The organism is Vibrio sp. 1151_11 (assembly GCF_029478525.1).
Lineage (GTDB): Bacteria > Pseudomonadota > Gammaproteobacteria > Enterobacterales > Vibrionaceae > Vibrio > Vibrio anguillarum.
This window is the reverse complement of record NZ_SHMN01000003.1, coordinates 173,014-230,684: the sequence shown is the minus strand read 5'-3', so window position 1 is coordinate 230,684 and position 57,671 is coordinate 173,014. Positions and strand designations below refer to the sequence as shown.

The 57,671-nt window shown below is 42.8% G+C and carries 45 protein-coding genes (2 of these 45 only partly in view); 25 read left to right on the top strand and 20 right to left on the bottom strand.

Going from position 1 to position 57,671, the window contains the following annotated elements; translation table 11 throughout:
- Positions 1–240: the start of a disulfide bond formation protein DsbB gene (gene dsbB / locus EXZ60_RS04105; RefSeq protein ID WP_176429497.1), read on the bottom strand. It extends 294 nt beyond the left edge of the window; the window shows 240 of its 534 coding nt (coding positions 1–240); its start codon is at positions 238–240; the stop codon falls past the left edge of the window.
- An 81-nt stretch (positions 241–321) separates the two neighbouring features.
- On the bottom strand, positions 322–1,911 hold the full coding sequence (nhaB, locus tag EXZ60_RS04100; RefSeq protein WP_013856514.1) for a Na(+)/H(+) antiporter NhaB: 1,590 nt from the start codon (positions 1,909–1,911) through the stop codon (positions 322–324).
- 655 nt (positions 1,912–2,566) lie between these two features.
- Here nhaB and fadR point away from each other — a divergent pair.
- Entirely contained in the window at positions 2,567–3,406 is an 840-nt protein-coding gene (fadR, locus tag EXZ60_RS04095; RefSeq protein WP_010319711.1) for a fatty acid metabolism transcriptional regulator FadR, read from the top strand.
- 53 nt (positions 3,407–3,459) lie between these two features.
- Here the strand turns inward: fadR and EXZ60_RS04090 are convergent, their stop codons facing one another.
- Positions 3,460–4,620, bottom strand: coding sequence for a DUF1887 family protein (locus EXZ60_RS04090; RefSeq protein ID WP_277435321.1), 1,161 nt, complete (start codon positions 4,618–4,620; stop codon positions 3,460–3,462).
- A gap of 176 nt (positions 4,621–4,796) precedes the next feature.
- Entirely contained in the window at positions 4,797–6,788 is a 1,992-nt protein-coding gene (locus tag EXZ60_RS04085) for a methyl-accepting chemotaxis protein (RefSeq protein ID WP_277435320.1), read from the bottom strand.
- 393 nt (positions 6,789–7,181) lie between these two features.
- On the opposite strand from EXZ60_RS04085, the gene hinT reads away from it, so the two are divergent.
- From hinT to EXZ60_RS04050, 7 genes are all read left to right on the top strand, one after another.
- Entirely contained in the window at positions 7,182–7,532 is a 351-nt protein-coding gene (gene hinT, locus EXZ60_RS04080; protein WP_094166200.1) for a purine nucleoside phosphoramidase, read from the top strand.
- 67 nt (positions 7,533–7,599) lie between these two features.
- Positions 7,600–8,991 (top strand): hypothetical protein, encoded by a 1,392-nt coding sequence (locus EXZ60_RS04075; RefSeq protein ID WP_277435319.1) that lies wholly within the window; start codon positions 7,600–7,602, stop codon positions 8,989–8,991.
- Complete coding sequence (locus tag EXZ60_RS04070) at positions 8,991–9,380, top strand: YcfL family protein (protein WP_013856520.1); 390 nt, start codon at positions 8,991–8,993, stop codon at positions 9,378–9,380. The genes EXZ60_RS04075 and EXZ60_RS04070 overlap by 1 nt, the downstream gene beginning before the upstream one ends.
- A 22-nt stretch (positions 9,381–9,402) precedes the next feature.
- Positions 9,403–9,993 (top strand): penicillin-binding protein activator LpoB, encoded by a 591-nt coding sequence (gene lpoB / locus EXZ60_RS04065; protein ID WP_194568350.1) that lies wholly within the window; start codon positions 9,403–9,405, stop codon positions 9,991–9,993.
- 34 nt (positions 9,994–10,027) lie between these two features.
- Positions 10,028–10,879, top strand: coding sequence for a phosphotransferase (locus tag EXZ60_RS04060; protein ID WP_038172104.1), 852 nt, complete (start codon positions 10,028–10,030; stop codon positions 10,877–10,879).
- A 100-nt stretch (positions 10,880–10,979) separates the two neighbouring features.
- Positions 10,980–11,522, top strand: a complete 543-nt coding sequence (ycfP, locus tag EXZ60_RS04055) for an alpha/beta hydrolase YcfP (RefSeq protein WP_013856523.1) — start codon at positions 10,980–10,982, stop codon at positions 11,520–11,522.
- A 353-nt stretch (positions 11,523–11,875) separates the two neighbouring features.
- Entirely contained in the window at positions 11,876–13,165 is a 1,290-nt protein-coding gene (locus EXZ60_RS04050) for an NAD(P)/FAD-dependent oxidoreductase (RefSeq protein WP_026028144.1), read from the top strand.
- Positions 13,166–13,278: 113 nt separating this feature from the next.
- On the opposite strand, the gene EXZ60_RS04045 is transcribed toward EXZ60_RS04050, so the two are convergent.
- The 4 genes from EXZ60_RS04045 to EXZ60_RS04030 form a co-directional block, all read right to left on the bottom strand.
- Complete coding sequence (locus EXZ60_RS04045) at positions 13,279–15,348, bottom strand: beta-prism lectin domain-containing protein (protein ID WP_277435318.1); 2,070 nt, start codon at positions 15,346–15,348, stop codon at positions 13,279–13,281.
- Between the two features lie 409 nt (positions 15,349–15,757).
- The gene (locus EXZ60_RS04040) at positions 15,758–16,528 is read right to left on the bottom strand and encodes a peptidoglycan binding protein CsiV (protein WP_277435317.1); all 771 of its coding nucleotides are present in this window, start codon (positions 16,526–16,528) and stop codon (positions 15,758–15,760) included.
- A gap of 28 nt (positions 16,529–16,556) precedes the next feature.
- Positions 16,557–20,018 (bottom strand): transcription-repair coupling factor, encoded by a 3,462-nt coding sequence (gene mfd, locus EXZ60_RS04035; RefSeq protein WP_277435316.1) that lies wholly within the window; start codon positions 20,016–20,018, stop codon positions 16,557–16,559.
- Positions 20,019–20,026: 8 nt separating this feature from the next.
- Positions 20,027–20,596: a hypothetical protein gene (locus tag EXZ60_RS04030; protein WP_017048079.1), complete on the bottom strand. Its 570-nt coding sequence runs from the start codon at positions 20,594–20,596 to the stop codon at positions 20,027–20,029.
- 165 nt (positions 20,597–20,761) lie between these two features.
- Here EXZ60_RS04030 and lolC point away from each other — a divergent pair, with 165 nt between their 5' ends.
- Genes lolC through lolE form a run of 3 tightly spaced genes read left to right on the top strand, consistent with a single transcriptional unit; the run spans position 20,762 to position 23,894 of the window.
- On the top strand, positions 20,762–21,970 hold the full coding sequence (gene lolC / locus EXZ60_RS04025) for a lipoprotein-releasing ABC transporter permease subunit LolC (RefSeq protein WP_277435315.1): 1,209 nt from the start codon (positions 20,762–20,764) through the stop codon (positions 21,968–21,970).
- Positions 21,963–22,649, top strand: coding sequence for a lipoprotein-releasing ABC transporter ATP-binding protein LolD (lolD, locus tag EXZ60_RS04020; RefSeq protein WP_277435314.1), 687 nt, complete (start codon positions 21,963–21,965; stop codon positions 22,647–22,649). Before lolC ends, lolD begins: the two co-directional genes overlap by 8 nt.
- The gene (gene lolE / locus EXZ60_RS04015; RefSeq protein WP_277435313.1) at positions 22,650–23,894 is read left to right on the top strand and encodes a lipoprotein-releasing ABC transporter permease subunit LolE; all 1,245 of its coding nucleotides are present in this window, start codon (positions 22,650–22,652) and stop codon (positions 23,892–23,894) included.
- A gap of 138 nt (positions 23,895–24,032) precedes the next feature.
- Here the strand turns inward: lolE and EXZ60_RS04010 are convergent, their stop codons facing one another.
- A complete protein-coding gene (locus EXZ60_RS04010; RefSeq protein WP_017042300.1) occupies positions 24,033–24,542 on the bottom strand; it encodes a DUF2062 domain-containing protein in 510 nt (169 codons plus the stop codon).
- A gap of 6 nt (positions 24,543–24,548) precedes the next feature.
- On the opposite strand from EXZ60_RS04010, the gene EXZ60_RS04005 reads away from it, so the two are divergent.
- The 5 genes from EXZ60_RS04005 to kdsB are packed head-to-tail and all read left to right on the top strand — an operon-like array spanning position 24,549 to position 30,496.
- Entirely contained in the window at positions 24,549–26,792 is a 2,244-nt protein-coding gene (locus EXZ60_RS04005) for a DNA internalization-related competence protein ComEC/Rec2 (protein ID WP_277435312.1), read from the top strand.
- Positions 26,793–26,824: 32 nt separating this feature from the next.
- Positions 26,825–28,573: a lipid A ABC transporter ATP-binding protein/permease MsbA gene (msbA, locus tag EXZ60_RS04000; RefSeq protein ID WP_013856533.1), complete on the top strand. Its 1,749-nt coding sequence runs from the start codon at positions 26,825–26,827 to the stop codon at positions 28,571–28,573.
- Positions 28,574–28,576: 3 nt separating this feature from the next.
- Positions 28,577–29,584: a tetraacyldisaccharide 4'-kinase gene (gene lpxK, locus EXZ60_RS03995; RefSeq protein ID WP_170898581.1), complete on the top strand. Its 1,008-nt coding sequence runs from the start codon at positions 28,577–28,579 to the stop codon at positions 29,582–29,584.
- Complete coding sequence (locus tag EXZ60_RS03990) at positions 29,565–29,744, top strand: Trm112 family protein (protein WP_013856535.1); 180 nt, start codon at positions 29,565–29,567, stop codon at positions 29,742–29,744. The genes lpxK and EXZ60_RS03990 overlap by 20 nt, the downstream gene beginning before the upstream one ends.
- Positions 29,744–30,496, top strand: a complete 753-nt coding sequence (kdsB, locus tag EXZ60_RS03985) for a 3-deoxy-manno-octulosonate cytidylyltransferase (RefSeq protein ID WP_013856536.1) — start codon at positions 29,744–29,746, stop codon at positions 30,494–30,496. The genes EXZ60_RS03990 and kdsB overlap by 1 nt, the downstream gene beginning before the upstream one ends.
- 42 nt (positions 30,497–30,538) lie before the next feature.
- Here kdsB and EXZ60_RS03980 read toward each other — a convergent pair whose 3' ends face one another.
- The 7 genes from EXZ60_RS03980 to pflA form a co-directional block, all read right to left on the bottom strand.
- A complete protein-coding gene (locus EXZ60_RS03980; RefSeq protein ID WP_017045183.1) occupies positions 30,539–31,057 on the bottom strand; it encodes a cytochrome b in 519 nt (172 codons plus the stop codon).
- A 165-nt stretch (positions 31,058–31,222) separates the two neighbouring features.
- On the bottom strand, positions 31,223–32,761 hold the full coding sequence (locus EXZ60_RS03975) for a SpoVR family protein (protein WP_277435311.1): 1,539 nt from the start codon (positions 32,759–32,761) through the stop codon (positions 31,223–31,225).
- Between the two features lie 12 nt (positions 32,762–32,773).
- The gene (locus EXZ60_RS03970) at positions 32,774–34,045 is read right to left on the bottom strand and encodes a YeaH/YhbH family protein (protein ID WP_017042294.1); all 1,272 of its coding nucleotides are present in this window, start codon (positions 34,043–34,045) and stop codon (positions 32,774–32,776) included.
- A gap of 82 nt (positions 34,046–34,127) precedes the next feature.
- On the bottom strand, positions 34,128–36,062 hold the full coding sequence (locus EXZ60_RS03965) for a PrkA family serine protein kinase (protein ID WP_013856540.1): 1,935 nt from the start codon (positions 36,060–36,062) through the stop codon (positions 34,128–34,130).
- Between the two features lie 288 nt (positions 36,063–36,350).
- Positions 36,351–36,851, bottom strand: a complete 501-nt coding sequence (locus tag EXZ60_RS03960; protein WP_013856541.1) for a YfbU family protein — start codon at positions 36,849–36,851, stop codon at positions 36,351–36,353.
- 123 nt (positions 36,852–36,974) lie between these two features.
- A complete protein-coding gene (locus EXZ60_RS03955) occupies positions 36,975–37,640 on the bottom strand; it encodes an energy-coupling factor ABC transporter permease (protein ID WP_019280921.1) in 666 nt (221 codons plus the stop codon).
- A 64-nt stretch (positions 37,641–37,704) separates the two neighbouring features.
- Positions 37,705–38,445 carry a pyruvate formate lyase 1-activating protein gene (gene pflA / locus EXZ60_RS03950; protein ID WP_013856543.1) on the bottom strand — a complete coding sequence of 247 codons (741 nt, stop codon included), beginning with the start codon at positions 38,443–38,445 and terminating at the stop codon, positions 37,705–37,707.
- Between the two features lie 201 nt (positions 38,446–38,646).
- Here pflA and EXZ60_RS03945 point away from each other — a divergent pair, with 201 nt between their 5' ends.
- Entirely contained in the window at positions 38,647–40,524 is a 1,878-nt protein-coding gene (locus EXZ60_RS03945) for a methyl-accepting chemotaxis protein (RefSeq protein ID WP_017048071.1), read from the top strand.
- Positions 40,525–40,541: 17 nt separating this feature from the next.
- On the opposite strand, the gene EXZ60_RS03940 is transcribed toward EXZ60_RS03945, so the two are convergent.
- The 3 genes from EXZ60_RS03940 to EXZ60_RS03930 form a co-directional block, all read right to left on the bottom strand.
- Positions 40,542–41,528 (bottom strand): lipid A-modifier LpxR family protein, encoded by a 987-nt coding sequence (locus tag EXZ60_RS03940; protein WP_026027180.1) that lies wholly within the window; start codon positions 41,526–41,528, stop codon positions 40,542–40,544.
- A 201-nt stretch (positions 41,529–41,729) separates the two neighbouring features.
- Positions 41,730–44,006 carry a formate C-acetyltransferase gene (pflB, locus tag EXZ60_RS03935; protein WP_013856546.1) on the bottom strand — a complete coding sequence of 759 codons (2,277 nt, stop codon included), beginning with the start codon at positions 44,004–44,006 and terminating at the stop codon, positions 41,730–41,732.
- Between the two features lie 268 nt (positions 44,007–44,274).
- Complete coding sequence (locus EXZ60_RS03930; RefSeq protein ID WP_017042289.1) at positions 44,275–45,816, bottom strand: DUF3360 family protein; 1,542 nt, start codon at positions 45,814–45,816, stop codon at positions 44,275–44,277.
- Positions 45,817–46,430: 614 nt separating this feature from the next.
- Here EXZ60_RS03930 and EXZ60_RS03925 point away from each other — a divergent pair.
- The 4 genes from EXZ60_RS03925 to EXZ60_RS03910 all read left to right on the top strand — a co-directional run bounded on the left by EXZ60_RS03925 (position 46,431) and on the right by EXZ60_RS03910 (position 49,711).
- Complete coding sequence (locus tag EXZ60_RS03925; protein ID WP_013856548.1) at positions 46,431–47,201, top strand: ATP-binding cassette domain-containing protein; 771 nt, start codon at positions 46,431–46,433, stop codon at positions 47,199–47,201.
- Positions 47,202–47,305: 104 nt separating this feature from the next.
- Positions 47,306–48,082 (top strand): ABC transporter substrate-binding protein, encoded by a 777-nt coding sequence (locus EXZ60_RS03920; protein WP_026028918.1) that lies wholly within the window; start codon positions 47,306–47,308, stop codon positions 48,080–48,082.
- Between the two features lie 208 nt (positions 48,083–48,290).
- Positions 48,291–49,031, top strand: coding sequence for an ABC transporter permease (locus EXZ60_RS03915; protein ID WP_013856550.1), 741 nt, complete (start codon positions 48,291–48,293; stop codon positions 49,029–49,031).
- Between the two features lie 2 nt (positions 49,032–49,033).
- Positions 49,034–49,711, top strand: a complete 678-nt coding sequence (locus tag EXZ60_RS03910) for an ABC transporter permease (protein WP_017045191.1) — start codon at positions 49,034–49,036, stop codon at positions 49,709–49,711.
- 112 nt (positions 49,712–49,823) lie between these two features.
- Here EXZ60_RS03910 and xthA read toward each other — a convergent pair whose 3' ends face one another.
- Positions 49,824–50,633 carry an exodeoxyribonuclease III gene (xthA, locus tag EXZ60_RS03905; protein WP_069212014.1) on the bottom strand — a complete coding sequence of 270 codons (810 nt, stop codon included), beginning with the start codon at positions 50,631–50,633 and terminating at the stop codon, positions 49,824–49,826.
- Positions 50,634–51,351: 718 nt separating this feature from the next.
- Between xthA and EXZ60_RS03900 the strand changes: the two genes are divergently transcribed.
- The 4 genes from EXZ60_RS03900 to EXZ60_RS03885 form a co-directional block, all read left to right on the top strand.
- Positions 51,352–52,542, top strand: a complete 1,191-nt coding sequence (locus EXZ60_RS03900; protein WP_277435310.1) for a DNA cytosine methyltransferase — start codon at positions 51,352–51,354, stop codon at positions 52,540–52,542.
- A gap of 50 nt (positions 52,543–52,592) precedes the next feature.
- Positions 52,593–55,628, top strand: coding sequence for an ATP-binding protein (locus EXZ60_RS03895; protein ID WP_277435309.1), 3,036 nt, complete (start codon positions 52,593–52,595; stop codon positions 55,626–55,628).
- Positions 55,628–57,313, top strand: a complete 1,686-nt coding sequence (locus tag EXZ60_RS03890) for a response regulator receiver domain (RefSeq protein ID WP_277435308.1) — start codon at positions 55,628–55,630, stop codon at positions 57,311–57,313. Before EXZ60_RS03895 ends, EXZ60_RS03890 begins: the two co-directional genes overlap by 1 nt.
- A gap of 324 nt (positions 57,314–57,637) precedes the next feature.
- Positions 57,638–57,671 carry the 5' portion of a methyl-accepting chemotaxis protein gene (locus tag EXZ60_RS03885; RefSeq protein ID WP_277435307.1) on the top strand. It continues 2,084 nt past the right edge of the window, so only the first 34 of its 2,118 coding nucleotides appear in the window; it begins with the start codon at positions 57,638–57,640; its stop codon lies off the right edge, out of view.

The window sequence follows — 57,671 nt, the reverse complement described above, 5'->3', positions numbered from 1 at the left end:
CCAAGCAACGAGTCCAATCCAACGAACAATCGGATTATTGGGTGCGATTAAGCCAAGCAGAGCCGCTCCGCCAATTCCTAGCATCGCCACACGTTCATAAATGCACATCACACACGGTGCGAGCATCATGATGTGCTGAAAAAAAAGCGCACAAGCCTCAAAAAAAACCACAAAAAGAAGTAATAAAAACCAAGATTTTCTCGATTGAGAGAACAGTTTCAGAGTAGAAAAAAAAGTCACATTCAATACCTGTAAAAAATAAAAAGCCCTGATAGTTCAGAGCTTTTTAACTTAGATAAGTTTCATTATCAACCGAATATTTTAATGCCCGGCAGAGATTGCTTGAACTGCTTTGGCTGAATGGTGCGTAATCCACCCTAAGTCATAAAAATGCGCAGTCATGGGTTCAACTAAGAAGACAATGCCAAACAGGCCAACTAATGCCAATACAATCGTGTAGGGCAGAGCCATGATGACCATTTTGCCATAAGAAAGGCGGATCAATGGTGCAAGTGCTGATGTTAATAAGAATAAGAAAGCGGCTTGACCGTTTGGTGTTGCTACTGACGGTAAGTTCGTACCTGTGTTAATCGCGACAGCCAATAAATCGAATTGGTCACGCGTGATAACACCTTCTAGTAGCGCTGTTTTGACTTCATTAATATAGACAGTGCCAACGAAAACGTTATCCGAAACCATCGACAAAAGCCCGTTAGCCACATAGAAGAGAGCAAGCTGAGCCCCTTTATCTTCAACATTCAACACAGCATCGATAACTGGTTTAAAGAGTTGTTGATCGATAATTACGGCTACGATGGAGAAGAATACCGCCAGCAGCGCCGTAAAGGGTAGGGCTTCTTCAAATGCTTTGCCTAGCGAATGTTCTTCTATCACACCAGTAAATGCTGTCGCCAAAATAATAACTGAAAGACCAATCAAACCCACTGCCGCTAAGTGCAGTGCCAATCCAACAATCAGCCAGACAGCAATAGCGCCTTGGATCCAAAGTTTTGCGACGTCTTGATTGGTTCGATTTTTGCGCTCAGCCGTGTCAAAATCGACCAGAATTTGACGAACGTTAGCGGGTAATTCTGCGCCGTAACCAAATAGCTTCAGCTTTTCAACCAATACACAGGTCAAAATACCACAGAGAAAAACAGGTACGGTTACCGGAGACATACGGATGATAAACTCGCCAAAAAACCAACCTGCTTGATCGGCGATGATCAAGTTTTGTGGTTCACCAACCATGGTCATCACCCCGCCTAAAGCGGTACCTACGCCAGCATGCATCAGTAGTGAGCGCAAAAACGCACGATAGTTTTCTAGGTCATCACGTGTTAGTTCTGAGATATGCTCATCTTGAGTATGGTCATGAGCGGAGCTTGTTCCTTGTCCCGATGCCACTTTGTGATAAATCGAGTAAAACCCAACGGCGACACTGATGACCACGGCAATAACTGTTAAAGCATCCAAAAATGCAGACAGGAAAGCAGCTGTAATGCAAAAGGCGACCGAAAGCATCGCTTTTGAACGAATACCAAGGAGTATTTTGGTGAAGATGAACAGCAATAGCTGTTTCATGAAATAGATACCAGCCACCATAAACACCAGTAGCAGCAGAACTTCGATGTTATTCACAAGCTCATGTTTTACTTGCTCTGCACTGGTCATCCCAATGGCGATAGCTTCGATAGCCAGTAAGCCACCAGGTTGCAGGGGATAGCATTTAAGCGCCATCGCTAGGGTGAAAATGAATTCAACCACAAGTAGCCAACCAGCAATAAATGGGTCGACCAAAAAGAAAACAATCGGGTTGATAATGAGAAAAGCAATAATGGCAACTTTGTACCAGTCAGGGGCTTTACCAAGAAAGTTCTTGAGAAAAGCGCTTCCGAGGGACATCGGCATGGGTAGTTCTCTTACTGTTGAGATGATAGACGCTGTCAGCTTATCTTTAATTCATTATGTGAAGTGGCCAAATAGAACGTGTTAAACACGAAAACAGTATCTATCGGCAATGTTCTAGCGAAACAACAAACCGTTTAGGGATTATGGTTTTACCAAGACACTCCTTGAGTGAGACAAGCAATCCTTACTTCGACCGTCACTCTACTCCGCAAGCTTTTTTAGTCAATAATAATCAGGTTATTGATAAAACACTTACCGATATTTTGGTCAAAAACGCGATCAAAGTTGGGTAAGCATAGCATAAGAGTTGTGAAAAATTCACGCCGAGCCGTATTTTGAAGTGGAGTTAAGGTAATAGGCATCTAAATGACTAAAAAGAGCGAATTTTGCAAGCTTAAATTGATTATTTTAAGTTTATTAATGTGAGTTATATCTCTTTATTTTTTCTACTCTTATGTGTTCTTCCTTTTGAAGAACTGCTAAAAACTGCTATTTCATTGACTCGGTATTGTTCATAAACAAGATGAATAAATTAGAGTTTAAGCTCTATTTTGTTTGTGATAACTTCGCGGATGGTTTGTTTCCGATAACGTTCAACTAGTGGTATGATGAGTCCCATTCGACCCAAATAAATAGAAAACTGGATAAGTACTTAATGGTCATTAAGGCAAAAAGCCCAGCAGGTTTTGCTGAAAAATACATAATTGAGAGCATTTGGAATGGTCGCTTTGCACCGGGTTCTATCTTACCTGCAGAGCGCGAACTTTCAGAATTAATTGGTGTAACACGTACAACGCTTCGAGAAGTATTACAACGCTTAGCCCGTGATGGTTGGTTGACTATACAGCATGGTAAGCCAACAAAAGTAAACCAATTTATGGAAACTTCCGGTTTACACATATTAGATACATTAATGACGCTCGATGCTGAAAATGCCACCAGTATTGTGGAAGATTTACTTGCGGCTCGGACAAATATTAGCCCCATATTTATGCGTTATGCATTTAAAGTGAACAAAGAGCCTGCCGAGCGCACTATTACTAATGTTATCGAAAGCTGTGAAGCACTATTAAGTGCCAAATCTTGGGATTCTTTTATGGAGTTATCTCCTTATGCACAGAAAATCCAACAGCATATTAAAGATGATGGTGAAAAAGACGAATATAAACGTCAGCAAATATTGATTGCGAAAACCTTTAACTTTTACGATTACATGTTATTTCAGCGTTTAGCGTTTCACTCAGGAAATCAAATTTATGGTTTGATTTTTAATGGGCTAAAGAAATTATATGACCGAGTCGGCAGCTATTATTTTTCTAATCCAGAAGCACGCGAGTTAGCCTTGCAGTTTTACCGTGAATTATTAGCAGTATGTGAAAGTGGCAATCGTGAGCAGTTGCCGATTGTGATCCGTCATTACGGCATTGACAGCGCTCACATATGGAATCAAATGAAAACAACGTTACCGACAAATTTTACAGAAGATGATCATTAGAAAATTCGTTTCACTGTACAAAAAAGCCCGTATGAAACGGGCTTTTTTGTAGGTTAGATATCTTCGTTACCACCCGCTTCTTTGAACCAAGCGGCTAAATGTAATTTTAAATCTTTCAGTTCATCTGGGCCGATTAAGGCCAACCCTAAATCTTCTGCACGAGTAATGTCATTATGGCGGAGCGGGCGAAAGCTCACGAGCATAGCGCGAGCTTGTAGCCCACCAAGCAAATCACGTAATGATTCTAGCTTATAAAGCGTATCATCGCCGTCATCACGCATACCTTTCGTTTTACATTCAATAATATGCAGTTTGTTATTTACCACTGTAGCGACATCGAGTTCATTTCTGACTTCTCGCTCACCTAATTGACGGTAGACTTGAACATTCAAAGAGCGATCTTGAATGGTTGGCATATCATCTTGGATCTGCCTTATTGTACTGTGCACTAATGTTTCTAACCATTCTCCATTGGAAAATCGGCGCGCATCTTCGTTGGCGAAGGTTAAAATGCCATTTTGATAGGTGGCGATTTGTGCTTCGACCAGATCGGTCAACAGAATATGAAGTTCACGATACCCTTGTTGTTTTTCTGAAAGTGCAACATCTAGCCGCTGCTCTTTGCGGCACGTCGTCGCTAAATAGTTTAATGTGGCTAAACCAGGACCAAGTTCTAATGCATTACTTGCCCAGCGCTCGCCGAGTTCGTAAAGTTTTTGGTCAAGTTGTGGCGGAATATGATGCTCACTAAATTCACCCCGTGCGCCAAAAATGGTTAAGTAATCTGAAATGGTAATGTGGTCTTGCACTTGGGTATTATTTTGACTATCGGGATAAAGCCAACACAACTGATCACTGTTCGGTTCGACGACAAAAATAGGCCATTGGTAGCTACGGAACACCTCATAAACGGATAATAAACGATGTCTCAAACCACAACTTGCGTTCAGCTTGACTTCGTCGTATCTGGTTTTCAAATCTTCCGCTAAAAACTGGATAGCTTGTTTGATTGCTGAGGTATTGGAACCCGATGGGATTTCAAAAAACTCAGAAGTGATGTCGCGCTGACTCAATACCGAGTGTAAACGTAAATACATTGATTTTTGGTCTTGATCACCGATGAAGACAATGTGCGAACTTACCGTTCGATTATCAAGCAGGGGAGTAACCAAGCGAATAGGGTCTTGGTCGATAATGCCAACATGAACAGCCATAGATCATCCTCATGTTTGGCTTGCAAAGAGTAGGAGGTAGATAATAATGCGCAAGCCGATAGTTATCATATAACGATGTGGCATCAAAAAAACAAGGGCGACTTTAGATTAAAAGCTGCCCTTGAGACATAATTTACATGTAACTTACAAATGGGGTTGAGTTTGTTAACGGTCACTCATAATGTAAAACGATGGACTAATTCATTCTGCTGATTAGCAAGCTGAGTTAGGCTGGCGCTTGCCTGTGCAATTTGAGACATGGCTTGATAGCTACCATCTGCGATTAAATTAATATCCTCGATACTGCGTGCAATGTCACCGGTTGTTTCACTCTGCTCGGCGGCCGCCTGTGTAATATGAGTACTCATCTGACTGATTTCTAGAATTAACGCTTGGATCTCTTCCATTGCGCTATTCGCCGTTGATGCTTGCTCGACAGAAAGTTCCATATCAGTCATGCAGCTTTCAATAACAGTACTGGCAGAAGATGAGCTGGATTGCAAGTTGCTGATCATACTTTCAATTTCAGACGTCGAATCCGTTGTGCGTTTTGCCAAAACACGAACTTCGTCTGCTACGACTGCAAACCCGCGCCCTTGCTCTCCAGCACGAGCTGCTTCAATCGCGGCATTGAGCGCCAATAAGTTGGTTTGTTCTGCAATGTTACGAATCACATCCAAGATAGAACCAATTTGGCTGCTCATCTTTTGTAGTTCACCGACAGCATCAACCGATTGATTTAAGCGAGTCTCCAATTGATTAATAGTAGTGATATTGTCACTCATAATTTTACGGCCCGATTCAGAAGCCGATTCAACTTTCTGCACCATCTCTAGCGAACTTTGAGCACTTTGTGCTACTTCTTGTACTGAATGAGCCATTTCTGTCATTGCGGTTGCCACGCTCGCGGTTTGCTCACGTTGGGTGCTGAGTTGTGACTGTGCTTTTGAAGAGGTGGTTTGGTTATGGTTAGCTGTGTTGGTTAAATTTTCAGAAGCATCATTCAACTGCACCAAAATATGGTGCAAATTATCTGCTAGCGAATTGATGTGGCCACTTAAGCGACTAAACTCGTTGTTGTAACGAATTTCAATGCGCTGTGTCATATCTCCTTTTGTTAGCCCTTCTAGCGTTTTGAGTATACGATTTAACGGCTCACGAACACTTTGCGCAATGTGGTAACCAATACCCGTAGCCACTAGTACAACCGCAATACCAATCACGATCGCTTTAATAACTCCTTGCTTATAGACTTCCCCGGCTTCTCGCAGAGAGGCATTTAAACCGTCGGTCGCAGTATCGTTAAAAGAGTCTAAAATCGTCATTGCTTTATCGACCTCGATAGCCAAATTCGCAATGTTTTCATAAAGAGCTGTTTTCGCTAGTAAGTAACTATTGTGTTGATCAAGCACACCACCCTTTTGCCCAATATCTTGAGAGAATTTTTGGACGAGATCGTCAAATGTTTTTTTCAGTTCAGGTAATTGGGTCGATAAGCCTCGGTAAGCGTAGTTGAGGTGCGTGACTGCTTTTTTATTCATGGTGACGGCCTTGTCAACAAAGGCGACATCCGAACTGGACAAAGCGTCTGAAGTGATTAATTCCGCATCTTTCAATTTAATGAAATAACTTTTCGCCATGACTTTAACTGAAATGCTATTTTGCCCATCGACAAAATCTTTCATTCCTGTGCTTAAATCGGCATGAAGTCTTTGAAATTCACGAGTTGATTTTTGCACTTGAGCTTGCGCCTCAAACATCGCCTGATAATTATTCATGGCTTGTTCTGCTTCTGAAAAGTAGCGGAGTTCCATCTGTTTAAGTTGGCTTATCCGCTCTTCAAGAGAGGGGTTCATTGCACTTGCTTGTTGGAGCTGGTTTAGCACGTCAGCAAAATCTTGTTTTGCTTTAGCAAATTCTGAACGCATCACATTCATGCGATCTTGGTTTTGTGTCGTCAAAAAGTCCTTAAAAGATTTATCGGCAGAAAGCAGTTGAACACTTGTTTTGTTTGACAAAGAAACGAGCGGTAAGGCGGTGGTTGATACACTTTCGAAATTAGAATGAATTTGATTCATTCCTCCCATCATAATGGCGGTCGTTACTGCAAACATGATGATGATCAGTGTGAAACCAGCGTACATTCGCCTAATCACTGAACCCTTCATAATCCTCTCCCTAGAAAAATAGTGTTTTGTTTTAAAAAATAACAAAATAATGAGTATTGTATTGAATGTGAGACGTACATTTTATGACGGGCCTGGCAAAACGCATTTTTTATATTAGTGTTCTGTCATTTATGCTACGCGTACGGTGTTTTTTATTGAGCTTTTGACAGGGTTCACGCATACTCAAATCCAACTACACACCTATTATATTCAGTAGCATTAAGGTCAAATTAGTGTCGGTTCTGTCGGTTCTGTCGGTTCTGTCGGTTCTATCGGTTCTATCGGTTGTCGATATGTTGTCGTGGGCCACTTAGGTATTAGCCTTGAACCACTTATCTCGATCTAATGTACTTTGATGTGACTGCGTAGGCCTATTTACTAGAGGAGTATTTCATGGCTGAAGAAACCATTTTTAGCAAAATTATCCGTAAAGAAATTCCTGCAGATATCCTCTATCAAGATGATTTAGTGACCGCCTTTCGGGACATTAACCCTAGAGCGCCTAGCCATATTCTTATCATTCCCAATGCGTTTATTCCGACGACCAACGATGTTGAACCTGAGCATGAAGCGGCTATGGGACGTATGTTTACAGTGGCAAAAAAAATCGCTCAACAAGAAGGTCTTGCACAAGATGGCTATCGCTTGATAGTGAATTGTAACGCTCATGGTGGCCAAGAGGTTTACCACATTCATATGCACTTGGTTGGTGGTCGCCCGTTGGGTCCGCTTTTGATGAGCTAATGCATGGGTCGCCCAGCCACTATTGGGCGCTCGATTGATACGATTAGAGTTAAATATGGAGTATTGAGTGAAGCGTTACGTGCGACATATTACGGTTTTTTTATCGCCTTTTTTTCTCAATGCCTGTGCTAATTTTTCTGCGGGGAACTTGTTTAGTCATTACAGTGCTCAAAATGGCGCTGTCTATCAGTCAGTTAAATCTGGGCAGTATCAAGATGCGGAGAATGAACTTGCGGAATTTGTCGCGGGTGACATTCTGGACAATCTGGAAAAAGGGCGAGTCCATTTTCTTAACCAGAATTATGTAGACAGTAAGCGTAGTTTCGAATTGAGTGATTCTGCGGTTAAAGTTCAACAAGATAAGGCATTGATTTCACTAAGTGATACGGCGACAAGTGTCGGTGCGTTGGCTGTGAATGATAACTTGATGGAATACGTTCCTGCTGATTATGAACTTGGTTTTTTACATCTTTATCTCGGTTTGAATTATTTACAACAGAATGATTTGGATGGAGCTCTGGTTGAGGTTCGGCGAGCGAATCAGGTACAAGAGCAAGCAAGGCAGGCTAGAGAAGCGGAACTTGAAAAGGCGCAAAAAGAGCTAAAATCACAAGGTGTGACACCAAACTTAGGCAGCGTACTAGCAAACTACCCTGATGCAGGAAAAGCTTTGCAGGCGGTGCAGAATGGTTACCTTTTTTACCTTTCTGCTTTGCTTTATGAAGCCTCTGGTGATCTTAACAGTGCCTATGTCGACTATCGACGCGCTTTGGCAGTCACTCCCGATAATATCGAGGTCATAGAGGGGACATTACGCGTTGCGAAACGATTAGGGATGAGAGAAGACCTAATCCAATTAGAGAAACGCTACGGGAAATCTCATTCACTGACGGCTTCTCAAGGTCGTGTAATTATAATAGAAGAGCAGAGTGTGGTGAAAGCCTTAGATAGCTGGCGTCAATCTTTACCCTTGTATGACAGCAGAGGAAATGGTGCATTGTATTCTCTCGCCTTACCTTATTATCCTAATACATCCGTTGAATCATTTTCATCGCTAAAGATGAATGACAAAGTACTGACTTCTCATTTTCTGACGGATGTGAATTTAATGGCAAGCCGAAACTTGTCGGAGAAAATGCCCTCTATAGTAATAAGGCAAGCGTTGAGGGTGCTCGCAAAAGATCAATTGCGCAAGGAAGCGGCCAAAGATGACAATGTTGGTAATTTAGTCTTCAACGTTTGGAATCTGCTGACAGAGCAGCCCGATACGCGCAGTTGGCTAACGCTGCCAGGGCTGGTGCAAACGGCCAGTCTGCAAGTCAATGCAGGCGAGCAACGGATAAGGGTGGGAGAGCAAGAATATCAGTTTTCTGTACCGGAAAAAGGAACTACTTTGGTGTGGATTTCTCGTCAAGGACGTCATTCAACCATCTGGCATAAACAACTAGGAAGATTGTAATGAAAAAGTGGATATTGGGGTTGTTAGTCACATTCTCATTGATTGGATGTGCTGAAAATACCGCAGGATTAAGAGTTGATGGCGCTTCGCAAAAAGTGCTATTTGGCGACAATGTATTAGGTAATCGCTTGGTTGTTGAAGATATTGCAACTAACCAAGTGGATGGTCATACGAGGGGACTTGTGCGTTTAGTGAGTCATTACCAAGGTGACCAAATTATCGAGTACCGTTTTTCTTGGTATGACGATGATGGGCTTGAAGTCAATAACAGACAAAGTCCTTGGAAACAAAAGATCATCAGTGGGATGGAGACGGTGTCGTTGTCGGAGATTTCTGTCAATCCAAATGGAAAACAGTTTCGCGTACAGATCCGTGGGTCAAATAATTAAATTGGGAAAGTAAGGAACCAATATGAACAAAAGTATTATCGCATTGCTAGGACTCGCTGTCATTTTGGGCGGCTGTTCAAATAAAGTCAGCTACGGAGATGCACAATCCGTTGAAACGACGACAGTTGACTTTGGTTCAACAGATTTACAAAAAATCGCGGGGGAAATGGTTGATAGCATGATGATGTCAGGTTCGGTAGCAGCGATTACCCGTGATTCTCGTCCTATCGTGTTTGTCGAGCGAATCAAAAATAAAACCAGTGAGCACATTGATACTGAATCTATCACTGATACCATCAGTACTAAGATGTTGAATTCAGGTAAGTTCCGCTTCGTCGACATGGATCGTGTTGAAGCCGTGCGCGAACAGCTCAATTTCCAAAATAATGATGAGTTGGTCAACCAAAGTACTGCCATTCAGTTTGGCAAAATGGTTGGCGCGCAATATATGCTGTATGGCAACTTGTCGAGCATTGTAAAAAATGCGGGTAGCGATAAAGACGTCTATTACAAAATGACGATGCGTTTAATGGATCTTCAAAGCGGCCTTATTGAATGGGCAGATGAAACCGAAATTCGTAAACAGCAGTCAAAAAGTTTACTCGGTTTTTAATCACAAAATCGAGTAATTGAGAGAAGAGGTCCTTATGGCGAGAATGTCTTGGCGTGAAGCTTGTCAGCTTGATCGTACCTTAACGTCGCTAGAAGGATTCTTCTCTGCTCCCCCTGACTACGCACAAACGCTGACAGGGGGGTTAACAAACCGATGTTGGAAAATTGTCACGGAGGAACGCAGCTTTGTTTGGCGGCCTAATACGCCGATCACTCAAGCCTTTTCCATTTCGCGTTTTCAAGAATATCAAATTCTCTCTGCTATCGAATCTTCTCACTTAGGCCCTAAGCCACTTTCCATTAATGATCAAGGATTATTGGTTGAATGGATTGATGGCCAATCCCTTACTGGTGGTTTACCTTTCGATTCTCTATTAAAAACACAGATAAAGATCCATAATCTCAGTACAGCACGCATCCCAGTTGCCCCTTTCAGTTTTATCGCTCGGGTTGATCATTATTGGCTACAGCTCAAAGCTGAGTATAAAAGTGAGGACTTGTCGGCTTTATACCAACGTTGGCGCACCGCACCTAACCTTGCTGATGTTGGTCAGACTTTGTGTCACTTTGATTTAGCTGGCTACAATATGGTTAAAACCGATGAAGGTAACCGCGTGATTGATTGGGAATACGCCTCAATTGCCGACCCCCGACTCGACCTAGCTTTAAGCATTGATGTTGCAGAAGAAAAACCATTAGAGGCGGTCTACCGTTATTGTCAATTGCGTGAGATTGTGGGGGTCGATGATTGGGTCGAAGGTGTGGTGGCTTGGCATCCAAGAGCAACAATGATGGCCATGTTATGGTATTTGTTAGCACATCAATTATGGGGTGATGACTATTATCGCCAACAAGCCGAACATCTAAAACGCACATTATGTAGCTAGGATCACTGTTTCGTCGTTTTGTTGCAGTAAATTAAGGTTAAAGTCTTTGAAACCACAATCTTCGTGGTAGATTAAAAACCTCAAGGAGTGGGGAGTTATTATGATTATTTATCTGCACGGTTTTGATTCAACAAGCCCAGGAAACCATGAAAAAGTACTGCAATTGCAATTTATTGACAGCGATGTCCGTTTTATTAACTACAGTACACAGCATCCCAAACACGATATGCAGCATCTTCTAAAAGAAGTGCATAAAGTGATTGAGTTGTCTGATGACCCACATCCGATTATTTGTGGCGTAGGCCTCGGCGGCTTCTGGTCTGAGCGGATTGGATTCTTATGCGGAATTAAGCAAGTGGTGTTTAATCCCAACTTGCATCCGGAAACAAACATGACTGGACGCATCGATCGCCCTGAAGAGTATGAAGATATTGCGACTAAGTGTGTTGAGCAATACAGGGTAAAAAATAAAGGACGCTGTTTAGTGATTTTATCTAAAGAAGATGAAATTCATGACAACAGCAAAACAGCAGCAGAGCTTGAAAACTATTACGATATCATTTGGGATGAAACCCAGAACCATAAGTTCAAGAAAATCTCACAGCATTTGCAAGCGATGAAGGCATTTAAAGAATCAAATTAAGCATCCGTGCATCATAGTTTCGACTGAACGACTCACAATTGTGAGTCGTTTTTTTATTGCCCAACACCTCTATATCTCGTAGTGAAATAGGGGAATTCTTTGGTTGCACCATGAGTTTTGCTCTATATAATGATTAAACTATAAATATTTTGATAAATATCAAAAAAATTGAGAGCAAGTCTTAAATTTGCCTAATTTGTGTGTAGTTACATGCATTTATCCTAATGAAACGTGCTGCGAAGATAGCTTCATTTGCTGAACAAGATTTATCTGAAGCAAGCGCATTACTGAGAATTCCTTCAGTGTGAGATTTCACGCTGAATCATGTTTATTTCTTTTTGAGGATTATTGTTGTGACACGAATTATCGTAGTCGGTGGTGGCGCGGGTGGTTTAGAGCTCGCGACTAAACTTGGTCGCACTCTTGGCCGTAAAAATCGCGCAGAAATCACATTAGTAGATCGTAAAGCAAGCCACTTATGGAAACCGTTATTGCATGAAGTGGCAACGGGTTCATTAGATGAAGGAGTGGATGCGCTAAGCTATCGCGCTCACGCAAAAAATCATCGTTTTGATTTCCAAATGGGTAGTCTTGCTGATATCGATCGTGAACGCAAAGTGATTGTTCTTAGTGAATTGCAAGATGAGCATGGTGAATTGTTAATGCCAAGTCGTGAGCTTGAATATGACATTTTGGTGCTGGCAATCGGTTCAACGTCTAACGACTTCAATACTCCAGGAGTTCGTGAGCATTGTATCTTCCTTGATAGCCCTGAACAGGCAAATCGTTTTCGTACTGAAATGAACAATGAGTTTCTAAAACTTCATGCGAAAAATGGTAACGGTACAGTTGATATTGCGATTGTTGGCGCAGGTGCAACGGGTGTTGAATTATCTGCAGAGCTACATAATGCAGTAAAAGAGCTGCGGACTTATGGTTTTGGCGATCTTGATTCAAGCAAACTGAATGTCAACCTTGTGGAAGCGGGTGAGCGTATTCTGCCCGCTCTTCCACCTCGCATTTCTAGTGCTGCGCACAGCGAATTAACGAAACTAGGTGTCAACGTTCGTACTGCGACTATGGTCACGCGAGCAGATAAGGATGGCCTAACAACTAAAGATGGCGAAAAGATTCCCGCTCAGATCATGGTGTGGGCTGCTGGCATCAAAGCACCGGATTTTATGAAAGAGATTGCTGGTTTGGAAACAAACCGCATTAATCAGTTAGTGGTAAAAAACACCTTACAAACCACAAGAGATGACGATATTTTTGTGATCGGTGATTTAGCACAATGTACACAAGCCGATGGTTCATTTGTGCCACCTCGTGCACAAGCAGCGCACCAAATGGCAAGCCAAGCGTTCAAGAATATTGTTGCTAAGCTTAACGGGCGTGAGCTCAAACCGTATGTTTATAAAGATCACGGTTCGTTGGTTTCATTAAGTCGTTTTTCTACCGTTGGTAGCTTAATGGGTAATTTAACCAAAGGCTCGATGATGGTTGAAGGTCGTATTGCGCGAGTAGTGTACATTTCTTTGTATCGCATGCACCAAATGGCGCTGCACGGTATGTTCAAAACAGGGTTGATGATGTTAGTTGGCCGTATTAATCGTGTGTTGCGTCCAAACTTAAAGCTTCACTAATATTCCCAGCGTACTGGCCATAAAAAAGCCTCGCCTTTGTTAAAAGGCGAGGCTTTTTTTGTCATCCCCCCACCACCGCCTTGGACGGTAGTGGGGGTTATATCAAATTCAAGTTATTTAATGGTACTTGAGCGATAAGTGTTATGTGTTAGCCAACTAGGCTGAGCATTGGTTGGTACTGAGCCATCTTGGTTAATGTTTGAGAAATGGAACGAATGTTGGTTCCAAATTCTCGTTGCATTTTTCCATGGTTTATCAGCATCGGCTGATTCATAAACGTAGACGCCGTGGTTGATTGCGCTTTCTTTTGCATAATCATTTGCGACCACAATAAGCGATGCATTGTTGTTGCCTTCGAGATCCGCCACAACAGGATATTCCCACAAGGTGTTCGACGAGTTAGCAATCGTTGCTAATACTGCTCCTGTGCGCCCATCAAGAATACGGACTCTCAGAAGATCTTGTACGATAACTTCATCAATGCCATCACCAGTGAAATCGTAAGCCGAGACACCAATTTTACCGCTGTTATAGTCATCATTTGCTACAGACCAAACTTTGCTACCTTGTGCATTATACATATCAACAGCATGATAACCTGCATAGACAATACCAGTGTTCAGGTAACTATCATTAATGCTTTCCCCAACAACAAACTGAACTGCATTAACGTGTTTTTTGAAGGTAAAGATAGGTTTTGGTTTGCTCCAAACATTTAAGCCTACCAATTGGGTATTGCTTGGGACTGTGTATCGTTCAGTGGTTGCTTTGCTCTTCATGACGGGAACAGCATAAGGAATCGTTTTAGTTTTCCAAACAGGAGCTAGGTAAGAAACTGTTTTGGTATGCCAGCCAAAGAACCAGTAAGAAACTTGTTTTGTTCTCCACTCCAATCCAAGATATGGAACTTCTTTGGTTCGCCACTCTAATGCTGGGTATTTAAAGGCTGAGTCTTTTGAACCTAACGTTATTTTCGAACCATCATTGAGAGTGAATTCCATCTCGAGTACGCCATATGTCCACCACGTTTTATATTTGCCGTAGGTTACATCGACAGAGCGGACTTTGCTTGCATCAATAGTATGCAGTGAACCGCCTTGACCACCCACCATATTACTTGCTGTTGATCCAATAGCGTCAATCAGATCTCCTGAGCGGATTTTAAGTTGGTTGTCATCTGCTATTTTAACTGGATGGCTGTGATGTAAATGGGTATATCCATAAACAGGGGACTTAGCTATTTCATTGGTAGAGTTAGTTGCTGTATTACCAAGGAAGTTAGAGATAGCTTGTACACCACCGCCTGGGTTTTCAAGGTTATTAACCTCCCATTTTACTGAGCCGTCATGCTCTAATACGGCAAAGCTACTATTTTGTGCAGAGCCTTTCGAGGCCGGAACTGATACCACAATTTCTGGTTTATTGTCGCTATCTAAGTTGGCAACGGAAGAAAACCAAACCGTATCATTCGCTTGATATTGCCAAGTAAATGAGCCATCGCTTTTATAAAGAGCGCCGTTTGAAAATACTTCTTGGATACCATCGCCATCCGCATCAAAACTGATCGGTGATGGAGCCCACTCTAAACTAAATAGCAAACCAGTATCGTAATTATAAACACCATCGGCAGAGAGAATATCAATTGAACTATCATTGTTTAAATCAGATAGTGAAATTGCGCCAACCGAGCGCCATCCTGAAGCACTCTTCAGGATTTGTTTTTTTATCTGACCTTCATTATCTAATATATTGATGTAAGGGCTGATTGTGCTCGTTGTCACAATTTCAACTACACCATTACCATCAAGATCTGCAACTGCAGGAGAATAGCGAGCATCGGCTATAATGCCACCATTATCATACGACCAAAGCTCAGAACCATCGATACCACTTAGTGCCCTAACCAATCCACCTTGCGTATATTTATTACCTTCAAAAGTAATAACGATAATATCAGCGATATCATTCTCGTCGATTTTTCCATCACCATTATCATCATTTAACTGAGCAACGATAGGTGCCGCCATAACTTGGTTAGACTCAGGTTTAAATGAACTGCCTTGCCAAGACCATTTTAATTGGGTGTTTATCTCACTAGGGCTTGATGCGATTGCAATGTTACTTGCTGTGATACTGCCTATTGACAGTAGCCCGACCGCACATAACGAAAATTTAGAAGTCATTAGGTAACATCTCTCTCAGTATGTTTGTGTAAATTCCGATTTAAATTGATGTTGTTAACCTGTGCTCTACTTCAACGATAGGTATTACGGTAAATGAGTCGAACATGGCACAACACGAGATGGGGAGATTATCAAGACTTAATAAGAGGGATTCAATCTTACATGGCTCTCATAAATGAGAGGTCTTAAAAATGAAACACTCACTAATGAAATACATTGTCAGTTTAACTTTTAGAAGATCACGTACCCAAACCATTGGAACGGTCTGTAGGAGGGTTGTGTTATTGGTTTTAATAAGAATAGTTAACAACAGAATAACTCTAACCGGTAAGGATATTAAATCAGTGAGCTAAACTGTATGAGAGATGAATAAAAGAAGAAACGCCCAGGCAGGGCGCTTTGTTAGGCTTTATTCTGCAACGCGGCGAATTTGAATGATCATTCCCATTAATGGATGGTCTAGATAGTGGGTTTCGTTGCTGCGCATACGGCGTTTTTGGTCCATCCGATAGCTCTTTAAAAACTCTTCCTTTTCCACTGTTGGGGAGATAGCTTCTAGGTTCCCCAGTTGAACCTCGGCATTTTGCTCTTCAGGTGTAATGTCTAACTCTAATGGTTTACTTTGGAGCATGATTTCTCGCACACTCGGGGCTTTAAGGTCGAGCGTAGCTTCAGCATAAAGATAGTGCTGCACATAGATTTGCAATTTACCGTCGAGTTCGTAAAGGGGACTCGCGATGCTTTGTTCTAGCACACCGTTTACTGGCGATTCTTCTAGTACGGCCACTTTTTCACTGCCGTCAGTATTGAATTTAGCGGAGTAATCTTTACCCGCTTGAATATGGAAAATCGGTGCGGAAGCTCTGCCTTGATCGCCTTGACGCCAAGCCGTATGCAATAGCACTTCAAAGCCGGCGTGGTTTTTCAGTTTTTGTGCTTGATCGTTAAGTTGGTAGTCGGAAAAAGGCAGCATTTTCACGCCTTTTTCTTGGCGATAGTTTAAGTCACTAAAACTGCCCGCGCGTTGAATATTGATTTCAGGCAATGAGTTAGGCCACGACTCACTGACCTTCTCTGCATCAATTGCACGCTTAAAAATGATCACTTCTATGTCAAATTGCCGTTGTGCCAGACTTGGCATCGAAATAAGCAAAAGTAGGAGTGGGATCAGTTTTTTCATTATGGCTCCATCATTTTTTGTGCGTAATTTATGCTCTAGGCATCAGGTTTTGTTGGAATTCGCTGAGCATACTCGACACAAATTGAATTCGTTCACGTCTATCAGCTAATGGTACAGCAAACTTAAACTTAGTTGGCCCTTCCATTGCAAATTTTTTCGGTTGTGATTGCAGAAGTCTAACCAAAAAGACGGGATTAATGTCAGCATCTGGATAGAACTCAATGTAGCCGCCTTTTTCATGCGCTTCGATTTTCTTCACTTTTATACGTGCAGCATCAATTTTGACTTCAGCAACGCCGAGTAAGTTATTTGCAGCATCAGGTAACTTACCAAAGCGATCAATCAACTCGACTTTGAGCTCGGCGAGCTCATCTCGGCTAGCGACACTCGCTATCTGTTTATACATGGAGAGGCGAGTATTTACATCAGGAATGTAATCATCGGGTAATAGCGCTGGCAAACGCATTTCCACTTCGGTTTGTTCACGAAGCAAATCGTCAAGAGAAGGTTCTCTGCCATTTTTTAATGCTTCAACCGCTTGCTCTAGCATCTCCATATAGAGAGTAAAACCAATTGATTGGATCTGACCGCTCTGTTCATCGCCCAATAATTCACCCGCTCCACGGATTTCTAAATCGTGCGTTGCTAGAGTAAAACCGGCCCCAAGATCTTCAAGAGATGCAATCGCTTCTAAACGTTTCACGGCATCTTTAGTGATGGCTTTAGGATGTGGAGTGAGTAAGTAAGCATAAGCTTGATGGTGAGAACGTCCTACTCGGCCACGAAGTTGGTGTAGTTGTGCTAAGCCAAGGTTATCTGCTCGGTCCATAATGATGGTGTTCGCGGTTGGGACATCAATCCCGGTTTCAATGATGGTTGTGCAAACCAATACATTGAATCGTTGGTGATAAAAGTCGTTCATCACTTTTTCCAGCTCACGTTCACGCATTTGTCCATGGGCGACGGTAATTCGAGCTTCAGGGACCAGCTTTTCTAAATCGGCGGCCACTTTGTCGATAGTTTCTACTTGGTTATGTAGAAAATAAACCTGTCCACCGCGCATGATTTCACGTAATACGGCCTCTCGAATCGTATTGTCATCATGTTGGCGTACAAAGGTTTTGATGGCTAATCGTCTTGCGGGTGGTGTGGCGATAATCGATAGATCGCGCATTCCGCTCATCGCCATGTTTAACGTGCGCGGAATCGGCGTTGCCGTTAGCGTAAGAATATCCACATCAGCACGCATCGCTTTCACTTTTTCTTTTTGGCGAACACCAAAACGGTGTTCTTCATCAACGATCAAAAGACCAAGATCGCTAAATTTTAGCTCGCTGGAAAGCAGTTTATGCGTGCCAACCAAAATGTCGACTTTGCCGTCGGCGACATCTTGTAGAATCTGCTTTTGCTCTTTCGCTGATTTGAAGCGTGATAAAACTTCGACACGGATCGGCAGGTTAGCGAATCGGTCTCGAAAGTTCTCAAAATGCTGCTGCGCGAGTAAGGTTGTCGGCACTAATACGGCCACTTGTTTATTGTTGTCGGTGCAAACAAAGGCGGCGCGCATGGCGACTTCTGTTTTGCCAAATCCAACGTCACCACACACTAATCGGTCCATCGCTTTTTTCTGACACATGTCCGATAGCACGGCGTTGATAGCTGTATTTTGATCATCGGTTTCTTCAAATGGGAAACCTGCTTTAAAGGTCGCGTATTGGCCACGATCCAGAGCGAACTTATAGCCTGGTTTGAGCTCTCGCTTGGCGTAAACATCCAGCAGTTCCGCAGCAACATCACGGACTTTTTCGGCCGCTTTTCGTCGTGCCTTGGTCCATGCTTCACCCCCGAGTTTATGCAATGGTGCGCTTTCTTCCGCGCCGCCAGAGTAACGACTAATGAGATTCAATGAAGCGACAGGGACATAAAGTTTGGCTTCGTTTTGATACTCAAGGGTGACGTATTCGGTCATCATGCCACCCGCTTCAAGCGTCTGTAACCCGAGATAACGGCCGATACCATGATCAATATGAACAACGGGTTGCCCTGGTTTGAGTTCGGCTAAGTTACGAATGACAGCGTCACTATTGGTGACTTTACGATCTTTCTTACGGCGAAGAATGACACGGTCACCGAGTAAATCACTTTCGCAGATGAACGCTAAGTTAGCATTGTTATCGATAAAGCCGTGCTCAGATGCCCCTAATACGAGACATTGTTTTTCTTTTGCTTGGCACGCTTGCTGGAAGGTTTCTTTTTCGATAGGGCGCAGTTTTACGCGTTGCAATAGCTCTAGTAATGCTTCGCGACGGCCTTCTGATTCGACGGAAAAAATGATTTTCCCAGTGAAACTTTCACTAAATTGCCGGATGGCGGCTAAAGGCTCTTTATTTTGATGCATGACCGCCAAGTCGGGTAATGCACTGACCGCTAAATTGATTCGTCCTTGCTTTTCGGCAATCGGCTCGATGCTGAGTTGTATTTGAGCCACGTTTTTGAAAAGACTAAAAAGCTCATCTTTTTTAAGCCACAATTCATGAGGTGGCAGCAACGGGCGAAGAGGGTCAACTTTACGCTGCTGGTAACGATATTCGACGTCGGTTAAAAACTGGTCAATCGCTGTTTCGATGTTTCCTACGACAATCAGTTGGCTTTCTGGCGCGATATAATCGAACAAGGTTTCGGTGTGTTCAAAAAATAGCGGTTGCCAGTATTCAATACCTGCGGGCCAAATCCCCTTTGAGACTTGCATATAGACTGATTCTGGTTCGCGACGCGCTTCAAATCGTTGACGCCAGCGGGTGCGAAAATCTTCAATGGCACTTTCTGTGGTGGGAAATTCATGAGCAGGCAGTAAGCGTATCTCGCTGATCTCTTCAATTGAGCGTTGATTATCAGGATCGAAGGTGCGTATGGTGTCGATTTCATCATCAAAAAAATCAATGCGATAAGGATCGCTGCTGCCCATTGGAAATAAATCAAGAATCGAACCTCGGCTGGCATATTCGCCTGGGCCAAACACTTGATCAACATGACGATAGCCCGATTTTTCCAGTTGAAGACGTAATTTATCTAAGGAAAATTGATCACCGATTTTGACCATTAAAGTATGCTGTAGCAGAAATTCTCGCGGCGTCTGACGCTGCAATATGGTGCTCACTGGCACAATGGTAATGCCTGTTTTCAAGCTCGGTAATTGATATAGGCGCGCGATGCGATCAGAAATGATCTCTTGATGAGGCGAAAAACTATCATAAGGCAAAGTTTCCCAATCAGGAAACAGCGCCACTTCGGCGTCACTAAACTGCTCAATTTCGTGCTGCAGCTTTAAGGCGGTTTGAGGATCAGGTACAGCCAGTAAAGTGTGGCTATTATGCTGGTTGGCCAGCTCTGCAATTGCCAACGCAAGGCTTGCACCACGTAGGTTACCAATGTGTTTTTTGTCGCCCGCGCCAGCAGGTTTAATCAGAGTCAGTAAAGAGTGTGTAGTCATGAGAACGCTTATGGTTTATTTCGGTCTAAAGAGCGTTGACGCAGCAATTTTTGCTGCTGGTACAGTGCGGCTTTAATCAAGAGATCTTGGTCAGTATCTCGCAGTAAATCGTATTTCATCGTGATGAGATAGTGTTGCTCGTCCGCTTGGCAATCAATCACCGAACTATAGCAATAAATAGCGGCTGCAGGGTGGTCCAAAAACAGTTTACAGCGGGCTTGGGTACCAATTTCTAGTGCGTTTGGGTAACGAAGTGAGAAGCGACTGGCACCAAATGTGCTGGTGATGAAGCGTGAATGTGGCTCATCTTGCTGTGATAACATAAAGGTCAGCAACAAATTCAATTTCGAATTTTGAGTATCAAGTAACTGAACGACGTGCTTGAAATCACTATTTTTCAGTTCTAGTCGTGCACTTTCGGTGAGTGCATCCAACTGGCTAAACTCACTGGCCACAATAAATGGGGCAGGAATCTCCGCTTCAAATATTGATTGGGAAGGTAGCATAAATGTGCTGTCTAAAAGTTCAATATTGGTTGTCAGTCCATAGTGAACCGTAAAAAATTCTTGCTCGGTCATAAAGGCATCCTTCTCATCGCTTTGTTGATTATCGTCATACCGGCGAACTAATCAAGGTATGTCCTTGTTATCGAGTCTATTTAACCGATTTTTGGCAAATTAAAGCTACAACCTTCCACCGTTTCTCGTTACAGTACTGAGCATCACTTTTAGGCGGTTTTTCTTATGTTTCATCCTATTTCGGCGTTCATTGGCTTGCGTTATTTACGTGGGCGATCCGGTGATAGATTCAGTCGATTTGTCTCTTATATGTCTACGGCGGGGATAACCATTGGCGTGATGTCACTGGTGACGGTGCTTTCGGTCATGAATGGTTTTGAATCCCAGCTCAAAAATAGAATTTTAGGTGTGTTGCCTCAGGCTGTAGTTTCGCAAAATGGCGATCGCACTTTGCTCACGCAAGATGTGCCTCAATTCATTAGCCAGCTCTCTAGCGCCAGAGCGGCTGAACCGATTGTACGCAGTGAAGCGGTTGTTCAAAGCTCATCGCAACTGGCCACAGGCTTGTTGGTGGGAATTGAACCTAATCAAAATGATCCGATTGCGGCGCACTTGATTGCGGGTCAAGTGAGTGCGCTCAAGCCGGGCGAATATCAACTCTTCCTTGGCCATTCACTGGCGCGTGCGCTCAACGTGACAATTGGCGATAAAGTGCGTTTGATGGTCACTTCAGCTAGCCAATTTACCCCCTTAGGTCGTATTCCTGCGCAGCGTAATTTTACAGTCGCAGGCATCTTCAATACGGGGTCTGATGTGGATGGACAGCTGATGCTGACGCACATCAAAGATGCAGCGCGATTGCTCCGTTTACCATCAAATACTGTGTCGGGATGGCGGCTCTTTTTTGACGATCCTTTTGTGGTCGCAGACCTAGCTAGCGCACCTTTGCCTGGGGGGTGGCAATGGAGTGACTGGCGAGATCAGCGTGGCGAGTTGTTCCAAGCTGTTCGCATGGAAAAAAATATGATGGGTTTGATGCTTGGGTTGATTGTGGGCGTGGCGGCTTTCAATATCATTTCCGCGTTGATCATGGTGGTGATGGAAAAACAAGCTGAGGTCGCGATTTTGAAAACGCAAGGCATGACAGATCAACAAGTACTGGCCATTTTTATGGTTCAAGGCGCGAGTAGTGGAGTGATTGGTGCGCTTGTCGGTGGTGTGTTAGGCGTATTGCTTGCCAATAACCTCAATGGATTATTAGAAAGCATGGGTGTAGCGCTGTTCTCTGTGGGGGGAACGCTGCCTGTAGTGATTAACCCCATGCAAATTATGTTGGTGGTGATAGCAGCCATTACGCTCAGCTTATTCGCGACACTGTTTCCTTCCTACCGCGCGTCATCCGTAAAACCTGCCGAGGCTTTAAGATATGAATAACCTTTTACAATGCCATAACGTATGCAAAACCTACCAAGAAGGGGAGCTACGGACTCAAGTGCTAAAAGGCGTCAGTTTTGGCATTCAAGCGGGGGAGTTAGTCTCAATTATTGGGACTTCTGGATCTGGGAAAAGTACGTTATTGCACATTCTGGGTGCACTGGATGAGACAACCGAAGGTTCAGTGTCGTTTTTAGGTCAGGATTTATCGAGCTTAAGCTCCAATAAACAAGCGAACATTCGCAATCAACATTTGGGTTTTGTGTACCAGTTCCACCATTTATTAGCCGATTTCACCGCTCTTGAGAATGTTGCCATGCCGTTGCTTATTGGTGGCCAAAAAGCATCGCGTGCTAAACAGGCCGCGCAAGCATTGTTAGAAAAAGTGGGGTTGGGACATCGTTTATCTCATCGACCCTCTGAGCTCTCTGGTGGAGAGCGGCAGCGGGTAGCGATTGCGCGAGCGCTTGTCAATCAACCCGATTTGGTGTTAGCCGATGAGCCTACGGGCAACCTTGATCACAAAACGGCGCTGGCGATTTATGATTTGATGCGTCAAATGAATCAAGAGTTTGGCACGGCATTTTTAGTGGTAACGCATGATAGCGAACTTGCTGCAAAAATGGACAGACAGATGCACATGCAAGATGGTTTGCTGATTAATGTGGAGGCACCGTAGATGTTCACCTCGCTCTCTTTAGTGATTGGTCGGCGTTTTAGCCTGGCAAAGCAGCGTAATAAAATGGTGTCGTTTATCTCGCTCTCTTCCATTATCGGTATCGCCGTGGGCGTTGCGGTGATCATCGTGGGCCTGTCGGCGATGAATGGTTTTGAGAGAGAGCTGCAGAATCGCGTGTTATCTGTCATTGCACACGGAGAGTTTGAAGGGGTTCAACAACCCATCGCAAACTGGTCGTCATTAGTCAAGCAAGCCGTGCAGCATCCAAAAGTGGAAGCGGCCGCTCCTTATGTAAAATTGACGGCGCTGGCAGAGAAAGGCGCACAACTGAAAGCGATTGAGGTGCGCGGAATTGATCCGCAAATGGAGCGCGCCGTGTCGCGTTTATCTCAATTTGTCTCTTCCGATGCATGGCAAGGTTTTGTCGCAGGTCAGCAACAGGTCATTTTAGGCAAAGGAGTGGCGGATAAATTGGGCGCGGCAGTCGGTGACTATGTCACTTTGATGATCCCCTCTGCGAATGAGAGCGCTAAAGTTCAAGCGCCAAAGCGCGTGCGCGTCAAGGTCTCAGGGCTTTTGGAACTCAATGGCCAAATTGACCACAGCCTTGCATTAGTGCCATTGGCAGATGCACAAGCTTACGCCAAATTAGGAGAGCGAGTGACGGGCGTTGCTATCAAGGTCTCAGAGGTATTAAATGCAACTCAAATTGTAAGAGAGGTCGGCAATACGCTTGATCAATACGTCTATCTACGCAGTTGGCAGCAAAAGTTTGGCTTTTTGCACCGTGATATTCAGCTGGTCAGGACCATTATGTATTTGGTGATGGTGCTGGTGATTGGTGTGGCGAGCTTCAACATCGTTTCAACACTTATGATGGCGGTAAAAGATCGTGCGGCTGAAATCGCCATTTTGCGCACTATGGGCGCGAGCGATGGATTAGTAAAACGAATTTTTGTCTGGCAGGGTGTTTTCTCTGGTGTATTAGGCAGTGTGATAGGTGGCGTGTTAGGTGTGTTGATTGCGTGGAATTTAACAGCGTTAATCAAAGGATTAGAACGATTAGTCGGCCATCAGTTTTTGTCTGGTGATATCTATTTTGTCGACTTTTTGCCATCACAAGTGAACCTATCGGATGTGGTGCTTGTCTCTTCGACGGCGATTGTGTTGAGCTTATTAGCTACTTGGTATCCGGCCTCTAGGGCCAGTCAACTGAATCCGGCGTCTGTGCTTAGCGCTAAATAATCTCAACTCGGATTCTTTTCGTGCATCAGCATTGAGCTATTTTTAGCAAACAAAAAGGACCATTTGGTCCTTTTTCAACATCATGCGACATCGTTTTACATGCTCAGTTGTATAGCCAGTCTCAATCTCTTGAAGCTTTTATCTCGTTTGGCGCTTTTGCCAGCTTCTTACGACAGAATAGCGCCATAAACCGTGAATGCCGAAGTAGCCGATTATGGCGGAGATCACTCCACACATCATGCAACCCAAAAGGAATGGCGGACCAATGGTACTCATTTGTTGCATGATAAAATGCCAAGAGAGTTCAAAGTGAAATGGTTGTGGTGGTGTTTGCATTACCCATGCGCCAAGCTTGTAGGCGAAGTAGAACAGCACTGGCATGGTGATGGGGTTGCTAATCCAAACCAAGGCTACAGAGAGCGGTAAATTGACGCCGCACATAATGGCAAGGCCAGCGGACATGATCATTTGACTCGGAAGTGGAACAAAAGCCATGAACAAACCTACGGCGAAGGCGCCCGCTGCTGAGCGGCGGTTCAAACACCATAAATTGGGGTTGTACAGCACATTGCCAAAAATTTTCAATGCCTTCTGACGCTTAATCACTTCATGGTTAGGCATAAAACGTTTGATGAACTTTCTTGGCATCGTGACATGACTCTCTTATCTAATTACTGGACCCTAGCTTCGTTTTCGCTAACCGCCATTTCTGCTTCTTATTGGCCTTGGATGCCAGATTGGAAATGGATTATGCCTCTATTCGCCATTCTTATACTCTCTGTCGGTTATAGAAAACTGCGCTTTCTCTCAGGAGTAACAATGGCTTTAATGGTCATTGTGATCAGCGGGAACTTATTACGTGAGCAGTCCAACACTATTTTTCAGACAGGTTCGGATATTACCATAAACGGACAGGTTAACAGCTTTTTTAGACAAATTACTCATGGTTATGAAGGAACAATTTCGATTCGATCAATCAATGGTCAAACCTTAGGCATTTTTTTGCGGCCCAAGGTGCGATTAATTGCTCCTTTGCCGTTGAAGTATGGTGACGTGGCTGAATTCTCCATCACAGTAAAACCTATCTTTGGTCGGTTAAATGAGACCGGGTTTGATGCAGAGGCGTACTCTTTGAGCCAAGGTATTGTGGCTCGTGCAACGGTTAATAATGGACAGTCTTATCGCATTGAATCATTACCAGAATGGCGAGCACAATGGTACCAGAAGATCAAAACCTGGCTCGCTGATGATCCCAATCTTGGTATTTTAATGGCGCTTACGTTTGGTGAGCGCAGTGATATTTCAACGGCACAGTGGCAAGCATTACGAGACAGTGGGCTGATTCATTTGGTTGCCATTTCTGGTCTGCACATTGGCATCGCGTTTGGTTTTGGTTATAGCCTTGGGCTCGTATTGATGCGTTTGCATCATCGCATGGGGTGGTCGCCATTCGTCGTAGGAAGCTTGTGCGCACTAGGCTATGCTTGGTTGGCTGGCTTTACCTTGCCCACTCAACGCGCGCTCATCATGTGTTTGCTCAATGTGGCGATGATTGTTCTCAATGTCCGTATCAATACTTTGCAGCGACTGCTTATGACGTTATCGGCGGTGCTGCTTATCGATCCTTTTGCTGCGTTATCCAGTAGCTTTTGGATGTCCTTTATTGCTGTCTCAGTGGTGTTCTACCAACTTTCTCTACCTCAAACTAATCGATTTTTTTTATGGCGTTTATTGACGATGCAGATTGGGTTAGTGCTGTGTATGCTTCCGGTAACCGCTTATTTTTTCGGTGGGGTCAGTACCAGTGCGGCGCTCTATAACTTAGTGTTTATTCCTTGGTTCAGTTTTGTGGTGGTTCCGGCGATCTTTGTGGCTTTAGTCTGTACGTTTTTGACTTTTGATGGCGCACCTATGGTGTGGCATTGGGTGGCCAAATTACTCATTCCAGTTGATTGGTCAATACATTATTCAAGCCTCAGTTGGTTTCCTATTTCTGGGGCTGTTTTGGCTCTGTTGAGCAGTGCTCTGTTGCTGTTTGTGTTTTCACCGTTGATCTCGCGTTTTGCACTGGCGGTTTACAGCCTCATTGTGATGGTTTCTTGGCTCACCATTCCGATAAAAACAGGTTGGCGGATTGATGTGTTAGATGTTGGGCATGGGTTGGCAGTGTTGATCGAAAAAGAAGGACGCTATGTGCTTTATGATACTGGTGCAAGTTGGCAAGGCGGTGATCACATCCAGGCAACAGTTGCCCCCGTGTTAAACAAACGGGGAGCTACGCAATTAGACGGGTTGATTTTGAGTCACTTGGATAACGACCATGCAGGTGGAAGAGCGGAAGTTGAGCGTGTTTGGCAGCCTAAATGGAAACGTGCTAGTCAAATGATAGCGGGTTACCAACCTTGTATTGCTGGCGAACAATGGCAGTGGCAACAACTCTCTTTTGATGTTATCTGGCCACCAAAAACTGTAGCGCGGGCTTACAATCCTCACTCTTGCGTGATTCGAATCTTTGACCCAAACACCGGTTTTTCAGTGCTTTTACCCGGGGATGTGGATGCCATGAGTGAGTGGTTACTTGCGCGAACAGAGCAATCCTTACAAAGTCATATCCTGCTTGTACCACACCACGGTAGTAGGACATCTTCTACTGTTGCTTTGATTCGTAAGGTGAATCCTGAGGTCGCTATTGCCTCGCTCGCCAAAGGCGGACGCTGGCAATTACCTTCCGCACAGGTTGTTCAACGCTACCAGCAACATGGAGCAAACTGGTTGGATACGGGTGAAGCAGGGCAAATTAGCGTTATTTTTGGCATGCAGAATTATCAAGTTAGCAGCTTGCGTATCTCTCGCTCTCAGGCTTGGTATAGGCAGATGCTCCGTAACGAGGTAGAATGAGCGCAATATTTTCTTAAAAACAAAGCATTTCTATGTCACTCAATACTGACGAAACCACTTGGCAAACCTTCAAACGCCTGTGGACCTATATCCGCCTATATAAATCTGGCCTAGCAGTTGCGGTTGTCGCATTGATAATCAATGCGGTCTCTGACACCTATATGGTGTCATTACTTAAGCCTCTTCTAGATGAAGGGTTTGGGAATGCGGAATCCGATTTCTTGCGAGTGCTGCCTTTTATTATTTTGGGGATGATGGCGCTACGTGGTTTAAGTGGCTTTGTCTCCTCGTACTGCTTGAGCTGGGTTTCTGGCAATGTTGTGATGTTGATGCGTCGAAAAATCTTCAATCAATTCATGCACATGCCTGTCAGTTTTTTTGATAGAGAATCAACGGGTGGTCTGTTATCACGTATCACCTATGATTCAGAGCAAGTGGCTGGGGCGACCAGTCGTGCATTGGTCAGCATTGTTCGCGAAGGTGCGAGTATCATCGGCCTATTGACCTTGATGTTTTGGAATAGCTGGCAGTTATCTTTGGTATTAATCGTGGTTGCGCCAGTGGTTGCGATGGGGATTGGTATTGTCTCTAAACGTTTTCGCAAGATCTCAAAAGGGATGCAGACCACCATGGGTGATGTGACCTCTTCAGCAGAGCAGATGCTAAAAGGGCACAAAGTCGTGCTGAGCTATGGTGGACAAGACGTAGAGCGTAAACGTTTTGACCATGTCAGCAATCAAATGCGTCAACAAACAATGAAGCTGGTTGCGGCGCAGTCCACTGCTGACCCTATTATTCAAATGATTGCTTCTTTAGCACTTGTCACTGTGCTGTTTTTAGCCAGCGTTGATTCTATTCGTGCTGAATTAACACCAGGTACTTTTACGGTGGTGTTCTCGGCAATGTTTGGCTTGATGCGGCCACTGAAAGCGTTAACGAGTGTTACCTCCGATTTTCAACGTGGTATGGCGGCCAGCCAAACATTATTTGAGCTGATTGATTTAGAAACCGAGCGCGACACTGGCCAGTTTGAAGCCGAAAAAGTACGTGGTGACGTTAGAGTTCAGGATGTGACCTTTACTTATCAAGGTAAAGAAAAACCAGCGCTGTCTCATGTGAGCTTTGAGATCCCTCAAGGTAAAACGGTCGCGCTTGTTGGGCGTTCCGGCTCAGGGAAAAGTACTATCGCGAGCCTCTTGACTCGTTTTTATGATGTCGATTCAGGTGCTATCTATCTAGATGATCATGATATTCGCGATTATAAACTGAAGAACTTGCGCACCCACTTTGCGCTGGTTTCGCAAAATGTTCACCTCTTCAACGATACCATTGCCAATAATATTGCTTACGCGGCAGAAAATGAGTATACGCGTGAGCAAATTGAGCACGCGGCTAGGCTTGCTCATGCCATGGAGTTTATCAATAACATGCCTGATGGCTTGGATACCATGATTGGTGAGAATGGAGCCAGTTTATCGGGTGGTCAACGTCAACGAGTAGCGATTGCTCGAGCGTTATTACGTGATGCACCCGTACTTATCCTAGATGAGGCGACTTCTGCGTTGGATACAGAATCTGAGAGAGCGATTCAATCAGCACTTGAAGAGCTACAAAAGAATAAAACGGTATTGGTCATTGCGCACCGCTTGTCGACGATTGAAGAAGCCGATGAAATTCTAGTGGTCGATGAGGGTGAAATTATCGAACGTGGTCATCATGCTCAGTTAATTGCACAGGATGGGGCGTATGCCCAACTACATCGAATTCAATTTGGTGACTAATCAGTGATTGAAAAAATCTGGTTCGGACATCACCCAGCGTGTTTTTTGTTGTGGCCACTGTTGTGGCCACTGAGTGTCTTGTTTCGGTTGGTCAGTCAAGCACGTAAGCGAGCATTCCAAGCGAACAAAAAAGAGCGCTATAAGGCTCCCGTTCCTGTGGTGGTGGTGGGTAATATTACTGCGGGTGGTAATGGTAAAACACCGTTGGTTGTATGGTTAGTGGAAGCTTTACAAGAACAAGGCTTCAAACCAGGAGTTGTTTCGCGTGGGTATGGTGGTAAGGCTCCGGTTTATCCATTAGTGCTGCAAAGTGATACGCCAACCGCTCACTGCGGTGACGAACCTAAATTGATTCACCAGCGCACGGGGGCTCCGGTTGCTGTTGCACCAAAGCGCTCACAAGCAGTGCAAGCCCTGCTTCCGTTGGGTGTTGATGTGATCATCACTGACGATGGCCTTCAGCACTATGCATTGGAGCGTGATCTCGAATTTGCAGTCGTGGACGGCGTTCGTCGCTTCGGTAATGAGCAGTTCATGCCTTTAGGTCCGTTAAGAGAGCCACTCTCTCGGTTATCGGAAGTTGATTTTATTGTGACTAATGGCGGTCAAGCTCAATATGGCGAATTGGCTATGCACCTTTCACCTAGCTTAGCCGTTAACTTAGTGACAGGTCAGCAAGCGCCAGTGAGCCAGTTACCTGCATTAGTGGCTTTTGCTGGCATTGGTTATCCCACGCGCTTTTTCAATACATTAGAAGCTTTAGGTGCAAAGACGGTATTGACCCAAGGTTTTGCTGATCACCGAGAGTATCAATATTCAGAATTAGAGGCGCTTGCGCAACATGGAGCAAACGTCATCATGACAGAAAAAGACGCAGTGAAATGTGCGGCCTTTGCACAAGAAAACTGGTGGTATCTTCCCGTTTCTGCGCAATTTAGTTCGCCAGATGAAAGGCGTATTTTGGATAAAATAAAAGAGGTAATGGAGTCATATGGATCACCGTCTGCTTGAAATTGTAGCTTGCCCTGTATGTAAAAGTAAGTTGACTTATGATAAAGAAAATCAAGAGCTTATTTGTAAGTTAGATCGTTTGGCCTACCCAATAAAAGAAGGGATTCCTGTGTTGCTTGAGCCAGAAGCGCGCAGCATGACGATGGATGAGGGACGATAATGGCTTTCACCGTTGTTATCCCTGCTCGTTATCAGTCAACTCGCTTACCTGGCAAACCTTTGGCCGATATCGGCGGTAAACCCATGATTCAGTGGGTTTATGAGCAAGCATTACAATCGGGAGCTGAGCAGGTCGTTATTGCTACTGATGATGCTCGTGTTGAAGCGGCTGTCCATGCGTTTGGTGGTAATGTTTGTATGACATCATCACATCACGAGTCCGGTACTGAGCGTTTAGCCGAAGTGGTGAAATTAATGGGCATTGCCGATCACCACATTATTGTTAACGTACAAGGTGACGAGCCACTCATTCCACCGAGCATCATCAAGCAGGTCGCTAACAATTTAGCCAACAGTAGCGCGCCGATGGCGACTTTAGCGGTGGAAATTACTGATCAAGCTGAAGTGTTTAACCCTAACGCGGTTAAAGTGGTAACAGATCAAGAGGGTTACGCGCTGTATTTCAGCCGTGCGACAATTCCTTGGGATAGAGACAATTTTGCAACTGGTGGTCAAACGGTGATTCAGCCATTGCTACGTCATATTGGTATTTACGCTTATCGGGCTGGTTTCATCAATACTTATATCAACTGGCAACCCAGTGTACTTGAGAAAATTGAGTGTTTAGAGCAGCTTCGAGTACTGTGGTATGGTGAAAAAATTCACGTTGCCGTTGCTAAAGAAGCACCGCCTGCAGGGGTAGATACACCAGAAGATTTAGAGTTAGTGAGAGCGATAGTAAGCCAGCGTTAGCTAAAAAAGGAGCAATTATGCTCCTTTTTATCACCGAGTTAATCACGGTTTTATGCGTGCCATGACCTGATCTTTTACGATGAAGTGATGATAAAGAGCCGCTGCGATATGACCACCGATAACAGTCAATACAATCACCTGCATTACTTCACCGTGTAAAGTTTTCCCTATGTTATAAAGCCAATCACTCTTACCTATCAATGAGGGAATAGCATCGCCTGCCAGAGTTAATGTCCGACCTTTTCCTGCAAAACGAAGATAACCACTGATTGGAACAAGCAATGTAAGGAGGTAAAGGGCAGCATGCGCTCCATATAGCAGCTTCTGCATAAGGTCACTTTCATACACTGGCGCTGGTGCTGTTGTGCTTAGTTTTACGGCTAAACGAATCATCGATAATCCAAAAACAGCGACTCCAAACCATGCATGTAAGTTCAGCCATAACACTCGCATTTCGCTACCTTTATCGGAGAATGAACGAAATGAATCGCTTAAAAACAGCAATACGAACAGTAATGCTATAACCCAGTGTATAGCAATGATGATTTTGTTGTGCTTCATTAGTTAAATAACCTTATAAATATTGGTGATTTTATTTAAGCAAATATTTAATGAATGAAATGTGAACAAAGCTGTAAGGATGTATTACAAATATTTTTTAATAAAAAATGCGCAACGAATGAGGTCGCGCACTATGAAGTCGATATTTAAGGTAACGACTTGTTCTTATGTGTCACGTTCGCCGTGTGGTGGGCAAGTCGCTAAAATTTCACGTCGGCCGCTCTCTTTGAGCTCTTCCAAAATGACATCAAATCCCCATAAACGGTAAAGGTGTTTTAGTACCTCATGATAGCTTTGATCTAAAGGAATTCTATCGTGTGGAACGTGTTGAAGCGTCAAGGAACGATCACCACGAACATCCACGTTATAAACTTGAATATTCGGTTCTAAGTTACTGAGATTGTACTGTGCTGCAAGCTTTTCACGGATGGCGTGATAGCCAATATCATCGTGAATGGCACTAACTTCAATGAAATTCTTACGATCGTCATCCACAATGGCAAACAGCTTGAAATCGCGCATTACTTTAGGTGAAAGATACTGGCTAATGAAGCTCTCGTCCTTAAAGTTGTGCATAGCAAAATGAAGCGCATCTAACCATTCTGTGCCAGCAAGCTCAGGAAACCATTCCCTGTCTTCATCGGTTGGCTCTTCACAAATACGTTTAATATCTCGGAACATAGCAAAGCCAAGTGCATATGGATTGATGCCACTAAAATAGGGGCTGTTGTAAGAAGGTTGTGCGACGACACTGGTGTGGCTGTGTAGAAACTCAAGAATGAATTTCTCAGAAACAAAACCTTCATCATAAAGGTGATTCAAGATAGTGTAGTGCCAGAATGTGGCCCAGCCTTCATTCATCACTTGCGTCTGTTTTTGTGGGTAAAAATATTGGCTTATTTTCCTCACAATACGAACGATCTCCCGTTGCCATGGCTCAAGCAGTGGCGCATGTTTCTCAATGAAATAAAGAATGTTTTCTTGTGGCTCACTTGGAAAACGAACTTTAAGATCTTCTTCTTTGGTTTTTGCTTTGGGCACGGTGCGCCACAGTTCATTAACTTGTGATTGTAGATAAGCTTCGCGCTCTTCTTGACGTGCTTTTTCTTCTGCTATCGATATTTTTTCAGGTCGTTTATAGCGGTCAACACCATAATTCATTAACGCGTGGCATGAGTCGAGCAGCGATTCGACTTCGGGTACGCCATATTTTTCTTCGCATTCTGAAATGTAGTTTTTGGCAAACAAGAGATAGTCAATGATAGAGCTCGCATCCGTCCAAGTTTGGAAAAGGTAGTTGCCTTTGAAAAACGAGTTGTGACCATAGCAAGCGTGCGCCATCACTAAGGCTTGCATAGTGACGGTGTTTTCTTCCATTAAATAGGCAATGCATGGGTCTGAGTTAATAACGATCTCATACGCGAGCCCCATTTGGCCATGTTTGTAACCTTGTTCCGTTTGAATAAATTTTTTGCCAAATGACCAGTGGCTGTAATTAATCGGCATGCCAATGCTGGAGTAGGCATCCATCATCTGCTCGGAGGTAATAACTTCAATTTGATTGGGGTAAGTATCGAGACGATAAAACTCAGCTACCCGGCGTATTTCAGTATGGTATTTCTCCAAAAGCTCAAACGTCCAGTCAGGCCCGTCTGGTAACAATTTGCTCTTGCGTTTTGAAGTACCTTTCGCTTTTGTTGTCATTAGTATGCCTCCCTAAGCTGTTTCCTTTTGGAATAGCTCCCTAAATACAGGGAATATGTCATCCACGGTGCGAATGTTTTTAATCGCAAAATTGCCAAATGAGGGTTGTAATTTTTCGTACTCGTGCCACAAGGTTTGGTGTGAGCGACGAGTGATTTCAATATAAGCGTAATACTGGCAATATGGCAGAAGCTTATTGGTGAGGAGTTCTTTACAACGAGGCGAATCATCAGCCCAGTTATCACCATCGGATGCTTGAGCTGCGTAGATATTCCATTCGCCGAGAGGGTAGCGTTGTTCAATGATTTCATGCATTAATTTCAGTGCGCTAGAAACAATCGTGCCGCCGGTCTCTTGAGAGTAGAAGAACTCGTGCTCATCCACCTCTTTGGCTTGCGTATGGTGACGAATAAACACCACTTCGACATTTTCATAAGTGCGAGTTAAAAATAGATACAGCAACACGTAAAAACGTTTGGCAATATCTTTAGTCGCTTGATCCATTGAACCCGACACATCCATTAAGCAGAACATAACAGCTTGGCTCGATGGAATGGGGCGTTTTTCAAAGTTTTTGAAACGTAGGTCAAACGTATCAATAAACGGCACACTTTCAATTTTTTTACGCAACGCTTCGATTTCTTGCTTAAGTCGCTTCTCTTCTAATACTTGAGCGGGCTCTCTATTTTGAATGCGCAGTAACTCTTCTTCTAATTCCCCCATTAAACGACGTTTTCCCGCTGTCATTGCGGTGCGGCGAGCCAGTGATTGTTGCAAAGAGCGAACTACAGCAATGTTCGACGGTACACCTGCCGTTTTGAAACCCGCGCGATGAGTTTTCCATTCTGTAATCTTATTGATTTGATTTTTTTCTAGATTAGGCAATTCCAGATCTTCAAACAGTAGATCAAGATATTCATCTTTAGAGATTTGGAAAATAAATTCATCTTGGCCTTCGCCATCAGCACTCGCATCACCTTGTCCTGAACCATTGCCTTGTCCGCCACCTTTAGGTCTCTCAATTTTATCACCAGTAATAAACTGGTCATTACCCGGGTGAACTCGTTCTTTTAGGCCGCCTTTTCCTTGATGAAACACGGGTTCTTTGATGTCGTGATTTGGGATCGACACATCTTCGCCAGACTCGGTGTTGGTGATGGAGCGACGATTCACTGCGTCTGCAACAGATTCTTTGATCTGCTCTTTATGACGGCGTAAAAAGCGTTGTCTATTGACCGCGCTTTTGTTTTTACCGTTCAATCTTCTATCGATAAATTGCGCCATGAGTATCCCCTTGAAAACGTCACCTTTACGTTAGCCATTGTTCGTATGGCTAACGCATGTACAGGTTTTGGTTTGCTTGAAGTTAAGAAGATTTACGGACGCGTAAATACCACTCAGACAACAGCCTTACTTGTTTTTCTGTATAACCTTTCTCCATCATACGAGCGACAAAATCGTCGTGTTTTTTCTGATCATCAGATGAGGTTTTGGCATTAAAAGAGATAACAGGAAGTAGCTCTTCGGTATTTGAGAACATTTTTTTCTCAATGACGGTACGCAGTTTTTCGTAACTGGTCCAAACCGGATTTTGTCCATTGTTGTGCGCTTTCGCACGCAGTACAAAATTGACGATTTCATTTCGGAAATCTTTCGGGTTACTAATGCCTGCTGTTTTCTCGATTTTTTCTAACTCGTTATTGAGCGATGAACGATCGAAAAGTTGGCCAGTTTCAGGATCACGATACTCTTGGTCTTGGATCCAGAAATCAGCATAAGTAACGTAGCGGTCAAAAATATTTTGACCATATTCAGAATAAGATTCCAAATAAGCAGTTTGAATCTCTTTACCAATGAACTCGACATAACGAGGCACTAAGTAGCCTTTTAAAAACTCCATATATCGTTCAGCGATTTCTTGAGGGAACTGCTCGCGTTCAACTTGCTGTTCGATGACATAGAACAGATGAACGGGGTTAGCCGCAACTTCCGTTTGGTCAAAGTTGAATACGCGCGACAGTATTTTAAAGGCAAAGCGAGTCGATAAACCGGACATCCCTTCGTCAACACCTGCGTAGTCACGATACTCTTGATAGCTTTTTGCTTTTGGATCGGTATCTTTTAGCGTTTCACCATCGTAGACGCGCATTTTGGAGAAGAGTGACGAGTTTTCCGGCACTTTTAGGCGCGAGAGGATACTAAATTGACCAAGTAATTCTAGTGTGCTTGGTGAGCATGGCGCTTTGGATAGTTCGCTGTGTTCAAGCAGTTTTTGGTAAATTTTCACTTCTTCCGAGACGCGTAAACAGTAAGGGACTTTAACGATATAAACCCGGTCCAAAAACGCTTCGTTGTTTTTGTTGTTACGGAATGTCTGCCACTCTGATTCGTTTGAGTGCGCTAAAATCATGCCATCAAAGGGTAGGGCGGATAACCCTTCTGTCCCGTTGAAGTTTCCTTCTTGCGTGGCGGTTAAGAGTGGGTGAAGCACCTTAATTGGCGCTTTGAACATCTCAACAAACTCCATTAACCCTTGGTTGGCTTTACAGAGTGCACCGGAATAGCTATATGCATCGGGGTCATCTTGCGAGAAATGTTCTAGTTTCCGAATATCCACTTTCCCAACCAGTGACGAAATGTCTTGGTTGTTCTCATCACCGGGCTCGGTTTTTGCGACGGCAATTTGATCGAGAATTGAAGGTCGTACTTTGACGACTTTGAATTTGGAAATATCGCCACCAAACTCGTGTAAGCGTTTGGCCGCCCAAGGTGATGTAATTGAGCGTAAATAGCGTTTTTCTATCCCATATTCCTGCTTGAGGATTTCGCCATCTTCAACCACATCAAACAGACAAAATGGGTGGTCATTGACTGGGCTACGAACGCCATTTGCAGACAAAACATAAATAGGCATTTGTTGCATTAAAGCTTTGAGTTTCTCCGCCAGTGAAGATTTACCGCCACCAACTGGACCGAGTAGATAGAGAATTTGTTTTCTTTCTTCTAAACCTTGGGCAGCGTGTTTGAGGTAGGAAACAATCTGTTCTATGGCTTCTTCCATGCCATAGAAATCCTCAAAAGTTTTATAACGAGAAATCACCCGGTTAGAGAAAATGCGACTCAATCGGGGGTGTTTTGCTGTGTCTATCAGCTCAGGCTCACCAATCGCCATTAACAGCCGCTCTGCTGCATTGGCATAAGCACTTTTATCTTCTTTACACAGAGCTAAAAACTCTTGCAGTGATAGCTCTTCATCCTTGGCGGCTTCATAGCGTGCCTGAAAGTGGTCAAAAATACTCATAGTGAATTCCCCTCTGAAAACTGTCTAACTGACAACACCGCTTAAAAACACAAATTAATAACAATTTAAGACTAGTCCGAGTTTGACAATTTTGCTTAACAATTATGTGTTTATTTAAATTTCGTGACAGTAATAACGTCGATCAGGTTGAACTATTTAGTGTGTGAATATCAAGAGTTCGAGGGATAAGTTGGTGTTGGAGTTAATAACTGCGAGGGGGAATGTAAAAAAGACGCAGTGTCTGCGTCTTTTCATCTTTCGTCAGCCTACCTTGCTAGGTATTAAAATTTAGGCATTAAAAATTTGTGTAAATTCTGCGGTTGACAAATGGTATTGGCGAGGACAATTACGCCAAGCCGTTAACATGCGACGATATTTATCTGACATTGGCATTTGGCTGTTGAAGTGGTGATCGGCTTTATCAAATTGTGGGTAAAGCCCTTCAGACTCAACCAAGAAACGCACGTAATGAACGCGTTGTGACTCTTTAGCGATATCAAACCCTAAAAAGTGCAGGCGGCGCTGATCCACATTTTTGCTTTCTGCATCGGAGAGCATTTTGTGTGATTCTTGCATAGCGTGATACATCTCCATGATGTCGATCACTTCGCGGCACTCCGCTTCGGTCAAGCAGCCAAATTCTTTGTTGAGTTCTCGCATTTGCAGTTCATAACCACGTTCTACAATGGTTTGTAACCGCTTGTATTTTTTGGCGTTGTTGGGATCCATCTGTGACATCAAAAAATACTGATTAGATAGAATCAGTCGTTGAGCGTTGGTCATTTCCATGAAGGTAGCCTCACTAAATTTTATGTTCTATTTGATGGCATAAGGTTAACAGCAATTATCGACAATGAAACATGATCTCAACACGGATTTAATATGGAAAGCATAAAATGTGTGCAATTCTTGTTACTTTTTGTGTAAGTGGTTATAGATATAATCTTTGTCGGAAAAGACACGCAACCATTCTGGCTTAAATACGGATAGTATCGCTAACGCCATACCATTGAGCAGCCCTTCTGGGAAAGCGAGTAAAGGAACAAAAATTAGGTAATTATCGCGGATGACTTGCCAGTCATGTTGCCCAAGAAGCAATTGATAAGCGGTGTTAATGGCCAAATGCAGGCTACCCGTCAGGCCGCCATTTAAAAAACCAGCCACAAAAATAAACACAAAAATATTGCGCGGTAGATAATGATAACTCAAAGCAAACAAAGCATAACTAACTAGGATTGGCAGTAGCGATGATAGCAGTAAGTATTCGGGGATGTTAAAGAAGGCCAGTTTACCGACCGCCGCCAGTGCGAATGTAACAGGAATAGTTATAACAAATGCGCAGCGCCAGCCAAACATCATCGTGAGGGTTGTTAAACCGAGAAAATGGATAGGCAATCCTTCGGTCACTCCGGCTTGAGCTAACCACAAAAGAAAAAGCGCAAAAGAGGCAAAATAGGTGAGATGCTGAAAGGATTTCTCGGCCTTAAACTTTGTCCAAAATGAGTATTTAAAATCGCGAAGGGTCGTTAACCCAACAAGTAGCAGGAGCAATAGCACCGCAAGTTGTTCCAGCTGCATGGCTAGCCTCTCTATAAAAATACCAGCATTATGCTGGCATTTTTATGGTTATTAAATCAAGCAATCAATATTTTATGTTTGAGTGATACTGAGCTAAGATCCCAACGATTTTGTCCATGGTCTCTTTTGACGGCGGATTCACACCTTCTAATGGGTATTCTAGCCCCATTGCTTCCCATTTATGAGCGCCCAATTTGTGATAAGGCAGCAGCTCTACTTTCTCGATGTTATCCATATCTTTAATAAAATCACCAAGCATATGAGCCGCTTCTTCGTCATCAGTGTAGCCAGGAACAATCACATAACGGATCCACGTTTTTTTACCTATGGTGTGTAAGTAGCGCGCGAAATCTAAGGTTCGCTTATTCGACACACCAATAAAATCATGGTGGATCTCATCTTTCATGTGTTTGATGTCTAACATCACTAAATCAGTGGCATCGAGTACTTCATCAATCACGTCTGTGTGTTTGCGAATATAACCGTTGGTATCTAAGCAGGTGTGAATGCCCTCAGCTTGCGCTGCGCGGAATAAATCACGAACAAATTCAGGTTGAAGCATAGCTTCACCGCCTGAGCAGGTAATTCCGCCGCCAGAGGCTTTCATAAAATGGCGATAAGATTTTGCTTCGGTAATGATTTCTTCAACAGTCACTTCCTTGCCTTCATGGGTGTCCCATGTGTCACGATTATGACAATACATACAACGCATTAGGCAGCCTTGCATAAAAACAATGAAGCGAATTCCAGGGCCATCTACCGTGCCACAAGACTCAAAAGAATGAATACGACCAGTTGTTGACATCAGTTCATCTCGAATAGGTTATTTGCCCGTTATTTTATTACAAATGGTAGGGATTAAGTAGGGTTAATGTGCAATTGCCGCCGCATATCCTAAACCATATGTTGTGGCTCAAAATGAGTGTCATGAAATTCTGCACATTGACTACACTGTATAGAAATAAGAACTCGTTGAATGCGATAGGGTTTAAATAAGGAATAGTTCATGGATGTACAGTTTTCTCAAAAGCAAAAAATCAGTCTATTTTTAGTTATCCTTTGTGTTGGTTTTTTAGGTTTAGGGATTTATACCGCAAAGAGCTTGATGGGAATGGATGAACAGTATCGCTCCAGTGGCGAAGTGGCATCCGGTTCTGTGGCGATATTTACTACTCAAGCAAATTTGTTGTCGCTTGCATCAGAGCTAAACAACATGCAAGGCAATCAGGTCAACTCGATTTTGAATAAATTGGATCAGTTGATGGGAGAGGTGAATGCTAATGTTGCTTTCCTGCAAAAGACCAATTTTGCTCAAGAAGGGGAAGTGTTGCTCAAGGCGGCCAAACAATTTGACCAATTTTTGCGTCCTTGGTTGCAAGTGAAATCAGAAGTGGGTTTCAACGTTAACGAAGGTAAGCTGGGCGAGCTGAAAACGTTGGCCACCACGATAGAGAAAAAGATAGATGAGACGGGGATGGTTACAATCAACTCAGATTTTCAAGCCATGGTTAAGGCGCAGCAAAATTATTTATTAGAACCCACGGAGCAAAACTTAAAACTGTTTAATCGTGCTATGGCCAGTTTCGTCAATATGTCTGATTCTTATTCGATGTTGGATCTGTATGAAAAAGAGATACAACAATTTAAACAGGCTTTTTTACGTGTGAGTGAACTGTCTCAGCAATTGCAAGTGATGGAGAAACAAAGAGGCGATACAGAGGCGCAAGTTAAGTCGGTGATTCAAGATATTTCAACCAAGCTTTCCGCGTTGAGTGAGCAATATCAGTTGGCCGCAAAAACGACCGCATCGCAAACACAGTGGTCTGTATTGGCGGCCTGTGCGTTACTTGCCATATTGACCATTGCTATTTTCCTTACCTTTAGTTTTTCTCTTTCTCGTTCTTTGTCGCAAACTATTCACGTGTTGAACAATATCTCGCGTGGCGATTTGTCACGCCGTATGCCGATGACGAATAACGAAAAGGACGAATTCAATCAACTGGCATTGGCCATTAACCAAAGCTGTGAAAATTTAGGGAAATTGGTGAGTGGTGTGCAGAAAAGCAGTGAAGCCTTGTCTGGTGATGCCGCATCACTGAATGTTGGATTAGACACTTTGGTGACAAATCAATCTGATGTTTTGGGACAAACGCAATTATTGGCATCGGCCACAGAAGAGGTCAGCGTGACGACCCAAGAAGTCTCCAACTCATTGGAGTTTGTTGCGGAACTCAGTAAATCTTCTATGCAAAGCGCAGAAGAGGGAGGAAAAGTGATTTCCGTTGCTATTACGTCACTGGTTGAGGTTGGTAAAATCCTAAGCTCGGCCGCAGGCCACATTCATCAACTTGAACAAGCTTCTGCAAAAGTAGACTCGGTGATGGACATCATTAATGGTATTGCCGAGCAGACTAACTTATTGGCACTCAATGCCGCAATTGAAGCGGCGAGAGCGGGAGAGCAAGGTCGTGGCTTTGCTGTTGTCGCTGATGAAGTTCGAAGTTTAGCGGTAAGAACGGTCAATGCCGTGGCCGAAATTTCCGGCACTATTGATACTATGCAAAAGGAAAGTGCGGAAGTAATCACTTATATTGCGCAATCTGAGCAGTCTATGCAGAGTGGGCAAGAGAAAGGTAATGAGGCGATACAGGCCATCGCGCAAATTATCAAAAAAGCAGATGAAGCGGCGAATAAAACAGAAGCCATTTTTGCATCTATTCGAGATTTGGCGACCACTAGCCATTCAATGGCAGATAATATGATACAAATATCTCGAGCCATGAAAGCCTTGGAAGAGAACAATGAACAGTTAAGAGCAACCAGCCAGATTGTGGATAAACGCTCTAGCAGCCTAAGTGTAGACTGCCAAAGTTTCACCATATAATTTCAGTTTGCTAAACGTTAGAAAAAAGCAAAAAGAGAAATATTACCGACACCGTGAATGGAGTTTTTGTCTTCCTTATACTCAGGTGTGTTTGCGGTGAACGTTAAACTCGCACCGACTTGTTGAATATACCAAGCCGCACCAACTACGGCGGTCGCCTGAAGATTTTCCAAGTTAACTTGGTAATATTCAGATGGGTGATCCAATCCGTTTAAAGGCCTATCTCCTTCGATGGTAATGTCATTGAAGCGATAGCGTCCTTCTACACCTCCGAATAGAAACCATCCAGTATCCGAGGCACCAATCATCCCTGCCGAGAAAGGGTTTTCTGCACTGATTTGAGCACTGCCAAAGTTACCCGCAAGATCGGTCCCCCAACGCATCATAAAACCTGTGGAGAGATCACTGCGAAAGTTACCTACATTGACCTCTGAAACGTTGGAAAGCTCAACGTCAGTTCCTGCATAGCTGCGGTATCGTGCCAGATTAAAGTGAGACAGATAACCCACGCTGCCGACGATTTTTTCCTCTACTTGGTAGGCCCAGCCATTGGGTTCGTCAGATTTAGTGATGCTGTGCACTAACTTTTGCGCTTTCTCAGAAAGCGCAGCATCTCCGGTGGTTCCAATGGTTAAATTTGCCCGCGTGGCTTGTTGGGGATGCAAACTAATATAGTTAAGCTCGGTGTGTAAATACCCAGCGTAAGGTCGTTCGTTCGGCTCTGGTTTGGTAAGAGAAATCTCCGAAGGAGTCCACATTTTGTGGCCAATGCTGATTTCCCATTTGTCCAATGGGGCCGCTCCCCAAACCGAAAGGCTGAGTGGTTTAGCCCACCAATATGGAGCAATCGCCCCTGAGGTGTAGCTTAAAAATAAACCATTGGTGTAGTCGCGATCTACGCCAAATACGCCATCGTTATCGAGGTTAAAAGCAACCGTTGCGTGTTGAGAGGCCAGCGCAGAAGCACTGAGTAACGTCAATGGAAGAATGTGAAATAGCTTCATACGAACACTGCAGAGTATAGACAAGCCCTAATCATATAGGAAAGATGCGCTATTCAGTTGATAAATAGGCAATTGAATCAAAATAAATGTGGTAAGCGTAACATTTGTGGTCGATGCATTGCGCATTTTTGATTTCTGAGTATAAAAAAAGCCCCACTCATCGAGCAGGGCTTAACTATTTTGCTAGTAATTTAACTGAAATTATAGAGATTCAGTGAAAGTACGTGCAATAACGTCAGCTTGTTGTTCAGCAGTCAGTGAGTTAAAACGCACAGCATAGCCAGATACACGAATGGTTAGCTGAGGGTATTTCTCAGGGTGTTTAACCGCATCTTCTAAAGTTTCGCGATTAAGCACGTTCACGTTTAGGTGTTGGCCACCCTCAATGCCTGCTTCATGGTGGAAGTAACCATCCATCAGGCCAGCAAGGTTTGCACGTTGACTTGCTTCTTCTTTGCCTAACGCATTTGGAACGATAGAGAAAGTATAAGAAATACCATCTTGTGCATCAGCAAACGGTAGTTTCGCTACTGAAGTCAATGATGCTACTGCACCTTTTTCGTCACGGCCATGCATTGGGTTTGCACCCGGTGCGAAAGGCATACCAGCACGGCGACCATCAGGTGTGTTACCTGTTTTCTTACCATATACCACGTTTGAAGTGATAGTCAGGATAGACTGAGTTGGAATTGCATCACGGTACATCTTAAGTTTACGGATTTTGCCCATAAACGTAGAAACAAGTTGGCATGCGATGTCATCAACGCGGGCGTCATTGTTACCAAATTTAGGATAATCACCTTCGATTTCGAAATCGATCGCTAGGCCATCTTCGTCACGAATTGGCTTAACTTTTGCGTATTTGATTGCAGATAGAGAGTCAGCAGCAACAGACAGGCCAGCAATACCACATGCCATCGTACGTTTAACGTCACGATCATGCAGTGCCATTAGCGCGGCTTCATAGCTGTATTTGTCGTGCATGTAGTGAATGCTGTTTAGTGCGGTCACATATTGCTTCGCCAACCAATCCATGAAGTGGTCCATTTTTGCCCATAGTTCGTCATAGTCAAGATACTCACCTGCGATCTTGTCCATTTTAGGACCAACTTGGATTTTCAACTTCTCATCAATACCACCATTGATGGTGTAAAGCATGGTTTTAGCAAGGTTTGCACGCGCTCCGAAGAACTGCATTTGTTTACCTACAACCATTGGCGATACACAACATGCGATAGCATAGTCGTCAGAGTTCATGTCTGGACGCATTAAATCGTCGTTTTCGTACTGGATAGATGAAGTATCGATAGATACTTTTGCACAGAAACGTTTAAAGCCATCAGGTAGCTGCTCAGACCAAAGTACAGTGATGTTTGGCTCTGGAGAAGGACCCATAGTGTATAGGCTGTTTAGGAAACGGAAGTTAGAACGCGTAACGAGTGTACGACCGTCAAGACCCATACCACCCATTGATTCTGTTGCCCAAATTGGGTCGCCAGAGAATAGTTCATCGTATTCAGGAGTACGTAGGAAACGAACCATACGCAGCTTCATTACGAAGTGGTCGATCATTTCTTGAGCTTGTACTTCAGTGATTTTACCCGCTTCTAGATCACGTTGGATGAAGATATCTAGGAAAGTCGAAGTACGACCTAGCGACATTGCCGCACCGTTTTGTGATTTAACAGCAGCTAGATAGCCGAAGTAAGTCCACTGGATAGCTTCTTGTGCAGTTTCTGCTGGGCGAGAGATGTCAAAACCGTATTTTTCAGCCATTTTTTTCATTTGGCCAAGTGCGCGGTGTTGTTCTGCAATTTCTTCACGAAGTTGCATCGTTGCCGTTAGATCTTCACCGTTCTCAAAACGCTCTTGTAGAGAAGTGAATTGAGCAAGCTTATCCTTCATTAGGAAATCAATACCGTAAAGTGCTACGCGACGGTAGTCACCAATGATACGGCCACGACCATAAGCATCAGGAAGGCCCGTCAGAACACCAGACTTACGACACGCTAGGATATCAGGAGTGTAGATATCGAAAACGCCAGCGTTGTGAGTTTTACGGTATTCTGAGTAGATTTTTGAAATCATAGGGTCAAGAGTTCTACCGTATGCTTTGCAAGAACCTTCAACCATACGCACACCACCGTTAGGGATGATAGCGCGCTTAAGTGGTTTCTCAGTTTGTAGACCAACGATAGTTTCAAGATCTTTTTCGATGTAGCCTGCATCGTGAGCAGTGATGGTAGAAATAACGTCAGTATCGAAATCGACAGGGGCCTTAGTCGCGTTTTCCTGTTTGATACCTTCCATTACTTTAGCCCAAAGCTTGTTTGTCGCTTCAGTACCTTCAGAAACTAGGAAAGATTCGTCACCTTCATACGGCGTATAGTTCTTTTGAATAAAATCACGAACGTTAACTTCGTTTTGCCACTCACCTGCAACAAAACTTTCCCAAGCTTTAGCAAATTGCTCTGCCATGACATACCTACCTTTTTAGTAGAAAAAACACGTACCGTCTTCACCGTTGAGCCAGTTATCCTCGAAAGGAGCAGTACACTCTATTAATACAATATCTATATTCACACTATTCAATTATCTGAATATAGATATTGTGCTTTTAAGCCTTGAATGCAAGATTAGACTAAAATTTTTTTGCAAACCTTAAACTAAATCAATAAAAGTTAAATTTTTCAAATAAAGTTTGGGTAGTGCGAGCACTACCCAAATTCGTATTAGTCCAAGCTCATTATAGCCAAGCTTTTAAACCGTATTGGTTTTCAAGCATACCAACCGCAAGCATAGCAATTAAACAGATGATCAGCACACCACCTGGAATGATGATTTTGTCGATAAAAGACAGCTTTGATGCACGTTCTTTGTCGCCAATTAGGCCATTGTTATCGAGTAGCATGGTCAATGCCCATGCTAGAACAGGGTTCACCACAGCGCTACCAAAGATACAAATGCCCGCTGCTTGTGAATCTTTTGTGTTTCTTACCATTTGCATACCTGCTTCTAGTAAAGGAAGAAATACCCCTACTAATAGAGCAATACGCATCACTGGCGGCCAAACCGCTACGTCCATTGGGAAGCCAAGGATAGCAATAGTCATGACCAATAAACCTAAGATGATGGCACCACCAGGAATTGGGCGTTTAGCAATCGCCGCTGGGATCATATACGTTCCCCATGACGATGTGATATTACCACCACCAAGTGCTGTACCTACCATTTGACGAATTGAACACATGGTCATAGTGTCATCAACATCCATCAGTACTTTTTCAGTTCTCTTCGGATAGTTCAATTCTTGGAAAATTCGGTGACCAAGGAAATCTGGTGACCACATCGCAACGGCCAAAATAGCAAAGGGCAATGAGGCGATAAAGTGTTCTACTGTTGGCAAACCAAGCATCCAACCTTCAGTGGTTGAGCCCCACCAGTAAACAGGATTAAGGTTAGGTAAGCCCATTTGAGTTTCAAATTGAAGATCAAAGCCAGTACCGAATAAAAGCGCAATCGCAAGCCCAGTCATTGCACAGACAGGAATTGCTAACCAACGCATGTTGATTTTTGCAAGAAATGCATACAGCACAATATTGACACCTAAAACCACTAGGCCAACGTAACCTAAGCTGCCTGCGGCGACATCGGCCGATTGCAAACTGGTAGCCCAAGTTTGGATAGAACCAATTTGGCTCATTGTTCCGGTAAAGCCGAGGAAGATAAGCAACCCGCCTGCGGTTCCCTCGGAGGTTAGATTGACCAGTTTCGAGCCTCCTTTAAAGTAACTTAAGAGAAGACCAAAAACGCCAAGCAAAATTGCCAATGCCAAAGGGTGTGCACCGGCTAATGCGATTGAGCCGATAAGAGGGATCATTGGGCCATGGTTGCCAGCTAAGTTGGCTTTTGGGTTTAAGAAACCAGAGGCAATAACACAGAAGAAGAGGGCAGGAAATAACATCTCTACACGTGCAACTTCAATCGCGAAGTCTTTACCTAGATGAATGTGATCCCATGCTTGGGTTAGGCCATCAGCCCAAGACATCATTACCGCTGAGTACATGGCGATGATGCCGATTGTGCCCGCGATGGCTGGTACAAAATCTTCAAGTTCAAAACGGAAGTCACGACCAGGTAAGTTCAAACCAAAGCGACGGGGCTTCATGATTTGCAGTTCGTGGTCTAGGTAATCTGAACGGCTTGCAAACTCAGATGCTGGACGATGCAGCTCTTTATAGCTTTTCGTCTCGATTTCTGAGCGCTCATTGTTGACTACGTCTGGCATAGATTCCTCATATTTTTAAAAGTTAGTAATTCGTACTGAATCCTAGTAATCCGCGAAGAAGCGGTAATGTTTTTAATTGAATATGTAGCACATCTCATATGTGCTTGCATAACAACAACTAAAAAAGAGAGTGTGGTCATTTATACAACCTTATCTTTGCTCGCGAGTTTAGCTTGCTTATCCTTTAGGGTGATTGATCTTGATCACTTTAAGAATAAATGTGAAAGAAAACTACAGCAGCCTAATGAAAACGGGGGGTTGAGCCGTTACTTGCTTGAAATAAGTTTTCACATTGTGATGTTTGTAAAAGAGTTTCAATGATATTAATGACCTTAAATATCCTATGAATCTAGGTGTACTTTATACATAAATAGGTTGTCTATCTTTAAGTAAATGTTAACAAAATGAGTTAACTGTTAATTGCTTGATGTGCCATTTATATGCGCCATATGGAGAAGTATTGGCTAAAATGTGAATTTTTAATCAGATAAAATAACTAAATATCCTTATTTTCCAGGTTAATAATTTGTTGCATGTTTTCGGTGTGAATGCTAGTTTGTATCAAAAATGGGAGTTGGAATACTCTGCAGTAGCAAATACAGGGAGTTAAGCGCATGACTGATGTACCGGCGCTGAATATTAAAGAGCTGCACAAAACCTTTGGTCAAAACGAAGTACTAAAAGGAATCTCGCTAGAAGCTCGTAAGGGTGATGTGATCTCCATTATTGGTTCTTCTGGCTCGGGAAAAAGTACCTTTCTTAGATGCATCAATTTACTTGAAACACCAACCTCTGGTGATATTTGGGTCAATGGTGAACTCATTCAAATGAAAAAAAATCGGCAAGGTGAAGCTTCACCTGTGAGTGAAAAGCAGGTGCAACGAATTCGCTCACGCCTTGCTATGGTATTTCAGGGATTTAACCTTTGGTCGCACATGACGGTGTTAGAAAACGTTATTGAAGCACCAATTCATGTGTTAGGAGTACCGAAAGCACGAGCCATCGAGAGTGCTGAGGTGCTGCTAAAAAAAGTCGGCCTGTATGAACGTAAAGACTATTATCCTGGTCACCTTTCTGGTGGGCAACAACAACGTGCGGCGATTGCTAGAGCGTTAGCCGTGGAGCCAGAAGTCATGCTGTTTGATGAGCCCACTTCTGCACTTGATCCTGAATTGGTGGGTGAAGTGTTGGGTGTTATGAGAGACTTGGCAGAAGAAGGCCGTACTATGCTGGTAGTGACTCATGAAATGGCCTTTGCTCGCGATGTTTCAAACCATGTGATGTTCTTGCACCAAGGTTTAGTGGAAGAGCAAGGAGATCCAGCCATCCTGTTCACCCAGCCTAAATCTGAACGGTTAAAACAATTTATATCCTCTATTTATTAATGTGTTCATTATGTTGTGGTATTCGTCACGACATAAATATTAAGCAAAACCAACATAAACATAGCATGATAAATAAGTAAGACCTCAATCACAGGAGTATGGAAATGAAAAAGTGGTTATTAGTTGCAGCCGTTGCTGCTAGTGCAATGACTGGTATGGCCCAAGCGAAAGAATGGAAGACGGTTCGTTTTGGTATAGAAGGGGCTTATCCTCCTTTTAGCTGGACAGAGGCTGATGGATCTCTCAAAGGCTTTGATGTTGATATGGCCAATGCGTTGTGCAAGGAGATGAAAGTGGAATGTAAAATCGTTCCACAAGACTGGGATGGCATTATCCCATCACTGCTTGCACGTAAATATGATGCGATTATTGCAGCCATGTCGATTACCGACGAGCGCAAGAAAAAAGTCGATTTCACTGGTAAGTACGCATTAATTCCCAATAAATTTATCGCCAAGAAGGGAGCTGCGTTGGATTTTTCTAAAGAAGGTCTAAAAGGGGTGAAAATTGGTGTACAACGTGCAACAACGCACGATAAGTATCTTACTGATAATTATGGCGATGCAGTTGAAATTGTCCGTTATGGTTCATTTGATGAAGCCTATCTTGACCTAGCCAATGGTCGTATTGCGGCAGTATTGGGTGATGCCTCTGCATTGGAAGAGGGTGTGCTTAACAAAGCGGGCGGCGAAGCGTATGAGTTCGTCGGCCCATCATTAACCGATCCGAAATGGTTTGGCGATGGTTTTGGTATTGCGGTTCGTAAACAAGACAAAGATCTCACTCAAAAACTTGATATGGCGATTAAATCTCTTCGTCAACAAGGGATTTACCAAGAAATTGCGACCAAATACTTTAATTACGATGTATACGGTGAATAAGCTGTAACATCATATCTTACCCATATAATTAGAAGGTGAGAGTGGGCCGAGCATATGAATATGTTTATCGATCACTCTGTAATTAGGACTGGTTAGCTCAGTTGACTCCACCTTCTCAATTATGATGGGAATCCATTGATTCTTAACGGCTGGATCCTAGTTCCAGAAGTACCCAGCCGTTAAATTCTCCAGGGACTAGGGATGAATTATGTTGGACCTACACGGATATGAAGCCTCAATTTTGAAGGGAGCGGTGCTGACCATTGAAGTTGCCGTGCTCTCTTTATTACTTGCCATGTTACTTGGCATGCTAGGTGCGCTAGCCAAGCTTGCACCTTATCGTTGGGCAAGAGCCATTGCCACTCTTTATACGACCATCATTCGCGGTATTCCAGACCTTGTGTTAATGATGCTTATTTTCTTTGGCGGTCAAATATTGTTGAATAATAGCCTTTATTCAATCAACGAATGGCTAAACAATTGGTTTATGGCAAGTGACCCGAGCCATGAATGGACCGCTTATCTCCCCGATTATATTGATGTTAGCCCTTTCATTGCTGGAATACTAACCATAGGTTTCATTTTCGGTGCCTATATGGCTGAAACCTTTCGTGGCGCTATTATGGCGGTTGATAAAGGAGAGATGGAAGCGGCGAAAGCGTATGGTATGAGTTCTACCTTAGCATTTAGACGCATTTTGCTTCCTCAAATGGTTCGTCATGCATTGCCAGGGTTTGGTAACAACTGGTTGGTATTGCTCAAAACGACGGCACTTGTTTCCATTATTGGATTAGAAGATATGGTCAGAGTCAGCTCACTCGCGGCGGGTTCGACAAAAATGCCATTCACCTTTTATATGGCTGTCTCAGTGATCTTCCTTTTCTTTACCAGTGTATCAACCGGTCTTCTCAAATTGGTTGAGCGCAAGTTCAGCATTCACACGAGGTAAATATGGATTTTTCCCTTATTGCTCAAAGCCTACCAATTTATTTTAGTGGGCTGTGGACAACGGTTTGGCTGGTGGGTTTGTCGTTAATCATCGGTTTGAGCCTTGCCATCCCCTTAGCAATTGCTAGAAATAGCCACAACTATTTTATTCGTACTCCAGCATGGGCTTATACCTACTTTTTTCGTGGTACACCGTTATTGGTCCAGCTTTATCTCATCTACTATGGAATGGATCAATTTTTCCCGGTGAAAGATACCTTATGGGAAAACGCTTGGTTTTGCGCGTTGGTTGCTTTTGTTCTCAATACGTCCGCCTACACGGCTGAAATTATTCGCGGCGCGATCAATGGTTTGCCGAAAGGCGAAGTTGAAGCGGCGAAGGCATACGGAATGAGTACTTGGAAAACGTATCGACGAATTATTCTACCGAGTGCGTTAAGGCGTGCACTGCCCGCTTATAGTAATGAAGTTATCTTCATGCTTCACGGTTCGGCGGTTGCTGGTATTGTTACCATTATGGATTTAACGGGAGCTGCGCGTTTAGTGAACTCTCGTTATTATGCTCCATTCGAGTCATTTTTAACCGCAGGTTTGTTCTATATGGGCTTGACCTTCATTATTTTGTTCTGCTTCAAACAGGCTGAAAAACGCTTCTTAGCTTATTTGCGCCCATTGAGCTGAAGGGCTGCGAGTAGCAATTTGTTGTACCGAGTTTGTTTCTATAATCAAGGCATAGATTAAAATAAGAAGCGCGCTGAATGCGCGCTTCTTATTGGCACGTTACTTTCTGTTCCTACAAAGAAAAACTGGACCAAATTGGCGCGTGATCAGAAGGTTTTTCTATTCCTCGAAGTTCATAGTCGATGCCGGCCTCTTGGCATTTTTTTGCTAGGTTCGGGGTCGCTAAAATGACGTCGATTCGTAGCCCGCGGTTATCATCAAAGCCGCGTGAGCGATAATCAAACCACGAAAATTGATCATTTACATCCGGATTTAACTGACGGAATGTGTCAACAAAACCCCAGTCCATTAAAGTTTGTAACCATTCGCGCTCTTCAGGTTGGAAAGAGCATTTTCCCGTTTGCAACCAGCGTTTTCTATTGGCTTCACCAATCCCAATATCCAAGTCGATAGGGCTGATGTTAATGTCTCCCATCACAATTATTTGTTCGTCAGGGGAATGATGTGTCGTTAGGTAACCCATTAGATCTTTATAAAACTGACGCTTATAGGGGTATTTTGTTTCATGGGAAATATTCTCCCCTTGAGGAAAATAGCCGTTGAGTATGGTTGTTTTTTGGCCGTTGTCATCTTCAAAAGTGGCCATAATCATGCGTTTTTGATGATCTTCATTATCGCTAGGAAAGCCTTTCTGTACTGAAATGGGTTCCTTCTTACACAACATGGCGACGCCATAATGTGCTTTTTGACCATGAAAATAGACGTGGTAGCCCATGGCTTCAACATCCTCAAGAGGAAAAGCGTCATCGTGTACTTTGATTTCTTGAAGTCCAATGACATCAGGTTGATGCTTATCAATAATCGCTTGCAGTTGATGAAGGCGAGCTCTCAAACCGTTGATGTTAAAACTGATGACTTTCATATAATTCTGAACCTCTTGGTATGTCTGGTAATTTGTTATGATTTCTAGGTTTTGATTCTTTTTAATATGCGGAATTACTCGTTATTTAACGCTCTAATCTGACCGCTATCGCCACTTTGTCGCCATTTTTAGGCGCTATATTTTCATATCTGCAATAGGATTTAAGCGTATTACTTCTGACGGATGATTTGGAGAAAAGTGAGCATAAATCATCGTTAGTTCAATCTTCGAATGTCCTAGTGCTTGTTTCAAGTCAAGAATATTACCATCTTTACACATGAAATCGGTGGTGAATGTGTATCCAACTACTCTTTATGGTTTCAAATAAGCAAAGTCTTTGTTCCTCTCTCAGGAAAGTGAGCTCAGATTCTGACTTAGTCATTGGATTCACACCGTTAACTGGATTAGGTGATCCCGATTCATTCAAAGCAATCAGCTTGTTGACGATGGATTCGAGCAAGCGAAATCGTGATTGTTTGAACTTATAGCCATTTGTTGTTTTCATGCCCACGATCTATACCAGCTCTATTTGCACGGTAATGTGCCGAATGCCGAATGCGCACACAGTATAAATCGGGTGTGAAGCGCTAAACAGTGTACTTTGTTCTCAAAACAAATATTGGAAATCGTCTGATTTATCGCCTGATGAGCTTCGGAAAATAGCTTTTTTTGGATAACTGAGTAGAATGTTTCCTCTTCTGATTCACGGGTATTTTGAATGACAGTTAAGACCATCAAAGCAATAGATTTATTCGCCGGTGCGGGCGGCTTCACTTGTGCAGCACATAGTGCTGGAGTGGATGTTATTGCTGCTATTGAGTTCGATCAAGCTGCATCAGATACTTACCGCAAAAACTTCATTGAACGTGAAAAACGTGAAATTCTTTTAAGAGCTGGTCCTGTTGATGGTGATATCAACAACGTTGACCCCAAAAAGCTAAGAAAAGAGCTAAAACTAAGACCTAGAGAGCTAGATTTAATTCTTGGCGGTCCGCCATGTCAGGGTTTTTCTACGCACCGTATAAAAAATGCTGGAGTTAACGACCCAAGAAACCAACTTCTATTGCGCTATTTTGAATTCGTCAATGAATTTAAGCCGAAAGCGTTCTTAGTGGAAAACGTGGCTGGTTTATTGTGGAAACGCCATAAAGACTTTTTAGATAAGTTTATCGCTCTTGCTGAAGGGGAGCATTACATCATCAAATTCAAAGAAGTATTGAATGCTAAAGACCATGGTGTTCCGCAGAACAGGAAACGTGTTTTCATCTTAGGTGTAAGAGAAGATATAGATAAAAAGTATGACTTTCCTTTCCCTCCAGAACCGACACATTTTTCTCCGAGTTCTAAGTTCTCTCCTAAATGGGTGCCAGCATCAAGTGTATTTGAAAAGGTACCAGAGGAACTCTATGAAGAATATTGGATCAAATATTTTAGAGATAAGTCCAAGTGGACTTATGATGAAACAATGCAAACTTTGGCTTCTCTGCCATATGGTTCACCTTTTAAAAATAATGATCCGTGTGATGTAAACATGAGGCCTACGCCGAAAATGAAGCGCAGGTTCATGGCTACTCCATTAAATGGCAGCCGAGAAGATGCTGGTGATGAACATCGGTTGAAATGTCATTCAGGTGATTATAAAGGTCACAAAGATGTTTACGGCCGCATAATGATTCATCTGCCAAGTAATACTATTACCACAGGTTGTAACAATCCGTCCAAAGGGCGCTTTGTCCATCCTTGGTTACATCATGGTATGACATTACGCCACGCAGCTAGATTGCAAACTTTTCCAGATTCCTTTGACTTCGTAGGAAGCACGACTGATATGGCAAGACAGATCGGGAATGCAGTACCACCATTACTCGGTAAAGTACTGATAAGTGATATATGCAGTAGATTGAAATAACTAAAGTGCCTACAATGTTAGGCACTTTTTTTAATCAGGAACTAAGCTGCATGGCTCAAATGAATGTTAGTGCCAGAGCTGTTGACATGCTAGGTCGGCAGCAGATAGCGGGTATTCCAACTGCTATACACGAGCTGTTTAAAAATGCACACGATGCATATGCTAGAAATGCAGAAATTGATTACTACCAGAATCAAAACTTAGTTGTTTTACGCGATGATGGTATTGGGATGACGGAAGAAGACTTCATTAGTAAATGGCTTACTATTGGAACTTCAAGCAAATACGGCGTCAACAGAAAATCTGAATACATTCCTGAAGGAATGGCCGAGCGAAAGCTAATGGGTGAGAAAGGCATTGGTCGTCTTGCTATTGCATCAATTGGGCGTCAGGTAGTCGTTTTAACTCGCGCTGAACGTCGTGATGGGTTACATGATATGGTTGTAGGACTTATACACTGGAGCCAGTTTGAAATTCCAGATATAAGTATTTCAGATATTACCATTCCAACACGTACTTTCCCCTTGGGTATACTTCCAACTGCTTCAGATCTTAAAAGTATGGCTAGTGAGCTGATATCCAACTTGCAAAAATTGGGGAATAGAATCCCAAAAGAGTATTTCGAGTTAATTTCAAAAGATTCTGAGTTGTTAAGTTTTTCTCCGGAAATGCTATTTAAAAATTTGCAGGTACAAACTGAGAGTAATTGGCAAAAATCATGTTGCGAATCGGAAGGATTCAGTTCGCAACATGATGAAAGTCCGGTTCTTGATGGATTTGGGAAAGGAACGCATTTCATCATCATGCCATGTGATGAAACACTTGCTCTAGATGTTAAACCAAATGATAAGTCTACTACTGAACTGCAAAAGATATTGGTGGGATTTTCTAACTCTTTGTCAGACAATCAAGAAGCTGTCCTCACAACAAAATTCCGTTTGCACCAAGGTAATGCTGACCCACAGGAATTGATTGAAGCTGGTTTTTTCAATAAGTTAGATGCAGCGAATGGTGATCATTTTGTTGAAGGTGAGTTTGATGAGTTTGGTCAATTTAAAGGTTTTGTAACTGTTTATCGCGGAGAACCACAGCAACATATTATTAACTGGAATGAAAGCTTTGGGCATAAAACTCGTTGTGGTCCATTTAAAATTCAATTTACTTATTTACAAGGTGATAATAGTGAATCATTAGTTTCACCTGAAACATATGTAGAAATTAAAAATAAATTACATATGTATGGTGGTTTGTATCTCTATAAAGATGGGATTCGAGTATTACCTTATGGTAAGCAAGAGTTTGACTTTTTGAGGTTTGAAGAAAAGCGTACAAAGAATGCAGGCACAGCATTTTTCTCTCACCGGTTAATGTTTGGTGCTATCAGTATTGAACATGATGTAAACACAGAACTTGAGGAAAAGGCTGGACGAGAAGGTTTACGAGAGAATACTGCATATCGAGAATTTAAGGGTATTCTCGAACATTTCTTTGAACAATTGGCTGCGGATTTTTTTAGAGAAAACTCATCTAATGACAGATTCAGTGAGATAAAGAATAAGTTTAAACAGGAAGCTCTAGTTGAAAAAGAACTTCTGAAAAAGCGGAAGAAGAATGTTGGTCCAAAAAAAGAGCGATTACAGGCAGAGCTCGGAAATTTCTTCTCTGATCTAGAAAGTGGTTATTATATAAATGAAGCAAATAAGATCGCGCAGTTTGTGGAATCAGAACTGAATAAAACAGATGATAACTGGAGTGATAAAGAAAAACATAAATTTATAACTGAAGTTAGAAGTTATGTATATTCTAAATGGAAAGAATTAGACAAGAAGATCAAGATAATTCGACCAAATATTGGTTTGAATAAGTCGATCAAGCGAGATTGGGAATCCTATTTGAAGAATAGAGAGAAGATTACTAACGAAGTTATCATTCCAAATAAACAATCTATTGAAATTTTAATATCTGGCTATATAGAGCATAACGGCATTTCATTCTCTCTCCGAGACCGTGTTACCGAGTTATTAGAGGAAGAGAAAAAAACTCTGTCTAGAAACATTTCAACCTATAGAAATGAGTTGAAGGAAAATGTTGTCGAAATTGACTCGGCGATTAAGGTTAAAGCTAGAGTCAAGTCTAACGAGTATACTAATGCATTATCTGAAGTGATGTTAGAAATTAACTCAACTGCAATTGATACGATGTCCAGTGAAGAATCAATGGCTCTTATAGCTAATTGGGAAAATAGATTAGACGAAATAAATTCTCAAACAGATGCGTATTTTACAAAAATGCGCGATACGATTGAGCTGGTAATCAATGATTTAAATGATGATTCATCTAGTTCAGTTGATATCCTCAGTGCATTAGAGAATGAAAATGAACAATATAAAGAGTCTTTAAATCAATACTTTGAATTTGCGCAGTTGGGTATGTCGTTGGGTATTATTCAGCACGAGTTTAGTAGTACCGCCAGAAATGTGAGGGAATCTATTCGTTCATTGAAACCTTGGGCTGATAAAAATGAGAAGTTGGGCGGGTTGTATAATAACATTAGCCATAGTTTTGCACATTTAGATGGCTATCTAAAAATGTTTACACCACTTAACCGCCGTTTGTACCGCAGTAAAGTTGAACTTTCTGGAAAGGAAATAGAGAGTTATCTTCGTGATATATTCGATGAACGTTTAACTAGACACCATATTCGTTTGGAGGCATCACCTCAATTTTTAACGCGAACTACAGAAGTTTTCCCATCTTCATTTTTGCCCGTATTTATAAATGTCGTAGATAACGCCATTTATTGGCTAAACACCCAGAGAGAAACTGAGAATCCAACGAAGAATATTAAACTGGATGTGGACGGTGAATTGCTAACAATAAGCAATAATGGTCCCTCTATCGCTATTCAAGATGAAGAGAGAATTTTCGAATTTACATTTTCTCGAAAAATGGAAGGTAGGGGTATGGGGCTGTATATAAGCAAACAGTCTCTGAACAGCGAAGGATTTGATATTCAACTAATTAGTGGGGGTGCTAGTGCTTCTCCATGTTTTGCTATCGGCAAGCAGATTTCGGAGGAAGCATAATGTCCGCATTTCAAGAACATTGTAATGAAATAGTTAGAGAGTATGTCGAATCTGTCATCATAATAGATGATGGGGCAAATTTAGGACAGGGTTCAGATAAATTAGAAGGCGTTGATTCTATTGTTGAACCAGAACCAGAAAGAAATGCATTCTTAAAACCAGAGCCAAAGTTTGAACAAAAGATAATAAAAAATCCAGAAAAGAAAAATAGTCATCCACTGAATACATTAGAATTGACGAGTGCTTTTTATAATCTGGGTATAATGGCTGGTATTCATCAACCACAAATCATTGATGAAACACCAGATAAATTTGCAAAGAAGACTGTTGTAGCATCAATGTCGGCAGATATTATCATTTTGGACTGGATGCTTAAAAAACATGATGATCGATATAGTCAAGAAGTGGTCAAAGAGGTTTTGTCTAAAGATGCAATTTCTGGTGGGAGATTAAGAGCCATTGTAATCTATACAGGTGAGCCTAAACTAAATGATTTAAGGAATAAGCTTTGGACATTTTTGAATAATACCACTCTCAAAAAAGACAAAGACTTTACTATTTATTCCGATAGTTTAAATATCGCTTTTTACAATAAATCTGAAACCACTGCTGGTGAGAGGATTATTTCAGAACAAGAGCTGCCACATGCAGCTTTAATGGAATTTTCTACTTTAGTTGATGGTTTAGTGCCAACGTTCGCTGTTAAGTCTGCTTCTGAAATTAAGAGAAATATAGGCAGGTTGACATCTAAATTCTCAAAGACTATCGATGCTGCATACTTGTCACACCGCTCCTTACTCCCTTCGCCAGAAGATGCTGAACTATTTATGTTAGAAATTTTTGTTAGCCATCTCAGAAGTTTGTTAGCTATCTCTAAGCCGGACAAAACATGTTTAGGCTTTGAGGCGATAAAGAAATGGGTTGACTCATCAGAAGCGATGATCTGCAGAGAAATAAATGCTTGTGGTGTGAAGTTCTGTATGACTAAAGATGGTGTTTTAGAAATACTTGAGAATGGATTAAATAGTGATAGAGAAGATTATGGCTTAAAAAAGGTACTATTTTCTTTGATAGATAGCAGTAATGATAAAGGTCAAACATTATCGAAAAATAAAGTTAGTAGTTTGGTTTCTAAAGAAAAGTTACATGAGCTTTTCGCAATCTATTCAAAAGAAGGAGAGTTACTCGATTCTTTGAAAGAGCTTTCAGTCTTGTCTTTATTTAAAAGAACTCGAACAGACATAACTAAAAACTTTCCTTATTTAACTCAAGGAAGCGTAGTTTATTGTATCGGAAGTGAAACGTATTATTTATGTGTTACACCTAAGTGCGATACAGTAAGGCTGACTGGAAAACATAATTTTTCTTTCACCCCTTTAGAAGAGGCTGATACTAAATTTGATCTGATTATCCGAAACCTAAATCTAGACAGTTATAAAACTTTACGTACACAGAGTAAATTTTACAACTTGAAGCATATAGAATTTTCTCCTTCAGAAGATGGGCGAGTTCAGTGTACCGAAGATAATGGGCGATTAGTTTTTGTTTCTGAACAAAATATGAAATATCAATGGATCGGAGATTTAGAAGAACTACAAGCTCAAAACCGCGTTACTGAATTAGTTGGAAATTTAAGCCGCAATGGTGTTGACGAAATGGAATGGCTAAGGAAGCAGTACCAGTAGCCAAAAAGTATCCACCGGCATAGCCAATGGGTTTTCATTGTCATCCCTAAACCACCGCCTTGGGCGGTGGTGATTGAACTTTGGGGCTATTGCCTGAAGAAGTGCCCATGTTAGAAGTAAACCTCTTATTCACCACAAGTAAGAGGAAACAAAAAACATGGGCGACTACAGAAGTCCATCACATGTCCATTGGCGTTGTAAATACAAGAATATTTTTATTAACATTTATGTAAACTTACGATTGATCTCTCAAGTCAATATGCTCTAATTAAAACGGTCACCGTTTTGTCTGAAAACCCTATTAGCGCAGCATAAGGATGTAGTATGCGAACACTTTCGGTTCAATGGAAAATAACCC

Bases quoted from the DNA above. Each gene is read 5' to 3' on its own strand.
- pflB (WP_013856546.1), bottom strand. From the start codon at position 44,006: ATGGCAGAGCAATTTGCTAAAGCTTGGGAAAGTTTTGTTGCAGGTGAG.
- EXZ60_RS03945 (WP_017048071.1), top strand. From the start codon at position 38,647: ATGGATGTACAGTTTTCTCAAAAGCAAAAAATCAGTCTATTTTTAGTT.
- hinT (WP_094166200.1), top strand. From the start codon at position 7,182: ATGGCTGAAGAAACCATTTTTAGCAAAATTATCCGTAAAGAAATTCCT.
- fadR (WP_010319711.1), top strand. From the start codon at position 2,567: ATGGTCATTAAGGCAAAAAGCCCAGCAGGTTTTGCTGAAAAATACATA.
- mfd (WP_277435316.1), bottom strand. From the start codon at position 20,018: ATGACTACACACTCTTTACTGACTCTGATTAAACCTGCTGGCGCGGGC.
- EXZ60_RS03975 (WP_277435311.1), bottom strand. From the start codon at position 32,761: ATGACAACAAAAGCGAAAGGTACTTCAAAACGCAAGAGCAAATTGTTA.
- EXZ60_RS04045 (WP_277435318.1), bottom strand. From the start codon at position 15,348: ATGACTTCTAAATTTTCGTTATGTGCGGTCGGGCTACTGTCAATAGGC.
- EXZ60_RS03990 (WP_013856535.1), top strand. From the start codon at position 29,565: ATGGATCACCGTCTGCTTGAAATTGTAGCTTGCCCTGTATGTAAAAGT.
- EXZ60_RS03955 (WP_019280921.1), bottom strand. From the start codon at position 37,640: ATGCAGCTGGAACAACTTGCGGTGCTATTGCTCCTGCTACTTGTTGGG.
- EXZ60_RS03900 (WP_277435310.1), top strand. From the start codon at position 51,352: ATGACAGTTAAGACCATCAAAGCAATAGATTTATTCGCCGGTGCGGGC.
- EXZ60_RS03915 (WP_013856550.1), top strand. From the start codon at position 48,291: ATGTTGGACCTACACGGATATGAAGCCTCAATTTTGAAGGGAGCGGTG.
- EXZ60_RS03895 (WP_277435309.1), top strand. From the start codon at position 52,593: ATGGCTCAAATGAATGTTAGTGCCAGAGCTGTTGACATGCTAGGTCGG.
- EXZ60_RS04010 (WP_017042300.1), bottom strand. From the start codon at position 24,542: ATGCCAAGAAAGTTCATCAAACGTTTTATGCCTAACCATGAAGTGATT.
- lolC (WP_277435315.1), top strand. From the start codon at position 20,762: ATGTTTCATCCTATTTCGGCGTTCATTGGCTTGCGTTATTTACGTGGG.
- xthA (WP_069212014.1), bottom strand. From the start codon at position 50,633: ATGAAAGTCATCAGTTTTAACATCAACGGTTTGAGAGCTCGCCTTCAT.
- EXZ60_RS03940 (WP_026027180.1), bottom strand. From the start codon at position 41,528: ATGAAGCTATTTCACATTCTTCCATTGACGTTACTCAGTGCTTCTGCG.
- EXZ60_RS04005 (WP_277435312.1), top strand. From the start codon at position 24,549: ATGACTCTCTTATCTAATTACTGGACCCTAGCTTCGTTTTCGCTAACC.
- EXZ60_RS03970 (WP_017042294.1), bottom strand. From the start codon at position 34,045: ATGGCGCAATTTATCGATAGAAGATTGAACGGTAAAAACAAAAGCGCG.
- EXZ60_RS04090 (WP_277435321.1), bottom strand. From the start codon at position 4,620: ATGGCTGTTCATGTTGGCATTATCGACCAAGACCCTATTCGCTTGGTT.
- EXZ60_RS03965 (WP_013856540.1), bottom strand. From the start codon at position 36,062: ATGAGTATTTTTGACCACTTTCAGGCACGCTATGAAGCCGCCAAGGAT.
- lolE (WP_277435313.1), top strand. From the start codon at position 22,650: ATGTTCACCTCGCTCTCTTTAGTGATTGGTCGGCGTTTTAGCCTGGCA.
- lpoB (WP_194568350.1), top strand. From the start codon at position 9,403: ATGAACAAAAGTATTATCGCATTGCTAGGACTCGCTGTCATTTTGGGC.
- EXZ60_RS03910 (WP_017045191.1), top strand. From the start codon at position 49,034: ATGGATTTTTCCCTTATTGCTCAAAGCCTACCAATTTATTTTAGTGGG.
- msbA (WP_013856533.1), top strand. From the start codon at position 26,825: ATGTCACTCAATACTGACGAAACCACTTGGCAAACCTTCAAACGCCTG.
- EXZ60_RS03960 (WP_013856541.1), bottom strand. From the start codon at position 36,851: ATGGAAATGACCAACGCTCAACGACTGATTCTATCTAATCAGTATTTT.
- EXZ60_RS04030 (WP_017048079.1), bottom strand. From the start codon at position 20,596: ATGACCGAGCAAGAATTTTTTACGGTTCACTATGGACTGACAACCAAT.
- EXZ60_RS04070 (WP_013856520.1), top strand. From the start codon at position 8,991: ATGAAAAAGTGGATATTGGGGTTGTTAGTCACATTCTCATTGATTGGA.
- nhaB (WP_013856514.1), bottom strand. From the start codon at position 1,911: ATGCCGATGTCCCTCGGAAGCGCTTTTCTCAAGAACTTTCTTGGTAAA.
- EXZ60_RS04060 (WP_038172104.1), top strand. From the start codon at position 10,028: ATGGCGAGAATGTCTTGGCGTGAAGCTTGTCAGCTTGATCGTACCTTA.
- pflA (WP_013856543.1), bottom strand. From the start codon at position 38,445: ATGTCAACAACTGGTCGTATTCATTCTTTTGAGTCTTGTGGCACGGTA.
- kdsB (WP_013856536.1), top strand. From the start codon at position 29,744: ATGGCTTTCACCGTTGTTATCCCTGCTCGTTATCAGTCAACTCGCTTA.
- EXZ60_RS03980 (WP_017045183.1), bottom strand. From the start codon at position 31,057: ATGAAGCACAACAAAATCATCATTGCTATACACTGGGTTATAGCATTA.
- EXZ60_RS04040 (WP_277435317.1), bottom strand. From the start codon at position 16,528: ATGAAAAAACTGATCCCACTCCTACTTTTGCTTATTTCGATGCCAAGT.
- ycfP (WP_013856523.1), top strand. From the start codon at position 10,980: ATGATTATTTATCTGCACGGTTTTGATTCAACAAGCCCAGGAAACCAT.
- EXZ60_RS04085 (WP_277435320.1), bottom strand. From the start codon at position 6,788: ATGAAGGGTTCAGTGATTAGGCGAATGTACGCTGGTTTCACACTGATC.
- EXZ60_RS03925 (WP_013856548.1), top strand. From the start codon at position 46,431: ATGACTGATGTACCGGCGCTGAATATTAAAGAGCTGCACAAAACCTTT.
- EXZ60_RS03930 (WP_017042289.1), bottom strand. From the start codon at position 45,816: ATGCCAGACGTAGTCAACAATGAGCGCTCAGAAATCGAGACGAAAAGC.
- EXZ60_RS03920 (WP_026028918.1), top strand. From the start codon at position 47,306: ATGAAAAAGTGGTTATTAGTTGCAGCCGTTGCTGCTAGTGCAATGACT.
- lolD (WP_277435314.1), top strand. From the start codon at position 21,963: ATGAATAACCTTTTACAATGCCATAACGTATGCAAAACCTACCAAGAA.
- EXZ60_RS03890 (WP_277435308.1), top strand. From the start codon at position 55,628: ATGTCCGCATTTCAAGAACATTGTAATGAAATAGTTAGAGAGTATGTC.